Genomic DNA, 57671 nt, shown 5'->3' with positions numbered 1-57671 from the left:
CCGAAGGTTTTGCTGCACTCCGGAATTGGCGATTCGGCTGAACTGCGCCGCGTCGGCATCCCGCTTCGCGTGCACCTGCCAGGGGTAGGACGTAATCTTCAAGACCATCCCGGCTTCGACTGCGTATGGGAGTACCGCGACCCTCAGACCCCACGCAACAACGCGTCCGAGGCCACCTACTTCGCGCCCAGCGCAGCCGGCATGGAGGCTCCCGACCTGCAGACGTGCCAGGCCGAAGTGCCCAAATCGAGTGCAGAGAACATCGCGCGCTACGGACTGCCCGAATTCGGATGGACCCTGTTCGCCGGCGTGGTCCGTCCCAAGAGTCGCGGCCACCTCGCGTTGCGGTCGGCTAATCCACTCGACCCCATCGACATCCACGCCAACATGCTCGCCCATCCCGACGATGTCAGAGCCGCCGTCGCGGCAGTGCAACTTTGCCGGGAGATCGGCAACTCCGCTCCCCTGCGCCCCTTCACCAAACGCGAGGTCATGCCGGGCAACCTGTGCGGCGCAGAACTGGAGAGATTCGTGCGCGACGCCGCCTCGAGTTACTGGCACCAGACGTGCACCGCAAAGATGGGCCGCGACGCCATGTCAGTCGTCGACGCCCAACTCGCCGTCTACGGCGTCAAGGGCCTGCGGGTTGCCGACGGGTCCATCATGCCCAGGGTCACCACCGGCAACACCATGGCACCATGCGTCGTCATCGGCGAACGAGCCGCCGACATCATCGGGACGGAGCACGAGCTGTGAACGGTTTCAGTAGACGGGATTTCGCTCGGCTGACCGCGGTCACTGCCGGCGGGCTCACCCTCGCGGCCTGTTCGTCCCCTGGTGACGATCCCGCGCCCCCTGCCACACCGAAGCACACGCTGGGACCCGTCAAACAGATCGACGCCGGTGACCTCAATGTCGGATACGCCGAGGCGGGGCCGCCCGACGGTCAGCCCGTCGTGTTGCTGCACGGCTGGCCGTACGACATCCACAGCTATGCCGACGTCACCGCGATCCTCGCCGAGCAGGGCTTCCGAGTGGTCGTGCCCTACCTGCGTGGGTTCGGGACGACCCGGTTCCGGTCAAAAGACACAGTCCGAAACGGTCAGCAGGCCGCGCTGGCCCGGGACGCGATCACATTCATGGACGCGCTGGGAATCCCCGCTGCCATTCTCGGCGGCTACGACTGGGGCGGACGCACCGCCAACGCTGTTGCAGCGCTGTGGCCGCAACGCTGCACGGGACTCGTCGCAGTCAGCGGCTACATCCTCGTCAGCCTCGACGCCAACCTCGAACCGCTCCCGCCGCAGGCCGAACACGGCTGGTGGTACCAATACTATTTCGCCACCCCACGGGGCGAGCTCGGATACCGGCGCAACGCCAAGGACTTCAATCGGCTCATCTGGACCAACGCCTCCCCGCTCTGGAGCTTCGATGACGCGACCTACGACCTGAGCGCAGCGTCCTTCGACAACCCCGACCACACCGACATCGTCATTCACAACTATCGGTGGCGGCTCAGCCTCGCACCCGGCGAACCACGCTACGACGCCGACGAACGACGTCTCGCGGACAAGCCACCGATCACGGTCCCCACGATCACGATCGGCAGCGACTTCGACGGCAAAGCCAAGGACGGGAACGCGTTTCGCGCGCTGTACACCGGGCCATACCAACATCGCGTGCTCGACGGAATCGGGCACAACGTGCCGCAGGAGGCTCCGGAACGGTTCGCTGCCGCCGTCGTCGACGTCGGGCGGATGTAAAGCAACCAAACTTCACGAAGGAGAACCGACCATGTCGATCCTGTCCCTTCCCGTTGTCGCCGACAGCATCGCCCGAGTGTTCGCCGCGACGGTGAACCCCGCCCCGAAGGACGCTGTGCGCTTCGCCGACGTTCCCGGCCACACCGCCGCGGTCACCATCCCCACCCGACACGGCGCCGCCCCGGCGACCGTTTACTACCCACCGTCGCATGTGGATTCCCCGCCGGTGTACGTCAACGTTCATGGTGGCGGGTTTGTCGTGGGCCACCCCGAACAAGACGACCCGTGGTGCCGTTATCTGGCCGCCAACGCAGGCGTCGTGGTAGTGAACCCCGACTACGTGCTGGCACCGCGTCATCGCTTTCCCGCTGCCCCCCAACAGATCTACGACATACTCTGCTGGGCCGCCGAAGAGGAGCGGGACTGGGACGGCTCGCGCCTTTGCGTTGGCGGTCAGAGCGCGGGCGGCAACCTGAGCGCCGCGGCCGCGCGACTGGCCCTGGAGGGCCGTGCACCCGTCATCGCATTGCAGGTGTTGCACTACGCGCCGCTCGACCTGGTCACCGCGACACGCGACAAGACGTCGATCATCGGCGCGCAAGCGGTGATGAAACCGTGGATGGGCGAAGTGTTCGACGCCGCCTACATCCCCGACCGGACGCAACGCCAGCATCGGCTCGCGTCACCGGCCTGGGGCGCGAACGCCGACGGCATCGTTGGCATCGCGCCTGCCGTGGTGGTGACCGCAGAGCATGACCGATTGCGCGACGAAGCCCACAGCTATGCCCAAAAGCTCCATCGCGCAGGATCATTGGTCGAATACTACGAGGTGGCCGACGTGGATCACGGATACAACATCATGAGCGGGGACGTCGCGGTCACCGAGCGTGTGTACTCGCGGATCGCCGGCCACGTCGCGCGCGCCACCGGGTCGTTGTGACGACTCCTGCGGTGCCGTCAGCTCAACGGGGTGTCGATTATGGCGTCGAACACCGCCTCCAACAGCTCGGCGAGCTGGTCGGTGTTGCGCCCGTTGAGTGCGCGAGCGCCCACCACCCGTCGCATGACGAGGACTCCGCTGATCACCGACAGCACGACGTCGCTGCGGAGCCGTCTACCCGGCTCGGGGAGCTGTTTGGCCAGCCGCCTCCCCACATGACGCTCGATCGCCTCGCGGACGATCTCAACCGCGCGCGGATTGGCCGCTGACCGCAACATGATCAGAAACGGTGCCAGGTCGTCGGCGTCGGGAGCAGAGCGTGCGACCAGTGCGGCGGCAGCGTCACGTGCGACGGCCTGCGGGTTTTCGGCGATGAATACCGGCGGTGCGAATGCGGTCTCCACGGCCTCGGCGAACAACCGCTCCTTGGAGCCGAAGTACCGGTTCACCAGCATGGCGGTGACACCCGCGTCGCCGGCGATCTCACGTACGCCGACGCCGTCGTATCCGGCGCGCGCGAAGTTCCGGATGGCTGAATTCAGAATTGCCTCCCGGGTGACGGCGGCGTTGCGCGGCCGCGGCGGATTTGCGGGCATGCCTTCACATTAGGGAATAGTTCTCAGCAAGTCTACGTCTGTATATCTATGGAGTCTACGGGTGTAGATAATGAGTTAGGAGCTGCCATGACCGTTCAATCGCTTGTATTTCTCATCTCCGGCGCCTCCCGGGGCCTCGGACGCGCCGTCGCCGTGGCGGCCCTGGACGCCGGTCACCGAGTGGTGGCCGGCGCTCGATCGACCTCAGCGCTCGACGACCTCGCGGCGGAGCATCCCGGCCGCCTCGCCGTCGTTGAACTCGACGTCACCGATGACAATCACGTCCAGGCCGCGATCGCGACCGCCATCGACCGATTCGGCCGCCTCGACGTGCTCGTCAACAACGCCGGCTACGCCAACATGGCGCCGATCGAGGACGTCGACTTCGCAGACTTCCAAACCCAGATCGACACCAATTTCCTCGGAGTGGTGCGCCTGACCCGGGCGGCACTGCCCATCATGCGCACCCAGCGATCCGGCCACATCGTTCAAGTGTCCTCAGTCGGTGGACGGCTGACTCGGCCCGGCCTGGCCGCCTACCAGTCGGCCAAGTGGGCCGTCACCGGATTCTCCGGCGTGCTCGCTCAAGAAGTCGCACCGCTGGGCATCAAGACCACCGTGTTGGAACCTGGCGGCATGCGCACCGACTGGGCGGGTTCTTCCATGCGAATAGATTCCGTCCGCGACGAGTACACGCCCACCGTGGGAGCTGCCGCCGCGATGAGCAATTCGGAGCAGCTGGGCGCCAGTGACCCTGCGAAGGTTGCCGCGCTGCTGCTCAGGATCGTCGACATGGCTGAGCCGCCCGCTCGACTACTGGTCGGTCCGGACGCCTATCGCTACGCCACTGCCGCAGGGCGAGATCTGCTCGCCGAAGACGAGAAGTGGGAAGCGCTCAGCGTTTCCACCGCCGCCGATGACGCCACCAACGCGCAACTGGATCCACTCGGATCCGTCAACCGCTAGAGGGAGAAGACCAATGCTAACGAGAGTCACCCTGGGCCACTCCGATCTGTCGGTCCACCCAATCGGGTTGGGCTGCATGGGGATGTCGCAGTTCTATGGCGTCGCCGACGACGACGCGTCGACGGCGACTATTCGCACCGCGCTGGACCTCGGCGTCGATTTCCTTGATACCTCTGATGTCTACGGCGCTTCCGACATCACCTGGGGTGTGCCGATTCGCGGGTTCGGCCACAACGAGGAACTGATCGGCCGCGCGATTGCGGGACGGCGCGACGACGTCGTACTGGCCACGAAGTTCGCGGCGAAAATCAACAGTGAGCGCACCGGGATCGCGATCGACGGACATCCCGAATACGTCCGCGCGGCGTGCGAGGCAAGTCTGAGGCGCCTGCGAACGGACGTCATCGATGTGTACTACTACCATCGCCTCGACCCGACCGTGCCCATCGAAGATACCGTCGGCGCGATGAGCCAACTGGTCAACGAGGGTAAGGTCCGCGCTGTCGGACTCAGCGAAGTGGGCCCGGACCAGATTCGCCGCGCGCACGCCGTGCACCCGATCACGGCGCTGCAATCCGAATACTCACTGTGGGAACGGGGAGTCGAGGATGGTGTCGCAGCGACCTGTCGCGAACTCGGGATCACCTTGGTTCCCTACAGTCCGCTGGGAAGGTCCGCGCTGACGGGTCGCCTCAAAGCCGACGAAGAGTTCGGCCGGGGTGATTTTCGCGCCACCAACCCCAGGTTCTCTTCGGCCAACCTTGCCGCGAACCTCCGCCCGGTCGGCGAGCTCGCAGCGATGGCGGAGGCGAAGGGCTGCCGCCCAGGACAACTCGCGTTGGCGTGGCTTCTCGCCCAGCCGCTGGACATTGCGCCGATTCCCGGCACCAAGCGCGCTGAGTTCGTTCGGGAGAACATCGCCGCCACCGGCGTCGCGATCAGTGCCGACGAAGTCGCCTACCTTTCTGAGGTGTTCTCTCCAGACCGCATCACCGGCGAGCGGTATGCCCCGGTACATGCCCGCACAATCAGTTGAACGCGGCACCACAGCACAAGATGAGGAAAACCGCGGTCATGGAGCTGCACACCTATACATTGGCCAGCGACGACGCACTTCGCCGATACACGACGCACTTCTGGCCACGCCATATTCAGAGCCTGCGCAAGCACGGGATCACCGTCCACGGCGTCTGGATCGACGGCGGTGCGGATACCCGCCGGGTGATCGCCCTCGTAAGTTATCCACCGGGTAGTGACCCGGCACGGATCGTCGAGATCTATCGCAGCAGTTGTGATTTCGCCGAGGACCACGCAGACTTCGACGGCGACCTCATCACCTCGGCGCAGACCGCACGGATTGAGCCGATTCCGAGTTCGCCACTTGAGTAGGCGCTAGATCGCGCCGGGTGTGCCGGGCGGACTAATCGAGCCGTCGATGTTCGGCACCATCGACGGCTCCTGGGCTGCTTCCAGGCCCGCCTCGGTACTCGCCGATGGACCCCATTCGCTGCTCGCCGACTGATCCCATGCGCCTCCGGCGCATAGTGGATGGCGCCAGCCGAAGGCGTCGCATCCCGGATCGGCCTGGGCCCTAGGGGCTGGTGCCGCGATCGCGCCCAACGCGGCCGCCGCGACAGTTGCCGCGACCGCCATTGTCCTGATCATCCATGTCATCTGTCGCTCCTCCACGCGGGACCCAACGTGATTGTGGCGCTTTTGAGGCGATCGGATGGCGAAACGGCACTTAATGTCACGAGATATATTCGGGCGCACGAGTTTTCGTCGCTTGCGTCAATATAGGGCTAGGCGGGTCGACTCACTCCAGCGAGCTTCTGGATGACCCGTATCTCGTTGTCGTCGTGGGCCCGTCCATCGGGGTGGATGAGGTCGCTGAACCACGTCTCCGGGAGTTCGGTGTAGGGCTGGTTCCAGGAGTCCCACGGCAGATAGGTCTGCGTCCGGCCGGCGACGAACCCCCAGTTGTACGCGCCGACGTTGCGTCTCTTGGCGATCGGAAGGATGCCTTCCACGGTGCTGCCGAGGTTTCGGGCCAGATACTCGGTGCAGATGATCGGTCGCCCCAAAGGTGTGAGTTCGTCGATGCGGGCGTCGAACTCGGCGGGTTCGGCGTAGCTGTGGAAGCTGATGATGTCGGAGTGCTCGAGCTGCAGACTGGCGATCGTGCTGCGGCTTCCAGGGTCCTTCCAGTGACCCTGCCACACACCACTGGTCAATGGTTGAACCGGATTGACGGCGCGCACCCACTGAAAGACGTGGGGAAGGAAGGCCGCGACGAGCTCCTCCTTGCCCTCGAGTTCGACCTTGCGGTAGTCCTTCGCCGGGTTGTCCGGCTCGTTCCACACGTCCCACCCGAGCACGCGAGGATCGTTGGCGAACATACCCACCACTCCGGTGACATAGCTCTGCAGGACGCGGGTGTAGGCCGGGTCCTGCAGGCGGTGCGCGCCCGGGCTCTGTACCCAGCCCGAGTTGTGCACTCCTTTGATCGGCGGGCGTTGGCGACCCGCCTTCGGCAACGGATCCCAGCACGAGTCGAATAGGACGAAGAGCGGCTTGATGCCGTGGCTCGCTGCGATGGTGACGAACTGAGAAAGCCGGCTGCTGAATCCCGCCCGGTCGGCCGCCCACAACTGATCGTGCAGGAACACCCGCATGGTGTTCATTCCGATTCGCTTGGCCACGCTGAGCTCACCGGCGATGCGGTGCGCATCATAGGTGCCCGCCTGGAACATCTCGATCTGGTTCACGGCGTTCGACGTGACGTAGTTCGCGCCCAGCAGCCAGCCCTGCTTCGCGTACCAGGCATTGGCGCGGTCGGCCGACCATCGAGTCGCCGCGCCGGAGGCGAGCGGGATCTTGGTCAGTGCCGCGGCTGCTGCCAGGTACAACGGCAGCTTGAGAGCGGTTCGCCGGCGCACTCTGTGACCATAAATGGTGGGGCGCTAATTGACGGCACCGGCTGCTCATGCTGCAACACAACAGGTTTCGAATCGTTATCTACCGCGGAATTTGAGGAGCAGAATAGCGGATCGCCTCGTCGTGAGGTTCTTCCCCTGCGGGGCCGAACTTCGCGCCCGATCTCGCCAGGCGACGTTCGATCAGCCGCTGGAGCGGTGTGGCCACGAACGTCGTGATGATCGTCATGAGCGCCAGGATCGTGTAGAGCTTCCCCGAGATGAGTCCCGCTTCGAATCCGATGTTGAGCAGGATGAGTTCCATCAGTCCGCGCGCGTTGGCGAGTGCCCCCATCGAACCGGCCTCGTACCAACTCATACCCTGCCAGCGCGCAGCCAGTCCGATCGCACCGAACTTCGCGGCGAAGGACGCGACGAGCACGACACCCGCCATCAGCAGAGTGGATGGGTCCAGGATCAGTGTGAGCTGAGTGTTCAGCCCTGAGTAGATGAAGAACGCGGGCAACAGCAGGTACGCGACCAGCGGTTCGAACCGATCGCGAATCGCATCCAGCAGCGCGCCGCGCGGCATGACGGCGCCGGCCACGAAAGCACCGAAGACGGAATAGATTCCGACCACATCGGTGAACCAACTCGCGGTCAGCAGGACGAGGAGAACAACGGTGAGATGGGAGATCGGTAACCCGCCGGTGCGTTCAACGTCGGCACGGGGCGGCGTCCATGTCTCCAGTCTCGCGAGCAGCGGGCGGCCGACGTAGACCATGAACAGCAGATAGGCCAGCCCGCCTCCGACGGCCAGCAGCGCGCCGAACAGACTCCCCTTGGCCGTCGCCACCACCGTCGCAAGGAGGACCCAGGCGCATGCGTCGTCGACGGCGGCGCAAGACAACGCCATCGTCCCCAACCGCGTATTGAGCAGACCTGAGTCGCAGATGATCCACGCCAGCATCGGAAACGCCGTAATGGCCACGGCGGCTGCGACGAACAGACCGCCCTGCCAGGGCACGACCTCGTCCGTGAAGTATCCGCCGATACTCACCATCCACCATCCGATGACACCGCCGAAGACCAGCGGGACGCCGATGCCTGCGGCCGAGGTGATACCCGCCTGCCGGACGTGCGCACCGAGGATGTCCAGCTTGAACGACGCTCCCACCAGGAACATGTAGAGCACGAGCCCGAGTTGGCCGACGACGTAGATGACCGTGAGGTTCGGATGGGTGAACGTTTCGGCGCCGATGCTCAGCGTCGTGGGGAACAACCATTGCTGCGCAGCGGGCCAGATCGCCCCCAATACCGAAGGGCCGAGAAGGAATCCGGCCACCATGATGGCGACCACTTGCACCTGGGCGAGTCGGCGGAACAACGGCCAGAGCAGGCGGTAGGTCAGGAGGATGACGGCAATCTGCAGGAAGAAGTGTGAGGTGATCGTGAGCAGGGGTGGCATGGAGGGTTCCTGTCAGTTCCTATCGGACCAGCGGAACACGCGCAGGCACGCCAGCAGACCGACGATGCTCCACGCGGTCAGGACCAGGAAGATCCGCCAATGTTCCCAGCTGCCAGCCGGTTCGAAGGCAGCCATCTGCGGCGGCAACAGCACCGACCGGAACCCCTGGGCCATCCATTTGACCGGAAAGAACGATCCGACGATCAACATCCACGTCGGCAACAACATGAGCGGCACGTAAGTGCCTGATATGAACTGCAAACCGACAGCCGGGCCGTTGGTGATGACCGCTGCCGAAACGGCATTGCTCGCAAGGTTGCTGACGAAGATGCCCAGTAGTGAGCAGCTGATGATGCCCAGGATGAACACCCATCCGAACGTGAACCATCCGAACAGGTCCGCGGGTAGGTGGAGCCGGAAAACCAGTACGCCCAACAGCAGGATGATGACGGCCTCGGCAAGACTCGCGATAGCCACCAGCGCGATCTTCCCGATGAAATACGACGACGCGGTCGCAGGAGTTCCGCGCAGGCGCCTCAACGCACCGGTCTCTCGGTCGGCAGCGATGCCGATGCCGAGGTTGATGAACGAGGTCGAAAGAATTCCATAGGCGAGCATGCTCGCTGCGATCACCGAGCCGGTACTGATCTCGGTGCCGGGCACCTTCGCCGAGAAGATGGCCCCCAACAGCAGGCAGATCACCGCAGGCATCGTGAAAGTGAGAGCCAGCTGCTCAGGGCGGCGGTAGAACATCTTCAGCTCGGGGATGATCCGTGACAATCCGATCCGTATCGTCGACGGAAGGTTTGACTCCGCCTCATCCGCGCGGTGTCGGGGCCGGGTCTCCGCCGATTCGATCGCCATCACGTCACGCCGATCAGCGCCAGATACGCGTCTTCGAGGGTGGGCCGTGTGACGGTGAGCTGCGTCAGTTCCGCGCCCCTCGACGATCGCTGCCTGATCAGCTCGGTGGGGCGATCGGTGACCGCGACATGGACCTCGTGGCCTTCCACCCACCGCACGGTGGCCGCTGAATCCACGTGTGCGGTCAACCGTGCAGGCGAATCCAGTGCGGCCACTCGACCTTTGGCGATGACGGCGACGCGGTCCGCAAGAGCGGCGGCCTCCTCCAGGTAGTGAGTCGTCAGCAGAATGGCGGTGCCGTCGTCGGCCAGGAGCCTGATGAGATCCCAGAACTGCCGTCTCGCTTCAGGATCGAACCCGGTGGTCGGTTCGTCCAGGAACAGCAGCTCGGGTTTCGCGATGATGCCGAGGGCGACGTCGAGCCGGCGCCGCTGTCCGCCGGAGAGCGTCCTGACCCTCGAACCAGATGTCGAAGTGAGCCCCACGAGTTCGAGTAGCTCCTCTGGGCCCCTGGCCGCGCCGTAGCACTTCGCGAACATCCGGGCGGTCTCCAGGACGGTCAGCATCCCGAAATCGTTGGACTCCTGCAGCACGATGCCGATCCTGGCGCGCCAGCCCCGTCCCGCAGTGCCAGGGTCTTCGCCCAGGACGCGCACCTCACCGGCGTCGCGCTTGCGATGGCCCTCCAGAATTTCTATCGTCGTCGACTTGCCCGCGCCATTGGGACCGAGGATCGCGAAGATCTCGCCGTAGCCGACGTCGAGATCCAGATCCTGCACCGCGTGCAGCCGTCCGTAGGTCTTCGCCAAACCGCGCACGCTCACGGCGGAAGTCACGAGTGTGTCCCTCCCGCTTTCGGTTGGGACGGTATCTCCAGTTCAGCCAACAGCTCTCGCAGGTCGGCCTCCGATAGTTCGTCCATCAGCTGGTCCATGTCGTCGTTGACGACGGTGGGTGGTGCAAGTTCCGTGATCTGCACATCACCGTGAATCGAGCGGAGGTCGGCGAGCACTCGACGGGTCAAGGAGTTCACACTGACGCCTCGGAGAATCTCGAGCACCGGGACATCGATCGAGAACATCGTGTTGATCCTCAACCGGAACTCCATCGCCATCATGGAGTCCAGCCCAATGTCGTCCAGCATGTCATCGGGATCGAAGTCTGTTACGGCGCAATCGAAGACGGCGGCAACGATCTCCTGGATATGTTCGGCGACCACGGCAGGTCTGTCTGCTTCTGCAGTGACCGCGAGGATATCGAGCACCGATCCGGGCGCATCGGTAACAGCAGAGGCCGTGTCGGCCGCACCGAGATCTGCGAACACCGGCGGCAGCCGTCCGCCGAGCCCGGCGTGACGCGCTCGGTGCCAGTCGGCACTGATGGCCACGACGTTGGGCACCGTCTGGTTGATGAGCCGATCAAGGATCCGCGCACCCACCGCGGGGGTGATCAGCTCGATGCCCCGCTGCGCATAGACCCTCTCCAGCTTGAGATCCTCGACCATTCCCACCGACCACGGACCCCATCCGATCGTGAGTGCCGGGAGGCCCTGCGCCCGGCGGTAGTGGGCGAAAGCATCGAGGAACGCGTTGGCAGCGGCATAGTTCCCCTGTCCCGGCGAGGCGATGGTCGACCCCGCCGAGCCGAACATGACGAAGAACTCCAGGTCATGGTCGCCGAAGGCATCGTGCAGTACGCGAGTGCCGGTGACCTTGGGCGCCATCACCGCAGCGAAGTCGAATTCGCTCGTGTTGACGAGTAGTTGGTCGTTGACCGACCCAGCCGCATGAATGATTCCGCGGACCGGCCTACCGCCGTCTCGGATGTGCTCGCTCATCCACGTCGTCACCTGATCGGCATCGGCGACATCGACACTGGCGGTGGTGATTCGGACACCAAGACGCTCGATCGCCCGAATCGTGGCGACGGTCGCGAAGTGGGGATCTTCCTCGGTCAACTCCGGCCAGCGCGTTCTTGGGGGAAGCGCGCTTCGACCCAACAGCGTGATGTGCCGCGCTCCACGTTCGGCCAGATAGGTGGCCACGATGCGGCCGAGCGCTCCGGCTCCGCCTGTGACGACATAGGTCGCGTCCGGTGTGAGCTTGGTGGGGAACGGCTTCGTCAGGCCGGCGCATGGCCGCAGGCGCGCGACGAACGTCGTTCGGCCGCGGATCGCGATCTGATCTTCGATGCCGCCGCCGAGAACGTGCCCGCAGATGCGCTCGCCCGTGTGGGCTCGGTCGTCCTCGCCGTCGATGTCGATGAGGCCGCCCCAGAATTCGGAGAACTCCTGGTGACCGATGACTCTGCCCAGCCCCCAGATGGCGGCCTGGTCGACCGCCGGCGGTTGAGTTCCTGGTGTCTGTTGTGCATTGGCGGTGACGAGGTAGAGCCGCGGTCTGCCTGCGTCGTGCTCGGCAAGGGCCTTGACGAGACGCAGGATGGTGAACGCGCCCAGCCGATAGTTCTCGGCGTCGCTGGAAGTCATGTCGATGGGCCAGCAGTCGACGATCCCCGTGAGGCCGCCGTCGGCGCTGACGTGTTTGATCAGGTCTGTCATCTGGCCGGGGCGCCGCGTATTCAACACGTAATCCCCGTCGACCTCGGTGAGCTCATCGACCGATTGGTGTTCGACGGTGCGGACACGGTGGCCGCGGGCCCGGAGGTCTTCCGCGACGGCGGCGCCCACACCGGTCGCATCGACGAATACCAGCCAGGAACCCGCCGCCCTCACCTCGCGCGATTCGTGCGCAAGGGAATTCATCTCATCGGAGGTTGCACACCATTGAATCTCGTACAGCCCCTTGTCGATACGGTCGGTCGACATACCTGCCGAGGTGCTCAGCGACTGCACGGAGAAGCCGTCGAATACGGCGAGCAGCCTTCCGGCAGGGTCGGTGACCGTGATATCGCACTCGACCTCCTGTCTGGTCGCCGACACGACGTGCACGTGAGCTCGCATGCGGTCTTCGGGTGACCCGTAGATCGCGCAGTGCCGAATCCTCGACGGCAGGAAGGGATCCTCGCTTTCCTCCTGCCCGAGAAACGGTGCGGCGAAGAGTGTTTGAAAAGCACCGTCGACGAGCGCCGGATGGAATCGATACTGGGCTAGCTCATCGGCGATCGCATCTGGGATCGTGATGTCTGCGACCGCCCAGTCCTCTCCGGCGGTCACGCCCTGGACGGATCGGAACGCGTCGCCGTAGTCGAAACCGATGGCCTGGGTGCGGGCGTAGAAGTCCTCGCCTCCGATGGAGGTGGTCGTCTCGATGTCGTCCGGCCGGTCGTGACGCCGTGGGGCCGTGGGAAGCGTGTTGAGTTCCGCGGTCGCCGTGACCATCCATTTGGATTCCCCTTCGGCGGTTGCCGTGAAGGCGGCGAACTCCAGCGCGCCGGTGTCCTCGTTGAGGGTGGTCCTGAGGATCGGGTCGCAGATGTCGTCGAGTATGACGGCGCGGTGGAGCACGAGATTGTCCACGCTGTGATTCGATCCGTAGGTCTCTTTGCCTGCGGCGAGCGCCATTTCGATGTACACCGCCCCAGGCACGACCACGCTTCCCTGGATCTGGTGATCCGCGAGGAATGTGTTGAGAACTGTGCTCAGTTCGGCTTCCCAGGTGGGATGAACGGCGCTGACCGGTTGCCCGAGTAGCGGATGCACCGGGTTGTAGAACAGCGACTCCACCGCTTCGGTGGTCTCGTTCCAGAAGCGCCTCGTCTGCCACGGGTAGGACGGGAGTCTGACGGGCCGGGCGCCATCTCGCGGACTGAGCGCGCCCCAAGCAACGTCATAGCCCTGGCAGTGCAGTGCGCAGACACTACTCAGCAGTGTGCGGCGGTCATCGTGACCGCGGCGCTGGGTCGCCATTACGGAGACCCGCTGCTTGCCAGCGGTTTCCAAGATCGACGCCGCGAGCACGGGATGGGGCCCCAACTCGACGAAGTGGGTGTATCCGTCGTCGATCATCCGGCGTATCGCCGGTTCGAACAGGACGGTGGCGCGCGTGTTCTGCCACCAGTAGGCGGCACCCGCCTGGTAGCCCTCCAGCTGTTCGCCGGTAACCGTCGAATACAGCGGGAGCGCAGCCGCTTTCGACGACAGGCTCTCAAATGCGGTGAAGAGGTCATCCTTCACCGCGTCCATGTAGTGCGTGTGGTAGGGCACCTTCACGGACAGCCACCGGTTGAAGATCCCGGCCTCATCCAACTGCCGGGCGATGTCGTCGAGCAGGTCGCTGTCGCCTGCGATGGTCACCGCCGACGGGCTGTTGATCGCGGCCACCGACACCAGGCGTCCGAACTCATCGAGCGCCTTGCCGTCGATCGTCTGCGTAAGGGCGTCGGCGTCGAGGCCGACGGCGAGCATCCGGCCTTGCCCGCTGGTGCGCTGCTGGAGTCGGCTGCGGTGGTAGATCACCTCGACGGCCTGCTCGAAGGTGAGCAGTCCCGCCAGATGGTGAGCGGCCACTTCACCGGCGCTGTGCCCGATCACGGCATCAGGTCTGATCCCGAACTGCGCCAGCTGCTCGGCCAGCGCGACCTGGATGGCGAAGTTGGCAGGCTGTGCGATCTCCGTCTCCGCCATGCGGGAGCGCGTCTCGTCGCGCCGTAGTTCGTCGATGAGAGACCAGTCCGTGTGCCGGGACAGCTCCCGGTCACTGCGCTCGATGCTTTCGGCGAACGCGGGGAAAGCGGGAGAGGAATCGAGTAGCCCGCGGCACATCTGCCACCACTGCGGACCCATGCCGGAGCACACGAAGGCGAGCTTCGGCGCGGTGGATGCAGCGCGACCCGTCGAGCTAACCCCGCCCGAGGCGAGGACTTGAAGTTGTTCTCGCGCATCGACAATGCTGTCGGCGATCACGGTATGACGGTGGTTCAGGTGCGTGCGTCGTTGGCCGAGCGTGTATCCCAGGTCCGACAGCGTGATGTCGGGGTGTGCGGCGAGGTGCCGGGCCAGCCGGTCGGCCGTCGCGACCAGCGCCTCCTCGCTACGCGCCGAGATCGGCAGCACGGTGGGCGACGGTTGCGGTTGATGCTCCGGTTCAGCGGAGCGGACCGCAGCCGGCCCTTGGGCGAGCACCACATGCGCGTTGGTCCCCCCGAATCCAAACGAGTTCACCCCGATCACGCGTCGTTCGCAGGCGGGGAATGGGCGGCCCGTCCCGGGAATGTCGATCTTCAGATCCGCGAGCGAAACGTGGCGCGTCGGAGTCTGAAGATGCAGATTGGCCGGGATGAACCCGTGCTTGGCGATCAACGCCGCTTTGATGAGGCCGGCAACGCCTGCGCCGGCCTCCAAGTGGCCGATGTTGGTCTTGATCGATCCGATGAGGAGTGGCGAGTTCGCCGGACGATCCAGCGTCAGGGCGCTCGCCAGTGCCCGCATCTCGATGGGGTCACCGACGGGAGTCCCGGTGCCGTGCGCTTCGACGTAGCCGACCTCGGTCGGATCGACACCGGCGCGTCTGAGCGCGGTGGTGATCGCAGCTTCTTGAGCCTCCTCGCGAGGCACGGTGATGCCGTCGGTGTGCCCGTCCTGCGACACCGCGGTGCCGAGGATCTGCGCGTAGATCTCGTCGCCGTCGTCGACTGCCCGTTGGAGCGGCTTGATGACGACGATGGCACCGCCTTCTCCGCGCGCATAGCCGTCTGCGGAGTCGTCGAACGCCTTGGAACGTCCTTCGGGACTGAGGAACCCGCTCTTCGATTCCGCGATGGCCGTGTTGGGACCGATCATGATGTTCACACCGCCGGCGAGGGCCAGTTCACACTCGCCGTTCCAGATGCTGTTGGCCGCCAGGTGCACCGCGACGAGCGAGCCGGAACACGCCGTGTCGATCGTCATGCTGGGTCCGCGAAAGTCGAACGCGTGCGAAATCCGGTTCGCCAGCATCGTCATCATCATCCCGGTGGCCGAATGCGGCTTGAACCGGTAGCGACTCGTGCGGCCCTGATTCTGCAGCAGTTGGTAATCGAGCGTGAAGCCGCCGATGAACACGCCGACGTCGGTACCGGCCAATTCGTCGGCGGGTATCCCCCCATCCTCCAGCGCCTCCCACGCGGCATGCAGTAGCAGACGCTGCTGCGGATCGAGTGAGTGCGCTTCCCGGGGCGACATCCCGAAGAACTGCGGATCGAATTGGTCGATCTCAGTGAGGAATCCGCCTCGGCGGGTGACGATCTTGCCGACCTTCGACGGGTTCGGATCGTGATATCGTCCTGCGTGCCAGCGTGTTTCAGGAACGACGGACGTGGCGTCCGTTTCGTTGCACAGCAGGTGCCAGAGGGTCTCCGCCGAGTCGCCGCCGCCGGGGAGACGGCATCCGATTCCGACGATGGCCAACGGCTCGTGGTTGGGGCCTTCGGTGAGCATTGCTGTCTGGGTCAACTCGGCTGAAGCGTCGGTGAGGTGGTGACGATCCAGCCGCCGCTGATGGGGTCGGTCGCTTGATCCTGCCGGTAGGCCGAGCGCAATTGCCGGAGCAGCGAATCCTGTTGCCAGGCTTGCAGTTGCCGCATAGCGTCGTCGTCTCCGAACATTGAGTGCTTCTCCGCGAGGACGGTCTCGACAAGCTGCCCGGCCAGCCGGTGGAGCAGGCGGGAATTGGCGTCGAACTGCTCGGCGAAGTCCTGGTTCGTCTCCGTCATCGCCGCGTGCAGCGTCACCATGAAGTTCAGCGGCGCGTACAAGTCGACGAAGGATGCCGAGGGAGTGCCTGTCTCCACTGCGGCCCACTCTCGGAAGAATCGCTGGACGCGATTACTCAGCGCGATGAGCCCTTCCAGATGCGGAACGAACTCGGGATCGTCGGCGAGGCTGACGAACCTGCCGTTCATGTAGAGAAGACCGATGAATCCCCAGTAGAACGCGACATCCCAGACGACCTTCGCCGACATCACGGTCGGCGCACCCATCAAGATGTACTGGTCTTGATACACGGCGAGCCACATATCGCTCAGCGACCGGAATAGGGAGTCGCTGATCTGTGCCCGCGCGACGATGTCCTCACCGTCGAGCTGTCGGGTGACCATGTCGGTGATCAAGCCGTTGCCGATCGCGACCAGGTCCAGTCCTGACGAGTACAACGGATCCAGAAAGACGCCCGCATCGCCTGTGAGGCACCATCGGTCGCGGCCGTCGAAAGCCTTTGTCGCGCCGTGGCTGTACTTCTTCATGACGCGGAAGTCCACGATCAGATCAGCGTGCTCGGCCAGGACCGCCGCGCACTGCGGCTCGTGTTCACGAAGCCACGCCTGAGCCCTGGCCAGGGTGTTGAATTCATCGAACGCGTGGAACGCGGGGTCAGCGACGATACCGACGCTGGTGGCGCCGGAGGCCAGTCGAATGAGCCACACCCAGTAGCCCTCGCCCATGAGGTGATTGGTGGACATCGCCCGGTCGCCCTCGGTGAGACGGCCCTGCCACGTCGGGTCGTCGGTCCATCGGCCGATGTCGATCTCGGTGGCGACGCGGAACCATGCTGCGCTGCAATCGTGTTCGTTGGCCTGCTTGAGGTCCAATTGCCGGGGCAGCATTCGGTTTCGGCCCGATGCGTCGACCACCCACCGCGCCGTCGTCCGCGTGACGGTGTCCCCGGCTTGGCTAACGATGACGTGCGGACCGTCCCCAGTGGCCAGCTCGACGGACCGGACTCGACCACGAACGATCTCGACTCCGGCCGCGATGCAACGCCGGGTGAGCTCGTTTTCCAATCTGCCGCGGTCGATCTGGTACGTAACCTGCGGTACGAACGACGAACCGCCGAGTTCCATCCGCTGCGCGATGTCGGTGTTTCCGTCGTGCGAGAAGAACATGCGCAGCCCCATCTTGCGGAGCTGCGCGGAGCTCAGGTGGTCCCCCAACGCAAGTCGGTCGCGCAAGTAGTGCGCCGAGACCTCGACCGTCGACTCGCCGACCGTGTGGGTGATCTCGGGTACCGGGTGGACGTTCGGTTCGATGATCATGATTCGGGTGGTCGGACGCGACAAGTGGAGCTCCAGTGCCAGCGTGAGAGCGGCCACACCTCCGCCGACGATGCTCACGTCGTGATCAGCTGCCTGCCCGTCGCCGTGTGAGAGACGAGACCTGATGCGTCGTGCGAGAGCCTCCCGCGCGTCCTGATTCATGTGCGACACCTGCGCTCGCACGTCCATGCCGTTCCTTCCCTTCCCTTCCCTCGCGGGTGCTGCACGGATCCGCCGACCAATCGATGCACAACCGTTGCATATCGAGCGAATCACACTCCCTGCACGGGGGCAGCGTGAGAGTGCTTACGGAATTCTGACGTCAGTCGCGTCGGGGTAGTCGGGAAGCGGTGAACCGCTGGCGATGTTCACCAAGCCCTTGCCCGTCACCGCGGTGACGGTACGAACGACCCGGCTCGCGGCGAGACGGGCCCCGGCATGGAGTATCCGTATGCCGGTGCGCGTGCGCGGATTGGCCAGTCGCAACACGTCGGCACGCACCTGAGGCGCGGCGTCGACGAAAGGCTGCATGACGCGCTGGTACCGGGCCAAGGCGGAGTGGATGTCGGTGGTGCCTGCCAGCTCGCCGGCGAGGACGTAGCCGCCGATCAGAGCAAGGCTGGTACCCGCACCGCCGAAGGTGGCGTTGCAGGACGCGGCGTCACCCAGCAAGACGATGCGCCCGTTGATCCAGGAACGGTACTCAATTGGCCGACGGCGGAGAAGTACATCGGGGCGCCGCCATCGAGTTCGGCGAGGATCCGCGGAGCAGCGCCGCCCACTCCTTCGAAGGTGCGCTGCAGAATGGCTTTCTGGTCGGATTGCTCGAGGTCTTCGAGGCCTCGCACATCGGAGATGAATGTCAGGATCGCGCGGGTGGTGCCCAGATTGTCCGGCCGCAGATGTACTCCGCGAGAATTGGTTTCATGCTGCCAGTTCCACCACAGGTCGTCGGCGTCACTTCGGGGGACGGTGATATAGGCGAAGTACATGCCGAGATCGTTGACCTCTTCGGACGTGACGAACCGGCGTGATCGCGAGCGCAGACCCTCCGCGATGACCAGCACGTCGGCGTCGATATCGGTGCCGTCCTGCAGCGTGGCGGTGACGTGATCACCATGATCGGCGACGGTCGCGATCTCTGTGTCGAACCGGTAATCGGTGTGTTCGATGGTGTGCTCGACGAGGATGCGGGACAGTTCGCCGCGCAGGATCTCCAATTCGGCTGTCGGGCCGTCGGTTTCACCTGACGCTGTGACGGGAAAGGACGCTGCCGGCGAGCCGTCGGTCTTCAGGAACCGGGTGCCTACCTCACCGGTATTGGCCGCGCGTACGTCGCGCTCGATGCCCATCCGTCGTACCACCTCGCGGGCGGCACCACGGATGTCGACGTTCTGCCCCTCGTCGCGTCGTTGCGGGAATCGTTCGATGACGGTGGTCTCCCAGCCGCGCGCAGTGAGCTGATGGGCGAGCGCGGGTCCGGCGATGCCGGCACCGGAGATGAGGACGTGGGGAGCCATCTATCGGAATCCTGTCTGCGACGAAGCTGTGAGGCTACGCCTTCGAGCTGAGAGCAAACGTGTCGTGGCGCCGGCGTGTGCACCGTGCCCACCATGGCGGGATGGCCCTGCATCATTCACACCTCCACATCGCCCGTGGCGCAGCGGCATTGGCCGCGGCCATGGGCATCGGCCGGTTCGTCTACACACCTATCCTGCCGCTGATGACGTCGCAGGCCGGGTTGAGCCCGGCAGGCGCCGGTGGTCTCGCGACTGCCAACTACGTCGGCTATCTCGCCGGTGCGCTCGCGGGTGTGGCGGCACCCCGGCTGATCCGGTCGACCATCACGTGGCGATTCGCGCTGGTCGCCGTCGTCGCCAGTCTCGCTCTGATGCCCATGACGCATGACGTCGTCGCCTGGCTGGTGATCCGCACGGTCGCCGGATTCGCAAGCGCCGTGCTGTTCGTGATCGCCGTCGACTGGATGCTGGACCACGCCCGGGGCCGGTCCGCGCAACTGCCGGGGTGGGGCTTCGGCGGTGTGGGCCTGGGCATCGCCTTATCGGGTGGACTGTTGCTGGTTATGCCCGCCACCGGGTGGCGTGGCACATGGTGGGCGTCGGCGGTACTCGCCGCCGCGGTCGGCGTGATCGCATGGCATATGCGGGGCACGGGCGGCGCTCCGGTGATGACGACGACCGCGCCGGCAGGCCCGCGGCGCCTGTTCCTGGTTCTGCTTGCCTGCTACTCCCTCGAAGGCGTCGGATACATCATCGCGGGCACGTTCCTGGTCGCAGCCATCGGGCAGACATCACCGGGTTCGCTCGGTAATGGAGCGTGGTTGTTGGTCGGCCTGGCCGCGGCACCGTCGGCCGCGCTGTGGGCGATGGCGAGTGCGCGGTGGTCACGCCCGGCGCTGCTCGTGGTGGCGCTGCTCGTGCAGGCCGGGGGAATCGCGCTGCCCGCGCTCATCGGCGGCGTCGGACCCGCGGTGATCGGCGCGGTCTCATTCGGTGCCACGTTCATCGGGGTGAGCACCCTCGCGTTGGCCGCAGGCAGGGAGCTGGCCTTCCCCGGCGCCGTCGCGGTGCTCACCGCCGGGTACTCGGTGGGCCAGATCGTCGGTCCACTCATGGTGACGCCGCTGTTGCACCACGGCTATCACTATGCGCTGCTGACCTCCGCCGTGGTGGTGGCGTTGTCGGCGGTCACCGCCGCGTGGATGCGCGTCGGCCACCGGAAACTCAGCCCGCCCCCGCACGGTGCGGATCGTCCTGTGGCAGCCATACCCCTGGTTCCCTGAGGGCCGACGAGTCCATACCCGCCGTGAAGGCGTCGACGACGGCGTGCACCTGAGGGTTCGGCTCACCCTGTCGCCACACCAGCGACCACGTCCACATCGGAATCGGGTGCTGCACCGGCCGACGTCTCAGGTCCGGCGGAGTTGCGTCGTTCTGGCCCTTGGGGTTGTTCAACACCGGACGCCGCAGCCGCCGGATGTGGTCGAAGAAGGTCGAGCCCGTCACTCCCCCGTCGTCCACGCGCGCCACCTGCGCGCCCGACGCGGCGGCGAACTGCTCGGCGAACCGGTTCCACGACGACCAACTGGCCGCATCGGAATCCACCAGCACCGTGAGATCGCGTGCGTCGACGGGTGACGATTCCTGCCCGAAACTCAACGCGTAGAGCCGGTCGGACCCGACCAGCCGCGCCTCCAGGGACAACGATTCCAGGTCGGCGCGCTCCACCCAACAGATCGCAAGATCCAGGCTGCCGTCGGCGACCCGCGCCGCCTGCGCATGTGAGGGCATGACCCAGGTGTCCATCCGCACCTGCGCGACCCCGGCGGTGCGTTCGGCCCAATCCGTCGGACACCACTGCACATAACCGATCCGGACCGGCTCCGAGGACGACAGACCGAGGGCCTGGCGGCGCAGCTCGTCGGCCTGGCCGATCAGGGCCCGCGCCCGCGGAAGCAGCGCCGACCCGGCGGCGGTCAGCGCCACCGAGCGTCGGTCACGGTCGAACAGCTGCACCTTGAGGTCGCGTTCGAGCGCCTTGATCTGTTGCGAGAGCGAGGGTCCCGCGATCCGTAGCCGTTCGGCGGCCCGCCCGAAGTTCAGCTCGTCGGCCACTGTGACGAAGTAGCGCAGCTGTCGCAACTCCACAGGGGTCAGCGTAGATCAGTGGGAGCCTGCGCCTATCAGGAGCGAGTTAACCGGTCCCGTCGACCTGGACTGCCGAGCGCAAGCCCCGCGTTGGGATGAGCATCACCAAAGGAAAGGAACACGGACATGACAACTGATCCCCGCGTCGCAGTCATCACCGGCGCATCACAAGGAATCGGCGAGGCCCTTGTCGCCGGATTCCGCAAGCTCGGATACGCGGTCGTGGCCAATTCCCGCACTATCGACGCCAGTGCCGATCCGATGGTGTTGACCGTGCCGGGAGACATCGCACAACCAGGTGTCGGACAGCACATCGTCGACGCAGCGGTCGAACGCTTCGGGCGGATCGACACCGTGGTCAACAACGCAGGCATCTTCATCGCCAAGCCGTTCGTCGACTACACAGACAAGGACTATGACGCCATCACGGGCGTGAATCTCCGTGGCTTCTTCGAGGTATCCCGGGCGGCGGTGGCCCGGATGCTCGAACAGGGCCCCGATCCCCTAGGCGGTCATCTGGTCACCATCTCGACAACCTTGGTCGACCACGCCAATTCGAACGTGCCGTCGGCGCTGGCCTCGCTGACCAAGGGCGGCTTGAATGCGGTGACCCGCGAGCTGGCCATCGAATACGCAACGCGTGGAATTCGTTCCAACGCAGTTTCTCTCGGCATCATCAAGACACCGATGCACCAGCCCTCGGAGTACGAGGCGCTGGCGCAGCTGCACCCGGTGGGACGCGTCGGCGAAGTTGCCGACGTCGTTGACGCGGTGCTCTACCTGGAGAACGCGCCGTTCGTGACCGGCGAAATCCTGCACGTCGACGGCGGACAGAGCGCGGGTCACTGAGATGCGCGCCGCGCAGATCATCACCGATGTCATGGACGAATGGAAGGCCGGGATCGATGCACACGACCCCGCCCGGGTGGCGGCCGTGTTCGCGCAGGACGCCGTCTTCCAGGGGCTGCGGCCCTACGGAGTCGGCCGCGATGCGGTCGCCGAGTACTACGACTCTCAACCCACCGGCATGACCGTCACCTACCGCATCCTCGAAAGCCGCAGTCCGGCAGACGGTGTCGTGTTGGGCTACCTATCCGCGACGTTCGCGTACCTCGACCGGGACTCTGTTGAGCTCGCCATTGGCGTGGTGTTCACCCGGCCTGACGATCGGTGGCAGGTGGCGCAGTACCAGGCGTCGATCACGTCGTGATGCGCAGTTCGGCACCCGGGTGCGAACTGAGTGTGACGACCACCGTGCCACTGCCTGTCTTGAACGTGGTGTTGGCGTAGCCGATGAATCCGTAGTGCCCGTCAATCGTCGATACCGCGGTGATGTCGCTGCTCCCCGAAGCGCCGGTGTCGAGATTCGTCCACGCGGCAGTCACGGTGAGCGCACACGAACCGTCGTAGATGCCGGCGTCGTAGTTGATCGCAACGCGTACGCCGTCCTCGACACGATCGTCGACCTGCACCGGTGTCACCTGGGCCTCGGCGCTGACACTTCCGGCACATGTCGGGGACGCCACCACGGGAACTGGGCCGAGTTGCGCGAAGGCTTCAGCGTGGGCTGTTGCCAACCACCACCAGGGTGCAGTCAGCGCGAACGCGACCGCGCCGGCCACACGAAGCGAAGTCATGCCCGTGATATCGGCGTCCACGCCGGGATCGTTAGCGCACGGTCAATCCGGCGGCGCATCCGTCTCCGGAAGGTCCAGCTCGACCAGGCACACCTGGCCGACCGGTCTGGCACCGAGCGCCGCACCGAACTCGGCGGGCGTACGTGCGGTCGCGGCCCAGGCGCCGTGGGCACGTGCCAGCGCGGCGAAATCCGGGTTCTGCAAGTCTGTTCCGCTCGGTCGTCCGGGGAAGCGACGCTCCTGATGGCGCCGAATCGTGCCGTACACACCGTTGGACACCACGACGACGGTGATTCCCAAGCCGTAGCGCACCGCGGTCGAAAGTTCCTGCCCGTTCATCAAGAAGCAACCGTCACCCGCGAAGGCGACGACCTCCCGCGAAGGCAGGGCGAATGCCGCGGCGATCGCTGCGGGCAGGCCGTAGCCCATGCTCCCCGAGTGGCTGGCGACCTGCGAGGGGTACGCGATGTAGTCGCGGTGCTGTTGATGCCAGCCGGTGTAAACGCCCGCCCCGGCCGTGAGCACCGCATCGGGTGCGACCCGCTCGGCCAGCGCGGCCATGAACGCCCCCGGGTGCAGGGGGCCCACCTGCGCGGCGCGTAGGGCGACCCGGTGCTGGCGCAGTCGTCGGCCCCATTCGGTCCGCTCCTCGCTCCTCGGGAGAGGCGAAGCCACCAACGCGGCCGCCAGTGCCTCCGCGACGTCGTCGGGCCGTGCGGCCATTGCCACGTCGGCGGGATAGACGCTGCCGAGGACGTCGGGATCGGGGTAGACGTGCAGCAATCGACGACCCGCGGGACCCGCGGTGAGCCAGTCGCCGTCCTCCGCGGTCAACCCGTCCGGACGACCGCCGAGCAAAAGGACGACGTCGGCCTGCGCGGCGAAACCCGACAGGCCCGGAGTGGTCTGCAACCCGACGGTGCCGACGAAGATCTCGCTGCGGTTGTCGACGATGTCCTGACGACGCGTGGCGGTGGCGACAGGCAGATCTGATTTCTCCGCGAGCCCGCGCAGCGCGGCCCGGCCGCCGGACGACCACGCGTTGCCGGAGACCACGACCAGTGGGCGCCGAGCCTGCGCGAGGATGTCGCGGATCTGCTCGACACCATCGGCGCCGACGGTGGATACGGGCGCGACCGGCGCGGGCAGCGGAACACAATCGGTTTCAGCGGAGAGCACGTCCTCGGGCATCACCACCACGACCGGGCCGGGCTCGCCGGCGTTCGCGAGGGTCCAGGCGCGGGCGACCTGCTCGCAGACCCGGTCGGCCTCGTTGAGCTCGACGACCCCCTTCGCCAAGCCGCCGAACATCTGGCGGTAGTCGACCTCTTGGAACGCGCGGGTGCCGAGCTGCGTCGTGGGCACCTGGCCGACCAGCAGCAACATCGGGCTGCTGTCCTGGGAGGCCACGTGTACGCCGATGCTGGCGTTGGTTGCGCCAGGACCGCGGGTCACCATCGCGATGCCTGGCCGGCCGGTGAGCTGGCCGTGGGCGGCGGCCATCATTGCCGCGCCGCCCTCCTGCCGGGCGACGACGAATGGGAGTTCGTCTGTGTGGTCGTGCAATCCATCGAGCACCGCGAGGTAGCTCTCGCCGGGCACCCCGAACGCTCTGTCTGCGCCGAGCGCCACGAGCTGTTCCACCACCGCGTGGCCCGCCAGTCTGCTGGCGCTCATCGCTGACGCTCCCACGCCGAGAGAATCTCCGCGACCTCCTCGCGAACGGCCGGGCCGACCTCGCTGATCGGCGGCCGCACTGATCGGGGAGCCAGGCCGCGTTGGGCCAGCGCCTCTTTCACGACGGAGACGTTGTCCTGTGATCCCGCAGCGGCGCGCAGCTCCTCGAAACGCCTGATCGCCTGCCACTGCTCGAGCATGGCCGCTTGGTCGGCTCGGTGAAGCGCGTCGAGCATGGCCAGGCTGCGCTCAGGGTCGACGGTCGCCAGCCCGGAGGTGAACCCCGCGGCCCCGCCGACGGCGAAGAACGGCGCCCAGTGCTCGGCGAGGCCACAGAGCCACACCAGGTCGAGCGAGGCCGTGTCGCTCACCAGCGCTGCAAATGAGATTGGTTCTGGGACAGCATATTTCACTGCGACCAGCTGGGTGCACGCGCGGGCGAGCGCAAACACCGCGTCGGCGTCCACCCGAGGGTCCTTGACGTAGGGCAGCAGACCGGTGTCGGGCACTGCCCGTGCGATCTCACCGTGATACGCGACCCAGCCGTCCAGCGAGCGGAACGGATGTACCGGCTGGTGCACCATCACGGCGTGAGCGCCTGCGTTCACTGCGGCCCGCGCGTCGGCGGTGGCGGTCGCGAGATCGAGTCCAACTCCGGCGACCACGACGGCATCCGGCGCTGCAGCGACGGTCAGCTCCACCACCCGACGGCGTTCGGCCGGCGAGAGCGCGTAGTACTCACCGGTGTTGCCGCACGGGGTCAGCACGGTGATGCCGCCGTCGACCATCAGGCGCACCAGAGACTGGTAGCACTGCTCGTCCACCTCGCCGTCGGCGGCGAACGGAGTCACCGGAATAGCCACGACAGAGCACAGTCGATCGCGCAATTGGGAAGTCGAATACACCTGTCTCTACTCCGGTGTCGGATCTGGTGTTGTGGTATACCAACGACCATGTCGCTGACTGACGCTCCCTGGGGCGGTTCGCTGCCCGCACTGGGGCGAGCCACCAGCCAGGCCGATCTGGTCGCGGCATCCTTGCGTGAAGCCATCCTGGCCGGCCGCATCCGGCCTGACGACGTGCTTGTCGAGCGACGCATCGCCGAGCAGTTGGGTGTGTCGAAGACTCCGGTGCGCGAGGCGTTCATCCAGCTCGACAACTCGGGTCTGGTCACCACGACCCGCAATCGCGGGGTGCGGGTGCGCGATATGACCCGCACCGACGCGCAGCACGTCTACGAACAGCGGGTGCTGCTGGAGCCATGGGCAGTGGCGACGGTGGCGCATCAGGACGTGCCGGTGCCGGACGCCGAGAACGCACACCGGCGCGCCGCCGAGCTTCTGCAAGCCGGGGAATGGTCGGCGATGGCGATGGAGAACCGCAAATTCCACTGGGCGCTCTACCGGCAATGCCCTAACCCCTTGGTGGTCTCCACCCTCGACGCTCTGCAGGACCTCACCGCGCTGGCCGTGTTGCAGATCTTCTGGGAGATGAGCCCGACCGCGGCGGCCGAGCACGACGAGCACGGCGCCATCCTGCGAGCGGTGAAGGCCGGTGACGCCGACGGTGCCGAGCGGTTGATGCGCGAGCACATCACTGCCTCCATCGAACGGGTGCGGGAGTCCGGCGACGACGCGACGATCGCGTGAATTACCCACGACTGCGGTCATATTCGGCGCGGGTCGCGGCGTCCGGCGGATAGGTGCCGCGCAGCGGCATCCCCGACTCGATGCGGGCAAGTACGAACTCCTCGAGTCGCTCCTGCTCGACGGCGGCGCGAGCCACCTCATCGGCGAGGTGCGCCGGCAGGCAGACGACACCATCACCGTCGCCGATGATCACGTCACCTGGGTACACCGCGACCTCCCCGCAGCCGATCGGCACGTCGAGATCGACCGCATGGTGTTGGGCGAGGTTGGTGGTGGGCGCGACCCCGGACGCGAAGGTGGGCATCGCGAGACTCTGAAATCCTCCGAGATCGCGCACCGCGCCATCGGTGACGATGCCCGCGCCACCGCGGATCATGAACCGGGTGGCCAGGATGTTGCCCAGTGATGCGGCTTTTCCCCGCCCTCGGCAGTCCATCACGAGCACCGAGCCCGCGGGTGCGGTCTCAACAGCGCGACGCTGTGGATGGTCGTAATCGGAGAAGACGCTCAACACGTCGATGTCCTCACGGGCCGGGATGTAGCGCAACGTGAATGCCGGGCCGACCATCCGCGGCGCGGACGGGTTCAGCGGACGGGGGCCCATCAGGAACGCCGAACGCAGCCCGCGATCCATCAGCTGCGTGGTGATGGTGGCGGTGCTGACGCTGCTCAACATCGCGCGGGTGGCGGCGGAGATTTCCAGTGCGGGGGCGGTCTCATTGGTCATCCAGTGCTCCTTCACGAGTTCGTCCGTCGTGTGGTGGCGCCGCGGTGCTACGGCCGCAGCTCTTCTACGTCCCTTTTCGACACCGTTGACATTCTGGTATACCAATATACCGTAGTATGTGACCACGATCACTCCGCCCTAGACGGTCGGCTCCGACCGCTCATCAGAGGAGGACCGAATGCCGCAGGCCGATCACAACGCCGGTTCAACTCCCAACGAGGCCGACAGCAGCACGCCGGGCCGCATCGACGACCTCGGGATTCCGATACCGGACGCAATCGCCCAGGACACGGTGGCGCCCGCACCGGTCGCAGGCAACTTCTTCGGTTACCTGAAGTCGTTCGGGCCCGGCATCGTGGTGGCGCTGAGTTGGGTAGGCACCGGCGATCTGGTCGACAACTCGGTGGCCGGAGCCAACTACGGTTACGCGCTGCTCTGGGTGCTCCCGCTCACTTTGGTGCTGCGCTTCGTGTTCGTCAGTGCGCTGGGCAAGTACCCCATCTTCAACGTGCAGCGCGACCCGAGCCTGGTGCGTGGATTCGCAAGGACCAACCGGGTTTTCGCATACCTGATGCTGGTCTCGTTCGTCCTCTACACCCACATCCTGCTCGCGTTCACCCTCAGCGGTGTCGGCATCGCGCTAGAGGGTCTGTTCGGGGGCCTTTCAGCATTCGTGTGGACGTTGATCGGCGCGGCGTCGGTCTTCGTCGTCACCTTCAAGGGCGTCTACGCGGTGATCGAAAAGATGTTCAAGGTGATCCTTGCGGTGATGGCGGCCACGTTCGTCCTCACCATCGCACTGGTCGGCATCGACTGGGGCGCGATGCTTCGCGGGTTCGCGTTCGACCTTCCGCCCCAGGAGGGCCTTTTCGACTCCTCCCTTGTCGCCTCCAGCCTGGTGCTGGCAACGCTGGGTTCGATGGCCAACCTCTTCTACCCCCAGTTCCTGCGCGAGAAAGGGTGGACCACCCCTGCGCACCGCCGAGTTCAGCAGTACGACTTGCTCTTCGGCATCATCGTGGTGCTCTTCCTTGGCGTCAGCATCTGGGCCGTCGGCGCCGAGGTGATCTTCGGTGACGGCTCCGGCATCGAGAAGCCCGCCGACATCGCGAATGCGCTGGGCAGCGTGATCGGACCGGTCGGCCCCTACCTGTTCTATCTCGGCCTACTGGGCGCCGCGTGGACGACGGTCAGCAGTTCGCTCTTCGCGCTCGGCAAGATGGCGGTCGAGGCACTGCAGGTGACCCGCCCCGCCCGGATCGAACGCTACGGCGACGACCCGGGCAAGGATCCGTTCTACAAGGTGATGATCTTCTGGGGCCTGCTGGCCGTGGTGTGGTCGTTGCCCGGTGCGCCGGGATTCATTGTGCTGACTGTGGTTTCGCATGTGCTGACGGCGCCGTTCCTGCTGGTGATCACCATCGGGCTACTCTTCATGCTCAACCGCCGCAACATCATGGGTGACCACGTCAACAAGTGGCCGCTCAATATCGCCTTGGGCGTCATCACGATCTTCGTGGCGGTCGCCGCTTACCAAGGCCTGTCGGCTGCCGTTGGCGACTTCAGTTCACTCATCAAGGGCTGACAGGCGGGACGAAGTCGAAAGTCAACCCGAGCAACCACACCAGCACCAGGACCGCGGGTAGGTGAAAAACGAACTGCAAGAACGTGAATCCGACAAGGTCGCGCGCCCTGAGCCCGAGCACCGCGAGCAAGGGCAGCATGAAGAACGGATTGATCAGGTTCGGCAGCGCTTCGGCCACGTTGTAGATCTGAACCGTCCAGCCCAGGTTCAGCTGGACATCCGTGGCTGATTGCATGACGTACGGGGCCTCGACCAACCATTTTCCGCCGCCGGACGGGACGAAGAGTCCCAGCACGACGGTGTAGAGAGCGATGACCACCGGGAAAAGCCCGCCGCCGGCGCTGGTGAACACTTCGGCCAGCACATCGGATACGGTCCGGCCGCCTCTGCCTTCGGCCTTGGTCAGGATCGCCGCCATGGCGGCGTACAGCGGGAACTGCACGAGGATGCCGCCGGTGGCCGGGACGGCTTTAGCGACGGCCTGCAGGAATCTGCGTGGCGTCCCGTGCAAGACGAGCCCCAAGATGAGGAAGACCAACAGGTATCCGTTCAGGCTGCTGACGACCGTCAGGACGGGCTTGCTGAGCAGCTGAGACACCAGCCATCCCAACGTCATCAGGCCCGCCAGCACGGGCAGAATGCGGCTGTATTCGAGCCACTCGCCGGGCCGTGAGCGTGGCGGTGCCTCTTCGCTCTGGTCGTCCAAGTCGACCTTCAGATCCTCGGCGGTGGTAATGGCCGCACCGCTGGGAGCGGAGAAATGAGCGATCACCACTGTGAGCGCGATGATGATGGCGCACATCAGCAGGGACTGCCAGGTGAAGATCGTGGTCCCGAAATCCAGCACTCCGGTGATTTTCAGGAGCTCCGGAGGAAGCGAGCCCGCAGTCGCCTGCAGCTGTGCCGCCGACGAGGACATGCCCAGCGCCCACACAGCGCCCAGTCCCATAAACGCAGCGGCGCCGAGCGCGCGATAGTCCACCCGTAGATCGGTCCGGCGGGCGATCGCCCGGGCCAGCAGACCACCGAAGACCAGGCTTAGTCCCCAGTTCAGGAAGGAGACCGACATCGAAAGGAACGCAACGAAACTCACCGCACTCTTCGCCGTATGGGGCATGGTGGCGAGGCGATCGATCAACCGGGCCACCGGCGGGCTGGTGGCGACGACGTATCCGGTCAGCACCACCATGGCCATCTGCAGGGTGAATGTGGCCAGATCCCAAAAGCCGTCGCCGAACGCATCGACGACCGTCTGCGGAGAGGAGCCGTTGGCCAGCGCGGCCACAGCGACGAGGACGACACCTGCCAGCGCGAAGACATACGCGTCCGGAAACCACCTCTCCGTCCAACCGGCCAGCGACTGGGCGACGCGTGCCAACCCCTTCTCAGAGCGATACTCCTCAGTGGCAGATGTCATTTGGAAGGCCCCCGTCTCTCCGTTTGCTACCCAGCAGGCGTGTGCAATGTGACGTACCCACATACCGGTTCAGCCACCCAGGATCGACCGGTGAGCGCGGGTGCGGAATAGCGCCCGTCGGCGCGACGTTGGCCCCGGGAGGACGAGATCACCACCGTACGGAGGCACTGCATGAAAATCGGAATCATCGGGGCAGGTCAGATCGGTGGCACGTTGGTGCGTCGGATTCGCGAACTCGGACACGACGTGACGGTGTCGAACTCTCGATCTCCCGAGACGCTTGCGGACCTCGCGAACGAAACCGGTGCGACGGCGGTATGGGCCAAGGATGCCGCCGCCGATGTCGACCTCGTCATCGTGAGCATTCCGCAGAAGAACGTGCCAGACCTTGCCGACGGAATCGTCGATGCGCGTAGGCCGGGTGCCCCCGTGATCGAGACCAATAACTATTACCCACAGCAGCGCGACGGTGAGATCGCGGAGATCGAGGATGGTCAGGTCGAGAGTGCATGGGTCGCGGAGCAGATCGGTGCACCGGTGTACAAGGTGTTCAACGGGATCTGGTGGAAGCATCTGCTGGAGGCGGGGACGCCGAACGGGACACCGAACCGCATCGCACTGCCGATCGCCGGGGAGGACGGACCGGGTCGTGAACTGGTCCACGCCATCGTCGACCAACTCGGATTCGAGCCTGTCGATGCCGGTCCGATTTCTGAATCATGGCGCCAGCAGCCCGGAACTCCGGTGTATGGCAAGGACTTCGACGCAGAGAGCACGCTCAAGGCGCTCGCCGAGGCAACGCCCGAGCGAACGTCCGAGTTCAGCGCACGCTCGGCGTGAGTCGGTTCCTCTGGACCCGCCTACGCGTAGTGCCTCACTTGATGGTGTATCCACCGTCAATCACCAGATCGGCCCCGTTGACCATCGCTGAAGCATCAGCCGCCAAATAGATTGCAGCGGCCGCAATCTCGTCCGGATAGGCGAATCGTCCGATGGGGATCAGCTTCTTGAGCGCTTCACCATGTGGGCCGTCCCACGCCTTACGACCCAGTTCGGTGAGTACCACTGTGGGGGAGATGGTGTTGACGCGCACACCGCGTGGACCCCATTCGGCAGCCAGCACCTTCGACATTCCCACGACGCCGAACTTCGACGCACAGTAGGCGACGTGCTGGTCGAGCGCGACGGTGGCGGCCTGCGAGGCCATGTTGACGATGGCCCCGCCGCCGGTTCGAAGCATCGACGTGCCGACGGCCTGACACATCTGGAACGTGCCCTTGAGATTCACGTTCATAGTGATGTCCCAGGCACTTTCCGAGAGCTCCTCGGCGGCGGCGAGGTGGACGACGCCTGCACTGTTCACCAGGATGTCGATTCGCCCGAATGCGTCCAGCACGGCGTCGACGGCGCCGTGCACCGAATCGGCATTGGCGACATCGCAGTGAAAGCCGCGGCCCTCGGTGGCGAGCCCGGCAGTTGTTCGAGCCGCACCGGCCTCGTCGCGGTCAACGGCCGCGACCCGAGCCCCTTTCGCAGCGAAGGCCGAAGCGATGGCTGCCCCGATGCCGGCAGCTGCACCGGTCACCAGGGCAACCTTGCCGTCCAGGCGGAAGTCGAAATCGACGTTGCCTAACGGCATTTCGACGCTCCGATCATGGCTGCTTCTGCCCCGGGATGCCTTCGTAGGCAATGTCGCCGGTTTTCAGGTTTCCTGCGATCAGCTCACTGAGACCGTCGAGGAACTCCTGTCGCTCGGTGACGACGTGCTGGATGGCCACGTCGACGTTCTCCGTGGTGATGGCCGGCATGATGTACACCGGGTTGGTGTTGACCGGCTCCTTCTTGGCCAGTGCGTTTGCCACGGCTAAGCCTGCGGACAGTTCGACGGTGCCGTTCTGCAACGAGGTGCCGATGAACTCACCGCTCTTGACCGCGTTGAGGCCGTCCTCGATGCCGTCGATCCCGACGATCGGTACGTCGGTGCGGCCTGATTCCTTGAGGGCTTGCAGGGCACCGAGGCCCATGTCGTCGTTCTCGGCGACGACGGCGTTGATCTGCGGTCCGAAGCCCGAGATCCAGTTCTTCATCTTGTTGACCGCCTCGTCGCGCTTCCAGTTGGCGGTGTCCTTGGCGAGCACCTTGATGTCGGGATACCTGGCGAGCACCTGCTCGATGCCCTTGGTGCGGTCGATCTCACCGGACTGGCCGAGCGGGCCTTGCAGGATCACGATGTTGCCCCTACCGCCCAGGCGGTCGGCCATCATCTGCATCTCCTGCTGACCCGCGGCGACGTCATCGGGTTGGACGTTGCCCGCAATGTCCGTGCTGTCCAGCGCCGCATTCACCGCAACCAGCGGGATGCCCTTGGCCTTGGCCGACGCCACCTGCGGTCCGAGCGAATCCGCCTGCACGGGAACGACGATGATCGCGTCGACGCCCTGGTTGATCATCGAGTCAAGCTGGCTGGCCTGGGTGGACACGTCGAGGTTGGCCGAGTTCCATACCAGCTCGATGTTGTTGTCCTTGGCGTACTGGTCCATCCCTTCCTTGCCCGCGGTGATGAACGAACTCATGTCATACACCGTGACGCCGATGCGTGTGGTGTTCTCGTCGGCCGTGGTGTCGCCTGCACCGCAGGCGCTCAGGCCCAGGCCCAGCGCAGCCGCCGAGGCGACGGCCATGATTTTCGTACCGAGTCTCATCTGTTCTCTCTTTCTAGTGTGAATCTGAAAACATCTGCGGGCAGGGCTGTTCCTCCGCGGTCACGTGCGCCTCCTGCTTGACCACACGTCGACCGCGACCGCCGCGACGATGAGCACGCCCTTGATTACGTCCTGCCAATAGGCGGGCACCACGAGAATGTCGAGGCCGTTGTTCAATGTCATGATCATGAAGAGGCCCAACGCAGTTCCCCAGATGCTGCCGCGTCCACCCATCAAACTGGCGCCACCGATGACGACGGCGGCGATGGCGTCGAGTTCGTATCCCTGTCCCAGGTTCGGGGGGCCCGAGATCACGCGTGATGCGAGCATCACCCCGGAGATGCCGGCGAGCAGACCAGAAATCGCGTACACGCTGAACAGCACGTTCTTTGCGTTGATGCCGGCGATTTCGGCGGCGTTTCGGTTGCCGCCGACGGCGTAGACCCGCATACCGTAGGTGGTGCGCTTCATTATTACGGCAACGGCGATGATGCCGACGATCATCAGCAGCACCGGGATCTGCAGTCCAAGGATCTTGGTGTTGGCTATGGCGCCGAACTCCGCGGGCAGGCCGTTGATGGGTGCGCCGCCGCCGATCACATACGCAAGGCCGGAGCCTGCGGTCAGGGTGCCCAGCGTAGCGATGAAGGGCGGAACGTTGATGCGCGACACCAGGATTCCGTTGACCGCCCCGACGGACAGACCGACCATCATGGCCACCAGGACGGTCATCCACACCTGGCCGGGATTCGCCTTGGCGGTGGCAGCGCCCGCCATGGCCGACACCGCGATCACGCTACCGACCGAGAGGTCGATGCCACCGGTAAGGATGACGAGCGTCTGACCGAGCGCGATCAGTGCGAATGGCGCTGCAGCCACCAGGATGGTGACGAGGTTGTCGGGCGTGGCGAACCGTGCACTCCGGTAACTGAAGTACGCGATGACCAGTAACACGACGATCACCATGGAATAGCGCAGCAGGATTGCCGAGAACCACTGCCGGGAGAACAGCTTCACGGGTTCGCCGGTGACAGGCGATGCGACGACGTGACTCAAGGCCGAGGCTCCTGGTGACGGGTCGTTCTCGTCGAGCTCTGCGGTCACGAGGCCTTCTCTTCTGTGCGCTCGGCCGTCTTGGCATCGAGCGCGGTGGCGAGGCGGAAGACGGACTCCTGAACCTCTGGATGGTCGAGTGCGTCACGATCGAGTTCGCCGACGAATGCGCCGTCGCGCATTACGAAGGCCCGGTGGGACAGTCCGACGATTTCGGGCATATCCGAGGACGCCATCACCACCGCCATCCCCTGTGCCGCGAAATCGGTGACGATGCGGTAGATCTCGCTCCGAGCGCCGACATCGACGCCGCGGGTGGGTTCGTCCAGGAGCAGCACGTTGACATTGCCGGTCAGCCAGCGCGCCAGCACCACCTTCTGTTGGTTGCCGCCCGACAGCGTGCCGACTTCCTGACCGAGCCCCCGGGCGCGCAGTCGCACCGAGGACATCACATCGGAGACCGCCTTCGTGCGCGCCTTCCCCCGCAACCAACCGGCAAGGGAGAAGGCGGACAGCCGTGGCAGTGAGCCGTTGTCCAACACACTCATCGACAACACGACACCGGAGAGCTTGCGATCCTCCGGTACCATCGCCATCCCCGCGGTGATCGCCGCAGCGGGCTGATTCCGCTTCACCAGCCGTCCACGTACCCGGACCTCGCCGGCAGTAGTCGTACGGGCGCCGAAGATGGCCTCCAGCAGTTCGGTTCGGCCCGCGCCGACCAGTCCGGCCAGACCGACGATCTCGCCGGCGCGCACCGAGAGTGAAACCGGGCCCTCGGCGCCCTGGACGTGGAGATCACGCACGTCGAGGACGGTGTCGGTACCTGGTTGCGGGCGCTGCGGGAACAGGCTGCCCAGTTCGCGGCCGATCATCGCGGTGACGATCTCGTCGTCCGACACCTCGGCGATCGGCGTATCCAGGATCAGTCCGCCGTCGCGCAGCACGACCACGCGGTCGGCGATTGCCCGTATCTCGGCCATCTTGTGCGTGGTGTAGACCATCGCCACCCCTTGGTCACGCAGGCGACGCACGATGCCGTAAAGCCCCTCGACCTCGCGTTCGGAGATTGCCGAGGTGGGCTCGTCGAGCATCACGACGCGTGCGCCGGTGCGGGCGGCTTTCACGATCTCGACGATCTGTCGCAGCCCGACGGGGAGGCTGCCCATCCGTGCCGTCGGCGAGATGGCGACGTCGAATAGCCCCAGCGTTTGGCCGGCCTCGGCGATCATCGCTCGTCGGTGCAGGAATGGTCCGTGGCGTAGTTCCCTTCCGACGAAGAGGTTCTCGTAGACCGTCATGTCCTCGATGGAAGCCAGTTCCTGGGGAACGATGGCCACCCCGTGGCGGACGGCGTCGCGGGGGTTTCCAGGTGTCAGAGGGCTGCCGCTCACCGCGACGGTGCCGCGGTCGGCACTGTACTGCCCGCTGATGATCTTCATCAACGTTGACTTGCCCGCCCCGTTCTCGCCGGCCAGCGCAGTCACCGTACCTGGTTCAAGGCGTAGGGTGACCCCGTCGAGGACCGGTACACCACCGAAACCTTTTGTGATATCGGTACATTCGAGGATTGTGTTGGTCGCGGTCATTCCACGACCCTGAGCTTGGCCATCTAACCGTCTCCTTTGGCATTCTCGACGAGGCTTTCGGCGACAGCATGGGCGCACATCGCCAACGACGTGGCACCCGCGTCTGGGGTTCCGATGCTGCGCTCCGCCAGCGGGCGCGCACGGCCCACCTTCGGCCTCAGCTCCGCTGTCGCAAGCGCCGAGTCGGTGGCGACGCTTGCGGCAGACCGCCACGCGTCCTGCCACTGTTCACCGTCGCGGACTCGCCGCTCCAATTCCTCCACGAACGGCAGCATCGAGTCGAGCATCGTTTTGTCACCCGGAGAGGCACCACCGAGTTGAATCAGCGCCTCGTAGCCATCACGCATTGCCGCGGCGACCGCCTCGGCATCGGGGCGGCCGGTATCCCCGAGCCGCGCCCCGATCGCCGACAGCATCGCACCCCACAACACTCCCGAGGTTCCGCCTGCCTTGGCGGCCCACGCTCTGCCCGCCGCGGCGAGCACCGATCCTTGGCCGGCATCCTCGGCAACGGCGCGCTCGGCCGCCTCGCTCGCTGCGCCCGAACCCTTGACCATGCCTCGGCCGTGATCACCGTCGCCGGCAACCGCGTCGATCCGGCCGAGTTCGTCCTCGGCATCGGCCAGCATGTCCGCCAGCGCCGCGACCGCACGCGCCACCGCCCCACCGCATCTGCGGCCATCTTCGTCGGACAGCTCCCCTGCCGGCCGGGCATTCGAGGCCGCGTCGGCTTCCGCGTCTGTGCGGACTTCACCTTCGTCGGCTGCGGGCGTGACGCCTTTGCGGTAGGCGGGTGTGTCGGCCGGCGCAGTCCAGTATTCTTCGAGTTCGTCGTCCAGCCACATGATGGTCAGCGAGCATCCAGCCATGTCGAGGCTGGTGACCAGTTCGCCGACCTCAGGCTCCACAATCGTGTACCCGGCCTCTTTCAGGAGCTCCGCGACGGTGCCCCACACGACGAAGAGCTCTTCGTACTTGGTGCAGCCGAGACCGTTCAAAATCACTGCGATTCGGCGTGATTCGGCGTCTGGGTTGTCCGCAAGCACGCCGTCGACGAGCGTGACGGCCAAATCGTGGGCCGACGGCATCGGGTGATCGGCGACGCCTGGTTCACCGTGGATACCCAACCCCAGTCCCATGTGACCTTCCGGCACGGCGAACAGAGGGTGGTCGGCGCCCGGCATGGTGCAGCCATCGAACGCGACGCCAAGGGTGCGCGTCGCATCGTTGGCCGCATTGGCCACTCGCACGACGCCCGGCAGGTCCAGCCCATCCTCGGCCGCCGCACTGGCGCACTTGAAAACTGTGAAGTCACCGGCGATTCCACGTCGCTTGGATTCTTCGCCACGCTGGGCGCTGGCCACGTCGTCGGTGACCGCGAAGTACTCCGCGTCGATGCCCTCGCCGCGCAACTGATCGACCGCGAGGGTGAAGTTCATGACGTCACCGGCGTAGTTGCCGGTGGTCAGCAGGACACCCGCATCGCCGTGTGCGGCGCGCGCCACCGATGCCGCGTCCTCGGCAGAAGGTGAGGTGAAGATGTTGCCGACCACCGCGCCGTCGGCGAACCCGGCACCGACGGTGCCGCAGAAGGCGGGGTAGTGGCCCGACCCGCCGCCGATCACGACCGCCACCTTGCCCGGTCGGGTTTTGCGGGCACGCACCACACCGCCGGGGACGCCTGCGACGTAGCGCGCGTTGGCATCCAGGAAGCCCACCAGCATGTCTTCGGTGAAGCGGGCCGGGTCGTTGAACAGTTTGGTCATCGGAGGCGGTCTCCACTTTCGGCGTCGAACAGATAGACCCGTTCGGGCGCGGCGGTGACAACGACCTTCTGCTCGGTTTCGTAGCTCTCCTGTGCGGGGGTCTGGACGACGATTCCGTCCTCCAAACCGGCTACCGTGCTGGTCGCCAGACCGAACTCCAGGAGATGCTCGAAATGGGCCACGGTGGTACGGATTCCACCCTGCTCATCGCGGGTGGACAGAGAGCAGTCCTGCGGCCGGATGCCGACGGTGACCGTAGATCCATCAGCGATGCTGGTGACGTTAGTCTCGAGATAGCCCTGGCCCGAACTGATCTCGACCCGGACCCGACCGTCGACCAATCTCGCGATGCCTGGCAGCACGTTGATCTGCGGCTCGCCGACAAACCCCGCAACGAAGAGATTCGCCGGATCGTCGAACACCTCATCGGGGGTGCCGAACTGTTGGACGATACCGGCATCCATCACCGCGAGGCGGTCTGCCAGCGACAGAGCCTCCACCTGGTCGTGGGTGACGACGATGGTGGTGTAGCCGAATTCGCGCTGGAGGACCTTCAACTCGCGGCGCACCCGTTGCCGGGCCGACGCGTCGAGGTGGCTCAGCGGCTCGTCGAGCAGCAGCACCGGTGGGTTGCGGACCAACGCCCGGGCCAGCGCGACCCGTTGCTTCTGTCCGCTGGAGAGGCCGGCGGGCCGTAGGTCGAGCAACTCGTTCATCTCGAGGCGGTCGCTGATGGATGCGACCATCTGGTCGGCGCCCTTCACCTTGCGTGCCCTGAGCCCGTAGAGAAGATTGTCGCGAACCGATAGCGGCGGATAGAGCGCGTAGCTCTCGAAGCCCACGCCGATGCCACGTTTCGCTGCAGGAAGCTGCGAGACCTCGCGATCGCCGATCTTGATCGAGCCGCTCGTCACCGTCTCGAGACCAGCGATCATCCGCAGTGTCGTCGTCTTTCCGCAACCCGAAGGGCCAAGCAGCGCAACGAGTTCGCCTGGCTCGATGGCCAGATTGATGCCCTTGACCGCGGTGACTGAGTCGCGGCCGCGCGACGCATACGTCTTGACGAGGTCGGCCAGCGTCAGGCGCTGTGCAGCCGCCTCGGACGGCCCCGTCGTGGGCGGCTTCTCGGTTGTCACCGTCACTGTGCTGCCTCCAGAGAATCGCGATCAGCGGAAGAACCCGCCAGTCGACTGGTGTCTCCCTCTCCCGCCGCAAAGACGTGGACGTCGGAGTCGGCGATCTTCATGGTCACGTTGTCGCCTTCGCCGACACCGTGCCGGCCCGAGGTCAGCGCGATCAGCTGCGCGCCGCCGACATCGACGGTCAGCTCGATGTTGCGGCCGAGCCGCTCGGCGAGCAACACCTTCCCGTGAAGCGAGCCATCGCCGCCGGTGACGTGCAGATCGCAGGGCCGCAACCCCACCCGTACCCGGTCGCCGCGGTCGACCGCGGCGCCCGCGGGGATCGCGACGTCAAGCGAACCGTCCGCGAGGCGGATCCGGCCGTCATCGACGACACCGTCGAGGACGTTGATCTCCGGCTGTCCGAGCGACCGCGCGACGAAAGTATCTGCCGGCCTGCGCCAAATGTCGTGCGGTGTCCCGATCTGCACCAGCTTGCCGCGGTTCATCACTGCGATGCGATCGCCGAGCGCGAGTGCCTCCTGGTAGTCGTGCGTGACGTAGATGGTGGTGGTGTTCGACATCGCGCCCAATTGCTTCAGCTCGGCGCGCATGGCGGCGCGCAATTTGGCGTCGAGGTGGCTCAGCGGCTCGTCGAGCAGATAGACGTCCGCGGGGCGGACCAGCACCCGGCCGAGAGCGACACGTTGCCGCTGACCGTTCGACAGCTCGCGCGGGAACCGTTGGAGCAGGTGGTTGATTCCCAGCGTGGTCGTCACCTGTTCGATGCGCTCGGTACGCTGCTGTTCGGAGTACTTGCCGGTGCGGCCGGACTTGAGCGGTGACGCGAGATTCTCGCTGACTGTCTTCTGGGGATACAGTGCGTAGCTCTCGAACGCCATCGCCACGTTGCGGTGGTAGGGCTCGACCAGCGTCACGTCGGTTCCGCCGATGCTTACCGACCCGGCATCGACGTCGACCAGTCCCGCAATGGATTTGAGCGTCGTGGTCTTGCCGGCGCCACTCGGGCCGAGGATCACGAAGAACTCGTTGTCGGTAATGTCTACGGTGATTCCGTCAAGCGCGACCGTCTTGCCGAAGGTCTTCTTCAGATCTGTGATCGAAACTGTGGCCATCAGGCCTTCACCGCCCCGAATGACAGGCCCCGCACCAGGTAACGCTGGATCGTCAGCGCGAGGATGAGTGGTGGCAGCGCGGCGATGAGCGCCGCCGCGGCCGTGAGGTTGTAATAGGCCTGACCGCCGCCGCCGAGAAATTTGGTGATGGCCACGGTGACGGTACCCGCGTTGCTGTCCGCCAGGATCAGCGGAAAGACGTAGTTGTTCCAGGCGAAGATGAACGCCAAAAGCGCCGCCGCCGCGATGCCCGGCCGCACGATGGGCAGAGCCACCATGACAAACGCCCTGGTGCGGGTGTAGCCATCGAGCAGCGCGGCCTGCTCGAGGTCCTCCGGAAGGTCTTCGAAGTAGGACCGCAGGATCCAGACTACGAGCGGCATCGTCACCAGCTGGAGAACCCAGATCATTCCAACCTTCGTGTCGAAGAGGCCGATCTGGTTGTAGATGACGAAGAGCGGGACGATCACCATCAGCTCTGGGGCGAACCGGAACGACAGCATCTGGAACATCAGGTCGCTGCTGCCTTTGTACTTCCAGCGCCCGGCCGCGTACGCGGCCGGGATACCGATCACCAGGGACACGATGACAGCACCGCCGCAGTTGAGCAGGCTGGTCAGCATGGCCGCCTTGAAATCGACACTGGTCATCTGAGTGCCCTTGTCGGACAGCACTGTTGCGAAGTTCGACCAGGTGGGGCTGAATGAAAAGTAGGTGGTGGTCTGCTCCTGGGCGTTCTTCAGTGCCAGCATCAGCATCCAGAAGATCGGGAAGATCGAGAACAGGAACCAGATGATCACGCCGACGTCGGCGGTGAGCGCTGCGGCCGATACGCGCTTTTGGCCGGGGAGGAGCTCCTGCCTGCTGAACGAGAAAAATGAAGCCATCGCTCTAGGACTCCGCTCCCGCAGCGCGACGCTGCGCTTTGCCGAGCACGCTCACCAGGTAGCGCGCGGTGATGAAGACGATGATCCAGAGCAGCAGCATGTAGGTGCTGCCACGGGAGTAGTCGAGGTTGATGATCGAGTCTTCGAACGCACCGATCTGCAGCGTGCGCGTGGCCACGCCGGGGCCACCGGCTGTCAGCACGTAGATGTGGTCGAACACCTTGAGGTTGTCCATGAATCGGAAGATGACCGCGACCAGAATGTAGGGCCACAGCATCGGCAGCATCAGCTTGCGGAACATGTAGAACCAGCTGGCGCCGTCCACCTCGGAGGCCTCGAACGGTTCCTTGGGCAATGACCTGATGCCGGCCAGCACCAGGATCGCCACGAACGGCGTGAAGATCCACAGGTCCACCAGGATCACCGAGAACAGCGCGTTGGTGCTCGACAGCCAGTCGAAGGTACTACCAAGGCCCAGCATGTGATTGAGGATGCCGAACTGTGGGTTGAACATCAGCTTCCAGATGACACCTGCGATGACGGGCGCGATCATCAGCGGGAGGATCAGCACCTTCTCGAAGATCTTGCCGATGATCGACGAACGGTTGAGCAGCAGCGCCAGGCCCACGCCGAGGGCCGTTTCAATGGTGGTGGCAGCGATGGCGAAGATGCCTGTGACCTTCACGCTCTGCCAGAAGACCTGGTCGCCCAGCACGGATTTGAAGTTGTCGAACCAGACGAAATGTGGATCGGGGTTGACCGCCGCGTAGTTCAGGAACGCGTAGTAGGCGCCGACGAAGAACGGGTACAGGATGCCGATGACGATCACCAGCGCGGGGATCGACAACAGGTAGGGCCGCAGCTTGCGACGCCAGGTGGGTACCTCGGGCAGGACACGCTTCTGAAGGGAAGTGGGCTGCTCCGGACTGGCCGCCGGCGGGGCCTTGGGGGTCCGAGTGGTCATGGTCCAGGGCTCCTAGAGGTTGACCTTGGAGGTATTGGTCTTGGCGAGGCTGCGCAGGCGCGAGGCCGCATCGTCTCCGCCGTAGATGTCCTGCAGCGCCACGGCCCAGTTCTGAGTCGTGTCGAAGAACTTCTTCTGCGGCGTGAACTGGATCTTCGACGACCCGATGACGGTCTCGAAAGTCTCCAGGTAACCGAACTGATCAGCAGCCACGCGCTTGAAGGTGGTGTCGAAGACCGACTTTCGCACTGGGTCGGCATACGTGCCGCCCTCGACGGCCTTGTTCATCGACTCCTTTCCGGTGGCCCACTGGATGAACAACCAGGCGGGCAGTTTGTTGCGACTGTTCGCCGACATGGCCCAGCTCCACGTCCAGAGGTTGGTCTTGTAGTTGCCGTCGGGTCCGGCCGGACCGGGATACCACGCGAGATTGCCCGCCTCCTTACTCGCACCCGGCTTGTTCTTGGGGTAGGTGGCGCTGTCGGCGTCGAATACCATCATTGCCTTGCCGTCGCCGAGATCGCCTGTGGCGTTTGGATAGTCATAGGTGGTCCACGAAGTAGGGCCGGCCTGGTGTTGCATGTCGATCCACTTCTTGGTGAACTCGATCGCCTTGTCGCTGTCCATCTCGGCGATCAAGTCCGAGCCGTTGAAGGTGTAGTCGACTGCCCCTTCGCGGGTGTACTGCGTCATGAAGCCCGGATGGATGGTCGCCCACGACTTGGAGCCGCGCGTCGAAATGCCGTACCGATTCTGCGAGCGGTCGGTCAGATCGATTGCTAGCGCGATGAAGTCGTCGAGTTTGTCCGGTAGCTTCTTGATGCCCTTCTCGTCAAAGATCCGCTTGTTGTACGCGACGACGTTGTTCTCGAAGCCCCATGGGATCGCCCACTGTCCACCAGTGCCTAACGGATTGCCGAGCGTGAAGTCCCAACGGGTGGAGGTGCGCAACCCGTCGAAAATGTCTTCGAAGTCGTACTCGGCGTTGGTGGCAGCGGTGTTCTGCAGCCACGGGTTGAGGTCTTCAATCCATCCCGGCGGTCCGTACTGCCAGATGAAGTAGGCACCGAGCATGAACGCGTCGTGCTTGCCGGAACCGCCCGCGAGCTCGGTGTTGAGCTTGGTGAAGTAGTCGGCCTCGGGCACCAGGTCGACGTTGACGTTGATTCCGGTGAGCTCGGTGAATTCCCTCAGCAGTGGCTGATACGACAACTGATACGGGTGGGGGGTCTGGAGGATGTTGATGGTCGACCCCGCCGCCTTACGCCAGTCGAAACCACCGCTCACCTCCGACGCGCCGTTGGGCAGGCTGGCCTTTCCGCCAACGCCGCAGGCACTCAGGACGGGCAGGCTCGCCGCGGCAGCACCGGCCAGGCCCATGGCCGCCAGCATGTTGCGCCGGGACAGTTCTCGACTCATGTAGTGCCCTTCGCTTCGAGGCCAGCGGTTGATCAGGCCGGAATCAGCGAGACCTTGACCGACTCTTGACCGCTTGCGACCAGGTCGAGACCCTGCTGAAACTCGCTGAGCGGCAACTGATGCGTGCAGATCTTGTCCATCGGTAGCACGCCAGACTCGATCATCTTGATCGCGGCGGGCCAACAGTAGGGGCCGAGGTGAGCGCCAAGGACGTCGAGCTCCTTGTCATCGCTGATGATGCTCCAGTCGACGGACGTGTCGCTGCCGAAGACGCCATACTCGACGTACCGGCCGAGTTTACGTAAGAGGTTGAGGCCCTGGGGAACCGCGGAAGAATGGCCGGTGCCCTCCAGATAGACGTCGGCGCCGTAACCGTCGGTGAGGTCTTTGATCAGGCTCACGACATCCTGCTCGGCGATGTTGATCGTGATGTCGGCACCACACGCCTTCGCCAGCTCGAGCTTCTCCTGGGCCATATCCAGGGCGATGACGTGCATCGGGTTCTTCGCTCGAGCGCCAGCGACCATTCCAAGTCCGATGGGTCCGCAGCCCGCAACCACGACGACGTCTTCGAAGACGATCTGACCGCGCTCTACGGCGTGCAGCGAACAGGACAGCGGCTCGGCAAATGCCGCATGCTGCGGGGCGATATCACCAGAAACCTTGTGCACCAACGCCTCCGCTGGATAGACCATGTAGCTCGCCATCGCACCCGGGGTCCGCCGCTTGAAGCCGTAGAGGTCGTGCGGCTGGCACATGTGGTACTGGCCCCGCCTGCAGAACCGGCATTCCCAGCACGGGACGATCTGCTCGGAAACCACCCGGTCGCCGACCGCGATCCCCCACCGTTTGGCGGCCGCCTCATCGAGCTGGACTACTCGGCCGGCGAACTCATGGCCGGGGATCACCATGGTTTCCGCCCAGGCCGGTCGATTCTCGTCGCCCCAGAACTTCGCTGCGCCGTGGTAGCACTTCAGATCGCTGGCGCAGATGCCGACGGCCTCCACCTTGATCAGCGCCTCACCCGGCCTCAGCTCGGGCACCGCGACCTCCTCGAGGCGGTAGTCATGCGGTCCGTGGCAGACCACAGCCTGCATCTTTTCCGGCACTTTCTCGGCCATTCGAACTCCTTCGGTGCGGTCAACCCGGCCGTCACTGCGCGATATTTGTGTGGTTGCCATCACACTAATTCGTAGGCTGTACAAATGTCCAGAACAAATGTTCATAGAAAATGCGTCCTGCGCAGATGTGCAGTGCCATACTCGTCAGGTGCCACCGTCAGCACAGCCCACCCAGCCGAGCACCGGTGATGGCACCGTTTCGGACGTCGACGCGGGCCATTTTCCCGCGCCGTTGCTGTACACGGCGGCGAAGCTCTACTACACCGAAGACGCCACCCAGGCCGATGTCGCGGCACAGCTGGGCACCAGCAGGGCGACGGTGAGCCGCCTACTCGCCGAGGCGAAACGGCGCGGCATCGTGCGCATCGAGGTGGTGCCGCCTGAAGAGGTGGCTGCCAGCCACCTGACCGATCGGCTTGCGCGTGCGCTGTCGTTGTCGACGGTTTTCCTCAGCCATTCGCTTCCCAACCCTGGCGCGGGACGGACGATTGTCGACGTGATGGGAGGGCCACTGGCACCCGCCGTTGGTCGCGCACTGGCAGCCGCGGCGCTGCTGCCCGGTGACGTACTGCTGGTGTCGTCGGGTCGCACTGTCTACGAAGTAGCGCAGTATGAGCTCGTCTCGCTCCCGGGCGTCCTCGTCGCGCCGACCGTCGGCGGCAACGACCAGCCCGAGGAGTGGTATCAGACCAACGAGATCACCCGGTTGGTCGCGAACCGGGTTGGCGGACGGCCGAACTACCTTTTCGCACCGGCGCTGCCTGGACCGGACCTTTATCCGTCGCTGATAAAGGATCCGAGCATTCAACGGGTTCTGCACCTTTGGCCCCGCGCGCGCTGCGCGTTGATGGGCGTCGGTGCGCCACCTCTGATGCGTTCGGACATACCGGGTTTCGTGCCGACGGATTCAACCTCACTGCGATCCGCGGTAGGTGACGTGTGCTCCCGATTCTACGACCGGGCCGGTGACGAAGTCGACTTCGACGGACGAGAGCGGCTGATCGCCCTCGAACTCGAGGTGTTGCGCCACGTCCCGGTGACGATCGCGGTTGCGGTCGGGCAGGAGAAGGTCGAATCGATCATCGCCGGCGCGCGTGGTGGCTATTTCAACCAGCTGGTGACGGATCCGGCTACCGCGACGGCCATCCTCGCCAGCCTGGGTGACGGCGACATGCCGGCGAAAGGCGCGCAATGACAACGAAGTCGGCACCCCGCTACGCGGGGGTACTGCGGCTGGACGGCAAGCGCGCATTGATCACCGGTGCCACCAAGGGCATTGGAGCGGACATCGCAAGGGCGTTTGCATCAGCCGGCGCCCGACTTGTGCTCAGCGGGCGTGACGAAAGTGAGCTCGCGGCGGCCAAGGCCGCGTTGGCATCGGAGTTCAATGTCGAAGTGTGCACCGCCGCAGTCGATCTGGCTCTGACGGATGGACCCAGGCGGCTCGCCCAGCTCGCTGCCGAGGCGTTCGGAGGCCTCGACCTGCTGGTGAACAACGCTGGCATTTCGCATCCACAGCCGGCGCTGGAGACCGACCCGGCGTTATTCGACCAGACGATAGCCCTGAACTTGCGGGCGCCTGCGCTGCTGGCATCGGCGGTCGGCGCCGTGATGGTCAAGCAGGGCACCGGCGGCTCCATCATCACGGTGGCGTCGGCGGCCGCACTTTCACCCCTTCCCGACCACTACGCGTACTGCGCTTCCAAGGCGGGGCTGGTGATGGCGACCAAGGTGCTGGCACGCGAGCTTGGCGCCCACGGCATTCGGGCGAACTCGGTGTGCCCCACGGTGGTCCTCACGGAAATGGGCCAACGAGTATGGGGCGAGCCGGAGAAGGCGGCTCCGATGCTTGCTCGAATTCCGCTGGGTCGCTTCGCTGTTCCGCAGGAGGTGTCTGATGCGGTGGTGTGGCTGGCTTCGGATGCGGCCGCAATGGTCAACGGCGTCGATATTGCCGTCGACGGCGGGTACACGATGGGCTAACGCTGCGGGGTTTCGGGGTCGGGTCCGGGTTCACCGAGCCGGTGCATCTGATCGCGCGTGGCGGGGTAAAGCTCGCGCCAGGTCAGGTACAGGTCCTCGTAAAGCGCGCGGTGGCGCGGGTCTGGTTCGATCTCGCGAGCGATTTTCGTCCAATCGGTGTCGGGCGGCACCAGCCCAACCCCGATGGCGGCCAGCAGCGCGTCGCCGTAGCTCGCGCCGATGGCCTGTTCGGGAACCAGTTGCGGCCGTCCGGTGATGTCGCTGACCGCCTGCGCCCAGACGGGACTGTGCAGGCCACCACCGACGGCCACCGTTCTGATGGCACTGTGGGCGTCATCGAAGCGCTCGAGAATTTGCCGAATGCCGAACGAAATCCCCTCGTAGGCAGCCCGAATGAGATGCCCACGTCCGTGGCGTAACGTCAGCCCGGCCACGATGCCGCGTGCCAGCGGGTCGAACACCGGGGTCCGCTCGCCGGCCAGATACGGCAGTACCAGTAGTCCTTCGCTACCGCGCGGCACGCTCTGCGCTTCGGCCGTCAGTTCGTCCAACGACGCTCCGCCGGTAACACTTTGTAACCATGCGATCAGGCTGCCCGCCGTGGATGTGCCAGCCGCCAACGCCAGGCTGCCCCGTTCGACACCGGCCGTGGTCCACAACGCAGGGTCGCTGTGATACTCGTCGATGAGCTGCACCAAGAACATCGTCGAGCCGTACATCAGCATCTGATCGCCCGGTCGGCGCACGCCGACGGAGAACGCCTCGGAGAAGGCGTCGACGGCGCCTGCCGCAACGGGGGTGCCCACGGGTAGCCCCGTCGCGTCGGCGGCCGCCGCGGTAACGGAGCCAATCAGGTCATTGGGCCACACCAAGCGTGGCAACGGCAGGTGCCGGCAAATTCGTTGTGCCCATGGCTGATTCCAATCGAATTGGCGTATCGCGTACAGCGGATCGCATTGACTGGCGGTGTGATGGTCCATCACATATTCACCTGTCAGCTTGGCGCCGATGTAGGAGTTCGAGCCGTACCAGCCGGTGGCCCTGTCGAAAACCTCGGGCTCATGGCGGCACACCCACTCGAGCTTCGGCCCCACGGCCTGACTCGACAGCAGAGTGCCGGCGCGGTCCAGGATGTTCTGCTCGCCCAGTTCGGCGGTCATCGATTCGATCTCGGCGGCTGCCCTGGTGTCGACGCCGTAAAGGATCGCGGGCCGCAACGGTCGCAGGTTGTCATCGCACAGGACGAGGCAGGGTCCGACGCCGCTGACACACATCCCCGCCAGGGATGCACCCGCGGGCATCTTCGCCATCAACGCGGCGCTGATGGAGCACACCTCTCGCCACCACAGGTCCTCGGCGTCCACCTCGGCCCAGCCGGGCCGTGGCAGATCCATCGAGTGGGCGATCGATTCTGAGGCCACAACCGAACCGGCCTTGTCGACGAGGACGCCCTTCGTACTTCCGGTTCCGAGGTCGATTCCGAGCAACAAGTCCACGCGCCAACCCTACGGCATCGCCCCGTTCAGCCGAATTAGCTGCGGACGGAGAAGGAGTCTCTAAACCCGTTGCTGGCGGCGTACTTTCATAGCTTTACGCAAACCTCAGCCGGCTGCCTTGGGGTGGGCCGCGGCCATCTCGAGAAGTCGCAGGTAGCCAGGCAGCTGCCACGCGGCGCGGCCGATGAACAGTCCGGTGACGTGGTCGATCCCAAGCAGATCCTCGGCGTTGTCGAGATTCACCGAGCCGCCGTAGAGCAATCCCCTTATGTGACCGCCGTACTCGCGCCCCAGATCTGCGAACGGCTCCCGCAGTTCCTCGACGGTGGCCGCACGACCGCTCTCACCGATTGCCCAGATCGGCTCGTAGGCGATCAGGACGCGGGCTAGCTCATCTGCCGTGAGACCGTCGATCGCCCCGCTCGCCTGTTCCAGGATGAATCGCGAGGAACCACCCCCGCGTTTGACCTCGGCGCTCTCACCGATGCACAGCAGTGGCACGAGCCCGTGCGCCAGGACAGCGGCCACTTTGAGCCGGGTCGTGTCCACGGTCTCGCCGAAGTGCTCGCGACGCTCGGAGTGGCCGATCTCGACGAGTTGGGCGCCGGCATCCTTCACCTGGGCGACGGACACCTCGCCGGTCCACGCTCCCTCGTCCTCCCAGTGCGCGTTCTGGGCCCCGAGCAGCACCGGCGAATCGGCTCCAAGTTCGGCGCGAGTGGCGGCGAGCGCGGTGAAGGAAGGGATGATGAAGGGCTGCACTCCCGAAGGGCCGGTCTGACCGACATAGTCCGCAAGCGCACGGGCGTAGGAACGGGCCTCGTCGAGACACTTGTTCATCTTCCAGCTGGTGCCGACCCACAACGGGCCCGCGGCGATCACCGCCGTGTCAGTCACTCTCGTAGGCGCAGATGTCATCGACCTTGGCCGCCGAGGAGGACTGCGGGTCGAATTGCACCTCGAGCCATTCCTTGACCAGGACTCGCGCCAGTTCCAGTCCCACCACTCGCTCACCCATGCACAGCACCTGCGCGTTGTTCGAAAGGACGGAGCGTTGTACGGAGTAGATGTCGTGGGCGGTGACGGCACGGATCCCCTTCACCTTGTTCGCGGCGATGGCGACGCCCAGGCCGGTACCGCAGATCAGTAGCGCCCGGTCCGCTTCGCCTCTGGCGACCCTCTCGGCGGCGGCGACTGCGACGTTCGGGTAGGACGTGTCGTCCTGGGGATCGTCGACACCGACGTCCTCCACGGTTTCCACCCGCTCGTCGGACTCGAGATCCTTGCGCAACACCGCCTTGTAGTTGAATCCTGCTTTGTCGCCGCCTATTACGATCCTCAGTGCCATGCTGTGCTCCTCGTAGGTGTCTTGTTCATCGCGTCAGATGTTCGCCAAGGGCTGCCATCAGCAGCGAGAACGACAGGGCGCCAGGGTCCGGAGTGCCCAGGCTCTTCTCACCGAGTACCCGCGCACGGCCCAATCGCGCCGAAATCTCCGCGGTCTTGTCGGCTGCTTCGCGCGCCACGCGGGCTGCAGCGGTGATGGCGGGGCCAGCCTCCACGTCGAACGCCTCTGTCAACGTGTCACGGAACGGCACGGCAGCGTCGACCATCGTCTTGTCACCCGGCTTGGCGCCACCGAGACGGATGACGGCGTCGATCCCGGCGCTGACCGCATCGACCGCGATCTGGTCACTGCCGCCCTCGGTGTCGGAGAAGACGCCCCCGGCGCTGGTCAGCGCCGCGCCCCAGAGCGCGCCCGAGGTCCCCCCGGCCGCGTCGGCCCACGCCTGACCGGCCAGCAGCAGCGTGGTCCGAGCGCCGGCACCCTGGTCCGCGGCGGCACGGGCCGCTTGAGCCGCGCCACGGGAGCCGAACATCATCCCCTGGCCGTGATCGCCGTCGCCGGCAACCGCGTCGAGGCGGCCGAGCTCGGCCTCGTTCTCGGCGCATACGTTCTGAAATGTCTCCAGGACAGCAACGATGGTCTGGGCGCAGGCTCGCGACTCCTCGCTCGACTGGGGGATCTCTGCCGCTGCCGCGTCCCAGATGCCGGTGCGCGCAGGACGGTCGACATCGGGCATCGCCCCGCGTCGATAGGCGGGGGTCTCCACCGGTGCCAACCACAGCTTTTCGAGTTCGTCGTCGAGGAACACCAGCGTCAGCGACAGACCGGCCATGTCCAGGCTGGTGACGAACTCGCCGACCTCCGGGCGCACGGCGGTGAGCCCCTTCTCTTGAAGACGTTCGGCGACGCGCCCGTAGACGACGAAGAGCTCCTCGTACTTCACCGTGCCGAGCCCGTTCAGAATGACGGCAACTCGGCCGTCGTATCCGTGCTCGCCGCGCTTCGGCTCTTCGGTCATGAGTTGGTCGAATAGCAGGTCGGCGACCTCGGCCGCGCTGCCGAGGTGGTCGTCCCGCACGCCCGGCTCGCCGTGGATGCCGAGTCCGACCCCCATCTGGCCCTTCTCGACGTGGAACAACGGTTCGTCGGCCCCGGGCAAGGTGCACCCGTCGAAGGCCAGGCCGAACGACCGGGTCGCGTCATTCGCCTTCCAGGCCAGTCGCTCGGCCTCGTCGAGATCCGCACCGGCCTCGATGGCCGCCCCCGCGATCTTGAAGACGGGCAGGTCACCGGCGACACCCCGGCGGTCGCGATGATTCTCCGGACCATTGGAAGCGATGTCGTCGCTGACCTTCACGATGCGGACGTCGACTCCCTCGTGACGCAGCTTCTCCGCGGCGAGACCGAAATGCAGGACGTCCCCGGCATAGTTGCCGAATCCCAGGATGACGCCGCCACCGTTCTCGGCGTTTCGCACTACGCAATACACCTCCGAGGCGGAGGGCGAAGAGAAGATGTTTCCGCACGGCGCACCATGGCCCATACCGGGCCCGACCCACCCGGCGAAGGCCGGGTAGTGCCCGGACCCGCCGCCGATGACGAGCGCCGGCTGGCCCTGCGGAGTCTGCGTCGCGCGAGCCACGCCACCGGGAACCTCCACGAGGAGGTCGGGGTGGACGGCAACAAGCCCGCGCACCGCCTCGTCGGCAAAGTCGTCCGGGGAATTGAGGAGGTACGTCATTGTTCCGTCCTTCGGGATGCGCCTGGGTCAGCCCGTGAGAACCAACAGCTCGGCGCCGTGTGCGATCACCTGATCGTATAGGATTTCGGGCGCTTAGTCAGCTGCGCCAGTCAAGGATGCCCTGACGCGACTCGGTGCGCGTCGCCGCTGCTCGATACGCTCGGCCTGCGCGTGTTCTGCCAACGCCCGCTCCTTCACGCCACTGATGTGCGCGTGCATGATGCGGTAGACCTCGGGGCCGTATCCTCGGCGCAGCGCGGCCAGAAGCTCGCGATGCTCGGCGATCGCGCAGGCGGAATCCTGGACCCCCACTCCGATGAAGAGCCGAAAGCGTTGGCCGTGGCCGCCCAGCGCATCGTAGGCCCGCAACAGCGCGCTGTTGTCGGCATGTTCTGCGATGAGACGGTGAAACCGCTCGTCCGCGCGGTGGTACATCCTGATAGCCGCGGCATCGGAAGTATGCGGTGCGCGCTCCTGCTCGTCGATAGCGTCTTGGAGGCTGTTCAAGAGGTCGGCATCGATTCGGGCGCAGGACAATTCGGCCATCCGCGGCTCGATGAGCAGTCGAGCGTCCATGATGTCGGCCATCTCCTTGGCGCCCGGCATCTCCGGCACACGGTACCCGCGCATGGCCACCCTGATGACATTGCCCGTGGACTCCAGGCGCGCCAATGCCTCACGCACCGGCGTTGGCGAGACACCCAGGTGCCGAGCGGTTCCATCGATGCTGATCGCGTCCCCGGACTGCAGCGTGCCATCGAGCAGTAACTCGATCAGCCGCTCGTAAACTTGGTCTACGAGTGTGCTGCGCACCGCCACCGGGTACTCATCGGGTCCCACGTCCAGCCTTTCCGCAGCCCTTTCGGCGCAGGCACCCGGCGCACACGTCGGGCTCGAAGCCACGCCGCCAACGCCGCATTGATTCAGGGGCTCAATTTTAGCCTGCGTTGACAGCGGGACCCGATAATCCTATATCCTATGCGATTAGAGCCTTGTGACTTAGACCACTACGGAAGTCGGAGATGTATTCAGCTCACACCTGGCCGATCTCGGCCAACATGCTCGGGTTCGGTAACCGCGCGCCAGACGGCGGCCACATCAAGGACGCCCCGGCCGCTGTATGGGCCTCACAACTGCGCCAGGTGCGCGAACTGGGGTTCGACTACATCGATCCGACCGACGCCTGGGTCCCGCTGGCTGCTTTGTCGGACAGCCGTGTCGAGGAATTCCGCACCGTCCTGAGCGACGAGGGGTTGGCAATTTCCTCCATCTCGATGACCCGCAACTCTGTCGTCGACATTGAAAACGGTGTGCAGAACCTCGCCGACGCTCATCGACTCATCGATCTGGCACCGTCGTTCGGTGCGACCATCGTGAACACCGGTTTCATGCAAGCGATCACGCCCGAGCAGAGCGAGCACATCTGGTTCTGGTTGGTCGTGGGCCACGTCGACGACCCCGCTCTGCGCGACCTGGCAGTGGAACGCATCCGCCAGCTCGGTGACCATGCCCGGACCAACGGGATCGAACTCAGTCTCGAGATGTACGAGGACACCTATATCGGGACACCCGACGAGGCAGTCCGCTTCATCCGCGATGTGGACCACGATGCCGTCGGTCTCAACCCGGATCTGGGCAACCTGATCCGATTGCACCGGCCGATGCCACATTTCAGTGAGATGTTCGCGAAAGTCCTTCCATACTCGAACTTCTGGCACATCAAGAATTACTCGCGCGACTACGACCCGGCGACCGGCGCGTATAGCTCCGCTCCGCTGCCGTTGAAGTACGGATACATCAACTATCGCCAGATGATCCGTCTGGCAATCGAACTCGGCTATTCAGGGCCGTTCTGCTGCGAGCACTACGGCTCTGACTCCCTGGGCGTCTGCGCCGAGAATCGGGAGTACATCGAGCAAGTTCTCTCGTCCGCACTCGCCTGACCTCCAAACCCGAAGGGCATCGCATGAGCAAGATCAACACCGTCACAGTCGTCGGCGCCGGTTACATGGGCGGCGGAATCGCTCAAGTCCTCGCCCTGAACGGCTTCGAGGTCCAAATCGCCGACGTCAGCGTCGAAGCCACCCACGAGGCCCTCAAGCGGTTGGAGAGGGAGGCCGGGGAATTCGAGGAACAGGGACTGTTCGACCCTGGCAGCGCGCAGACCATCATGAGCAACCTGACCGCCGGCGATAGCCTGGACGACGCCGTCTCCGATGTCGACTTCGTGATGGAGGCCGTCTTTGAAGATCCCGAGGTCAAAAAGGAAGTCCTGGCGCGGATCTGCAAGAGTGCACGTCCCGACACGATCATCGGTACCAACACCTCCACCATCCCGGTCAAGGTTCTGGTGGAAGCCGTCAGCAACCCCGAGCGGTTCCTCACCGTGCACTTCTCCAACCCCGCGCCGTTCATCCCCGGAGTCGAGCTGGTCGCCGGCGAGGCCACCACCCAAGAGGTCATCGACTCGGTCAAAGACCTCCTGGTACGGGCCGGGCGTGAAGGTGCCCAAGTCGCCGACACACCCGGCATGGCACTGAACCGTTTGCAGTACGCACTGCTGAAGGAGGCGACTCTCATCGTCGAGCAGGGCGTGGCCTCGGTGGAGGATGTCGACACCATCGTCCGCACCACCTTCGGCTTCCGGCTCGGGTTCTTCGGCCCGTTCGCCATCGCCGACCAAGCCGGACTCCCGGTATACGCCAAGGGATACACCACCCTGGAGAACGAATTCGGTGATCGCATGGCCACCCCCAAATTGCTCACCGACGCCGTCGCCGCCGGACGCGAGGGCACCAAGAACGGCAAGGGACTGACCGGAGACTTCGACAACGAGACGAAGGCCGCAGTCATCGCCTACCGAAACAAGGCCTACTCCCGCATGGGCGATCTGCTGCGCGAACTCGGGCCGGCGCCGAAGGGATCCTGACAAACCCCAGATCGGGGTCGGCGTCGCTGACGACCGTTCCCGCGTCTGCTAATCCGGAAGAAATCTCATGGATGAAGTAGTTCTTGCCGAGCGGCCCGCCGCCCTGCTTGTCGCCATCGCCCTCGTCGCCATTGCGGTGCTGCTCTTCCTGATCATCAAGGTCAGGCTGCACGCCTTCTTCTCGCTGATCGTGGTCAGCGTGCTGACCGGTCTCGCCGCCGGCATCAGCATGGGCGACGTAGTCAGCGTGGTCATCGACGGCTTCAGTACCACCGTCGGCACTGTGGCGTTGCTCGTCGGATTCGGGGCCGTACTCGGGCGTCTCGTCGAAATGACCGGTGGCGCACAGACATTAGCCGACAAGATGCTGCAGAGGTTCGGTGAGGACAGGGCGCCACTGGCTCTCGCCGTGGCCTCGCTGTTCTACGCCTTCCCGATCTTCCTGGACGCCGGTTTCATCGTGATGCTGCCCATCATCTACACCGTGGCTCGGCGCCTGGGCGGCTCGTTCATGCTCTACGTGCTGCCCTCCATCGGTGCCTTCCTGATGATGCACGCGCTGACACCGCCCCACCCCGGCCCCACAGCCGCAGCAACCGTGATGGGTGCCGACGTCGGAATGGTGGTCATCATCGCGCTGCTCGTCGGCCTGCCGACGTGGTACCTCGCCGGCTACCGACTGGCTCTGCTCATCGCCAAGCGCTATCCGAACATGCCGGTGCCGAACCTGCTCGGCGAACCGAAGGACTACCCAGAGGACGAGCGACCGGGCTTCTGGACTGTCATCTTCGTCCTGTTGCTGCCATTGGTGTTGATCTTCTTCAACACGGTGTTCTCCACGCTCGAGGCAGATGGCGCCGTCGCCGACGACAGCATCGCGTTCCAGCTGTCCCGCCTGATCGGGACGACTTCGATGGCACTTTTGATCACCGTCCTGCTGGCCATGGTGTTGCTGTATGTCGTACCGCGACGACGACGCGGCGAACCGATCGGTGGACTGCTGGAGGATCTCGTCGACGACGCGCTGGCGCCGGTCTGCTCGATCATTCTGATCACCGGTGCGGGTGGCGCCTTCGGCAAAGTCCTCACCGAGACCGGGATCGGCCAGACCCTGGCCGACGGCCTGGACGCGGTGGGTCTGCCGGTCATGCTTGCCGGATTCCTGGTCGCGATCATCTTCCGGGTCGCGCAGGGTTCGGCCACCGTCGCGGCGACCACCGCGGGTTCGATCATGGCCCCCGCCGTGGCCGAGATGAACCTCGGTGCGATCCCGCTGGCGGCGGTCGTCGTCGGCATCTGCGCCGGCTCGATCACGTTCTCGCACGTGAACGACTCCGGCTTCTGGTTGATCGGGCGCTTCTGCGGTTTCGACACGGTGACGACGTTGAAGACGTGGACGGTCGTCGCCACGGCCATCGGCTTCATGTCTTTCGCACTGGCTTCGGTGGTCTACGTAGTCGCCAGCTGACCGGCTACACCTAGCGCTGGCGGGCGGGCCGGATGATGAGCTCGTTGACGTCGACGTCGGCGGGTTCGCCGATCGCGTAGGAGATGGCTCGGGCGATCGCGTCCGCGGGAATCGATGCCGCACGATACTGCCGCATTGCTTCGGCCGCCCCGGCGTCGGTGATCGACTCGGCCAGTTCGGATTCCACGACGCCAGGTGACACCGTAGTGACCCTGATGGATGGGTCGACTTCTTGGCGCAGCCCTTCGGTGATTGCCCACGCGGCGAACTTGGTGGCGCAGTACACCGCCCCTGTCGGCACCACCTCATGCGCACCGACGGAGGCCACCGTGACGAAGTGTCCGCTGCCCTGGCGCTGGAAGTGCGGGAGTGTGGCGGCGATTCCGTTCAGCAGCCCGCGTACGTTCACGTCGATCATCTGATCCCACTGATCGACCTGGAGTGCGTCCAGCCGCGACAGCGGCATCACTCCGGCGTTGTTGACAACGACGTCGACGCGTCCGTGGTCGGCCACGGCGCCATCCACGAAGGCCGCCACGTCGGCGCGGTCGGTCACGTCGAGGCGGCGTACGTCCAGCCCGGCCCGGCGGGCAAGTGCAGCGAGCCGGTCCTCGCGTCGGGCTCCTGCTACGACGTGATGTCCTTCGGAGGCGAGGCGAACGGCGATGGCTTCACCGATGCCGCTACTGGCACCGGTGACGAGAACGACCTTGTCTGCTGGCATGCCCTTCACGCTGCCGCCGCACCACTGCCACCACCAGGACCCATCGCTCTCTGGGTGCAGCGCACCCAGGAAGCCTGGGACGCCCACGCTTAAGGTGGGCACCGTGGCTGAACTCGGCGATTACCTACGCGCCAGGCGAGGGTCGGTGAGCCCGAATGACGCGGGCCTGGTCTCGACCGGATTTCGTCGCGTGCCAGGGCTTCGCCGCGAAGAGGTCGCGCTGTTGGCGGGCGTCAGCGTCGACTACTACGCCCGCCTGGAGCAGGGCCGAGAAACCGCGCCGTCGGTGCAGGTGCTCGATGCGCTCGGCGCTGCGCTGCGGCTCGACGACGAAGGACGTCAGCATCTGTTTCGGCTGGCAGGCCTCGCGCCTCGCTTACGGAGCCCCCGGGTGGCGGACCGGGTGGATCCCGCGTTATTGCGGCTGATGGCCTCTTGGCCAGACAATCCCGCGCTGGTCTACAACAGGGCCTACGACGTGTTGGCCGCCAACCCGCTCGCCGAGGCGCTGTTCGAGGAATTCGGTGCGGGCGGGAACCTGATGCTGCTGGTGTTCGCCGAACCCCGTGCCCGCGACTTCTACGCGGACTGGGAGGCGATCGCAGCGAATTCGGTCGCGGGATTCCGGCTCGGGTACACCGCTGCGCCGGGTGATCCCCGGGTCCAAGCCGTGCTCGCCGAACTATTGAACCGTAGCGACGAGTTCCGACGGCTGTGGGCGAGGCACGATGCCCGCGGAAAGACATTGGCCTCGAAGACGTTTCATCATCCCTCTGTCGGAACGCTCACGCTGAACATGCAGACGTTCGCCGTAAAATCGTCACCGGGTCAGGAGCTCGTCGTCTACCAAGCCGAACCGGCGACATCGAGCGCCGATGCGCTGGTGCTCTTGGGCAGCATCGCCGCGACCGCCACGCAAAACCTGCGGCGCGACGTCTCCCGGTAGACATCGGCCACCTGGCTGAGCCTTGAACCTAGGAGCGCTGGGTCCTGCCAGGCGCGGGCGCGTGTCTCTACGTTCGGTGTCATGACACTTGACTTCATGCGATGCGTTCCGCGTGCCGTTACGGTCGTAGCGGCGACCGTGGTGGCGGCGGTCACCATGGTCGGTTTCAGTGCGACCAGTAGCGCAGAGGAACTGGTGCGCACCGGGCAGCAGCAGCGCAACGCCGAGGTGGTGCGCGACGCGTTTGCGCTCGGCGTCGGCGGCGAGGACAGCTTCTACTCGATCCTGGCCGAGGACGTGCAGTGGACGGTCGCGCGTGCCGTCGGGCAGACGACCTACACCAGTCGAGCGCAATTCCTACGGGACGGTGCCGGTCCAGTCCTGACTCGCCTCACCGGGCCGATCCAAGCGAACATACGGGAGCTGATCACCGAGAACGATGTCGTCGTGGCGGCCTGGGATGGCACCGCAACAGCGCGGGACGGCCGCCCCTACGTCAACAGCTACGTCTGGGTGATGACGATGCGCGATGACCAGGTAGTGCGCGTGACGGCATATCTCGACCTCGTGGCGCTGAACGAGCTTCTGGAAAGAGTGCGCCCATCATGAGTCGACCACGAGGTGTCCGTCGACTTGAGGCGTCTGTGGTGATCGCCTGCGCATTGCTCGTCACCGTCGCATGCGAATCGGCGGCAACGCCCCGCGCCGACTCGGTTGTGCCCACGTCCCAACAGGAACACACGGCCGATCATCGCTATCTGGGTATGTGGGTCACCGCAGACGGACGAATCCGGCAGCAACTCCTGCCAAGTGGACGCTACGACGAAGCCAGGGGCGCACGCGAGAGCGCCTATACCGGCCGTTACGAAGTGCGTGGCAGCAACATCCAGTACTGGGATGACTCGGGGTTCACCGCCGACGGAGTCTTCGTCACCGAGAACGAACTCCATCACGGCGGCATGATCTTCTACCGACAACCGCAGTGAATCTGACGCCCCGCAATGAACCTTGCGGGGGCTTACGATTCGTCGGTCAGCGTCGTGGTGTCGTGGTGATGTGCACGTGGTCGTAGTGCCCGTAGCCCGATCCGGCCGGACCACTCGGCGTGTAGTACGTGCCGCGCCAGATCACATCCTGTAGCCCGAACCGGCCCGCATTGGCCAGCGCGAACGCCATGATCTCGTCCCCGAGCGCGATGCCCTCAGGGCTCTCGGCGTTCGGAATCATGATGTCGATCGCCAGGCCGCTCGGATGCCACGGCTTGGAGTCCGGCCGGACCCCGCCGATCTCGCCGATCTGGGGGAACCTTTGGCTGACAGCACGGGCAGCCAGGACGGTGTTCGGCTGAAGCCCGCCCTCGAACGCGACACCGACGGGCAGCGCCTCCGGGATATCCATGAGCGCGGCCACGGCTGCCCCTTATACACATCTGACCCTG

Annotated in this window: 52 protein-coding genes and 2 pseudogenes (1 of these 54 running past the window's edge); 20 read left to right on the top strand and 34 right to left on the bottom strand. The window is 65.2% G+C overall.

Annotation, left to right across the window (positions count from 1 at the left end):
- From CSQ99_RS17985 to CSQ99_RS17975, 3 genes are all read left to right on the top strand, one after another.
- Positions 1-756, top strand: partial view of a GMC family oxidoreductase gene (locus CSQ99_RS17985; RefSeq protein ID WP_099040366.1) — the 3' end only. It extends 813 nt beyond the left edge of the window; only the last 756 of its 1569 coding nucleotides appear in the window; the start codon falls outside the window, past its left edge; its stop codon occupies positions 754-756.
- Positions 753-1763 (top strand): alpha/beta fold hydrolase, encoded by a 1011-nt coding sequence (locus CSQ99_RS17980; RefSeq protein ID WP_245908976.1) that lies wholly within the window; start codon positions 753-755, stop codon positions 1761-1763. The genes CSQ99_RS17985 and CSQ99_RS17980 overlap by 4 nt, the downstream gene beginning before the upstream one ends.
- Before the next feature lie 115 nt (positions 1764-1878).
- Positions 1879-2703, top strand: a complete 825-nt coding sequence (locus CSQ99_RS17975; protein ID WP_245908979.1) for an alpha/beta hydrolase — start codon at positions 1879-1881, stop codon at positions 2701-2703.
- 17 nt (positions 2704-2720) lie between these two features.
- Here the strand turns inward: CSQ99_RS17975 and CSQ99_RS17970 are convergent, their stop codons facing one another.
- Positions 2721-3299, bottom strand: a complete 579-nt coding sequence (locus CSQ99_RS17970) for a TetR/AcrR family transcriptional regulator (RefSeq protein ID WP_099040363.1) — start codon at positions 3297-3299, stop codon at positions 2721-2723.
- An 87-nt stretch (positions 3300-3386) separates the two neighbouring features.
- Here CSQ99_RS17970 and CSQ99_RS17965 point away from each other — a divergent pair, with 87 nt between their 5' ends.
- From CSQ99_RS17965 to CSQ99_RS17955, 3 genes are read left to right on the top strand one after another with little or no spacing between them, the layout of a single operon-like run.
- Complete coding sequence (locus CSQ99_RS17965) at positions 3387-4265, top strand: SDR family NAD(P)-dependent oxidoreductase (RefSeq protein ID WP_099040362.1); 879 nt, start codon at positions 3387-3389, stop codon at positions 4263-4265.
- A 13-nt stretch (positions 4266-4278) separates the two neighbouring features.
- Complete coding sequence (locus CSQ99_RS17960; protein ID WP_099040361.1) at positions 4279-5301, top strand: aldo/keto reductase; 1023 nt, start codon at positions 4279-4281, stop codon at positions 5299-5301.
- Between the two features lie 20 nt (positions 5302-5321).
- Positions 5322-5654, top strand: coding sequence for an NIPSNAP domain-containing protein (locus CSQ99_RS17955; protein ID WP_099040360.1), 333 nt, complete (start codon positions 5322-5324; stop codon positions 5652-5654).
- Between the two features lie 3 nt (positions 5655-5657).
- Here the strand turns inward: CSQ99_RS17955 and CSQ99_RS17950 are convergent, their stop codons facing one another.
- The 9 genes from CSQ99_RS17950 to CSQ99_RS17915 form a co-directional block, all read right to left on the bottom strand.
- Positions 5658-5939, bottom strand: coding sequence for a hypothetical protein (locus tag CSQ99_RS17950; protein ID WP_141562693.1), 282 nt, complete (start codon positions 5937-5939; stop codon positions 5658-5660).
- 128 nt (positions 5940-6067) lie between these two features.
- Entirely contained in the window at positions 6068-7204 is a 1137-nt protein-coding gene (locus CSQ99_RS17945) for a cellulase family glycosylhydrolase (RefSeq protein ID WP_176561078.1), read from the bottom strand.
- A 79-nt stretch (positions 7205-7283) separates the two neighbouring features.
- The gene (locus CSQ99_RS17940) at positions 7284-8648 is read right to left on the bottom strand and encodes a cation:proton antiporter (RefSeq protein WP_099040357.1); all 1365 of its coding nucleotides are present in this window, start codon (positions 8646-8648) and stop codon (positions 7284-7286) included.
- A gap of 12 nt (positions 8649-8660) precedes the next feature.
- Positions 8661-9512 carry an ABC transporter permease gene (locus CSQ99_RS17935; RefSeq protein WP_099040356.1) on the bottom strand — a complete coding sequence of 284 codons (852 nt, stop codon included), beginning with the start codon at positions 9510-9512 and terminating at the stop codon, positions 8661-8663.
- Positions 9512-10348 carry an ABC transporter ATP-binding protein gene (locus tag CSQ99_RS17930; protein WP_099040355.1) on the bottom strand — a complete coding sequence of 279 codons (837 nt, stop codon included), beginning with the start codon at positions 10346-10348 and terminating at the stop codon, positions 9512-9514. Before CSQ99_RS17930 ends, CSQ99_RS17935 begins: the two co-directional genes overlap by 1 nt.
- Positions 10345-15903: a type I polyketide synthase gene (locus CSQ99_RS17925; RefSeq protein ID WP_342746710.1), complete on the bottom strand. Its 5559-nt coding sequence runs from the start codon at positions 15901-15903 to the stop codon at positions 10345-10347. Before CSQ99_RS17925 ends, CSQ99_RS17930 begins: the two co-directional genes overlap by 4 nt.
- On the bottom strand, positions 15900-17669 hold the full coding sequence (locus tag CSQ99_RS17920) for an NAD(P)/FAD-dependent oxidoreductase (RefSeq protein WP_099040353.1): 1770 nt from the start codon (positions 17667-17669) through the stop codon (positions 15900-15902). The genes CSQ99_RS17925 and CSQ99_RS17920 overlap by 4 nt, the downstream gene beginning before the upstream one ends.
- 117 nt (positions 17670-17786) lie before the next feature.
- On the bottom strand, positions 17787-18152 hold the full coding sequence (locus CSQ99_RS31435; protein ID WP_245908975.1) for a hypothetical protein: 366 nt from the start codon (positions 18150-18152) through the stop codon (positions 17787-17789).
- Positions 18089-19000, bottom strand: coding sequence for an FAD-dependent monooxygenase (locus CSQ99_RS17915; protein ID WP_245908974.1), 912 nt, complete (start codon positions 18998-19000; stop codon positions 18089-18091). Before CSQ99_RS17915 ends, CSQ99_RS31435 begins: the two co-directional genes overlap by 64 nt.
- Positions 19001-19101: 101 nt before the next feature.
- On the opposite strand from CSQ99_RS17915, the gene CSQ99_RS17910 reads away from it, so the two are divergent.
- Entirely contained in the window at positions 19102-20283 is a 1182-nt protein-coding gene (locus CSQ99_RS17910; protein WP_245908973.1) for a YbfB/YjiJ family MFS transporter, read from the top strand.
- On the opposite strand, the gene CSQ99_RS17905 is transcribed toward CSQ99_RS17910, so the two are convergent.
- Positions 20225-21148 (bottom strand): LysR family transcriptional regulator, encoded by a 924-nt coding sequence (locus CSQ99_RS17905; protein WP_099040352.1) that lies wholly within the window; start codon positions 21146-21148, stop codon positions 20225-20227. The genes CSQ99_RS17910 and CSQ99_RS17905 overlap by 59 nt on opposite strands.
- 126 nt (positions 21149-21274) lie before the next feature.
- Between CSQ99_RS17905 and CSQ99_RS17900 the strand changes: the two genes are divergently transcribed.
- A complete protein-coding gene (locus CSQ99_RS17900; protein WP_099040351.1) occupies positions 21275-21997 on the top strand; it encodes an SDR family NAD(P)-dependent oxidoreductase in 723 nt (240 codons plus the stop codon).
- 1 nt (position 21998) lies between these two features.
- Positions 21999-22358, top strand: coding sequence for a YybH family protein (locus tag CSQ99_RS17895; protein WP_099040350.1), 360 nt, complete (start codon positions 21999-22001; stop codon positions 22356-22358).
- On the opposite strand, the gene CSQ99_RS17890 is transcribed toward CSQ99_RS17895, so the two are convergent.
- From CSQ99_RS17890 to CSQ99_RS17880, 3 genes are read right to left on the bottom strand one after another with little or no spacing between them, the layout of a single operon-like run.
- Positions 22348-22785 (bottom strand): hypothetical protein, encoded by a 438-nt coding sequence (locus CSQ99_RS17890; protein ID WP_099040400.1) that lies wholly within the window; start codon positions 22783-22785, stop codon positions 22348-22350. The two genes, CSQ99_RS17895 and CSQ99_RS17890, sit on opposite strands and share 11 nt — an antisense overlap.
- 42 nt (positions 22786-22827) lie before the next feature.
- Positions 22828-24462: a thiamine pyrophosphate-dependent enzyme gene (locus CSQ99_RS17885; RefSeq protein WP_099040349.1), complete on the bottom strand. Its 1635-nt coding sequence runs from the start codon at positions 24460-24462 to the stop codon at positions 22828-22830.
- Positions 24459-25325 (bottom strand): dihydrodipicolinate synthase family protein, encoded by an 867-nt coding sequence (locus tag CSQ99_RS17880; RefSeq protein ID WP_218014596.1) that lies wholly within the window; start codon positions 25323-25325, stop codon positions 24459-24461. Before CSQ99_RS17880 ends, CSQ99_RS17885 begins: the two co-directional genes overlap by 4 nt.
- 90 nt (positions 25326-25415) lie before the next feature.
- Between CSQ99_RS17880 and CSQ99_RS17875 the strand changes: the two genes are divergently transcribed.
- The gene (locus CSQ99_RS17875) at positions 25416-26111 is read left to right on the top strand and encodes a GntR family transcriptional regulator (RefSeq protein ID WP_099040347.1); all 696 of its coding nucleotides are present in this window, start codon (positions 25416-25418) and stop codon (positions 26109-26111) included.
- Between the two features lies 1 nt (position 26112).
- Here the strand turns inward: CSQ99_RS17875 and CSQ99_RS17870 are convergent, their stop codons facing one another.
- Entirely contained in the window at positions 26113-26838 is a 726-nt protein-coding gene (locus CSQ99_RS17870) for a ribonuclease activity regulator RraA (protein WP_099040399.1), read from the bottom strand.
- 178 nt (positions 26839-27016) lie between these two features.
- Here CSQ99_RS17870 and CSQ99_RS17865 point away from each other — a divergent pair, with 178 nt between their 5' ends.
- The gene (locus CSQ99_RS17865; RefSeq protein WP_099040346.1) at positions 27017-28423 is read left to right on the top strand and encodes an Nramp family divalent metal transporter; all 1407 of its coding nucleotides are present in this window, start codon (positions 27017-27019) and stop codon (positions 28421-28423) included.
- Here the strand turns inward: CSQ99_RS17865 and CSQ99_RS17860 are convergent.
- The gene (locus tag CSQ99_RS17860; protein WP_099040345.1) at positions 28413-29840 is read right to left on the bottom strand and encodes a short-chain fatty acid transporter; all 1428 of its coding nucleotides are present in this window, start codon (positions 29838-29840) and stop codon (positions 28413-28415) included. The two genes, CSQ99_RS17865 and CSQ99_RS17860, sit on opposite strands and share 11 nt — an antisense overlap.
- A gap of 135 nt (positions 29841-29975) precedes the next feature.
- Between CSQ99_RS17860 and CSQ99_RS17855 the strand changes: the two are divergent.
- Positions 29976-30680 (top strand): annotated as a pseudogene (locus tag CSQ99_RS17855) (NADPH-dependent F420 reductase); the annotation flags it as partial.
- 34 nt (positions 30681-30714) lie between these two features.
- Here the strand turns inward: CSQ99_RS17855 and CSQ99_RS17850 are convergent.
- From CSQ99_RS17850 to eltD, 11 genes are read right to left on the bottom strand one after another with little or no spacing between them, the layout of a single operon-like run.
- Positions 30715-31479, bottom strand: coding sequence for a GolD/DthD family dehydrogenase (locus tag CSQ99_RS17850; RefSeq protein ID WP_099040343.1), 765 nt, complete (start codon positions 31477-31479; stop codon positions 30715-30717).
- A gap of 13 nt (positions 31480-31492) precedes the next feature.
- Positions 31493-32542, bottom strand: coding sequence for a substrate-binding domain-containing protein (locus CSQ99_RS17845; RefSeq protein ID WP_099040342.1), 1050 nt, complete (start codon positions 32540-32542; stop codon positions 31493-31495).
- 60 nt (positions 32543-32602) lie between these two features.
- Positions 32603-33646, bottom strand: a complete 1044-nt coding sequence (locus CSQ99_RS17840; RefSeq protein WP_099040341.1) for an ABC transporter permease — start codon at positions 33644-33646, stop codon at positions 32603-32605.
- Positions 33643-35184, bottom strand: a complete 1542-nt coding sequence (locus CSQ99_RS17835; RefSeq protein ID WP_099040340.1) for a sugar ABC transporter ATP-binding protein — start codon at positions 35182-35184, stop codon at positions 33643-33645. The genes CSQ99_RS17840 and CSQ99_RS17835 overlap by 4 nt, the downstream gene beginning before the upstream one ends.
- Before the next feature lie 23 nt (positions 35185-35207).
- Positions 35208-36950, bottom strand: coding sequence for a dihydroxyacetone kinase family protein (locus CSQ99_RS17830; protein WP_099040339.1), 1743 nt, complete (start codon positions 36948-36950; stop codon positions 35208-35210).
- Positions 36947-38092, bottom strand: coding sequence for an ABC transporter ATP-binding protein (locus tag CSQ99_RS17825; protein WP_099040338.1), 1146 nt, complete (start codon positions 38090-38092; stop codon positions 36947-36949). Before CSQ99_RS17825 ends, CSQ99_RS17830 begins: the two co-directional genes overlap by 4 nt.
- Entirely contained in the window at positions 38089-39207 is a 1119-nt protein-coding gene (locus tag CSQ99_RS17820; protein ID WP_099040337.1) for an ABC transporter ATP-binding protein, read from the bottom strand. The genes CSQ99_RS17825 and CSQ99_RS17820 overlap by 4 nt, the downstream gene beginning before the upstream one ends.
- Positions 39207-40094 carry a carbohydrate ABC transporter permease gene (locus CSQ99_RS17815; RefSeq protein WP_099040336.1) on the bottom strand — a complete coding sequence of 296 codons (888 nt, stop codon included), beginning with the start codon at positions 40092-40094 and terminating at the stop codon, positions 39207-39209. The genes CSQ99_RS17820 and CSQ99_RS17815 overlap by 1 nt, the downstream gene beginning before the upstream one ends.
- A 4-nt stretch (positions 40095-40098) precedes the next feature.
- Positions 40099-41058 (bottom strand): carbohydrate ABC transporter permease, encoded by a 960-nt coding sequence (locus CSQ99_RS17810; RefSeq protein ID WP_099040335.1) that lies wholly within the window; start codon positions 41056-41058, stop codon positions 40099-40101.
- A gap of 12 nt (positions 41059-41070) precedes the next feature.
- Positions 41071-42477 (bottom strand): extracellular solute-binding protein, encoded by a 1407-nt coding sequence (locus CSQ99_RS17805; protein WP_099040334.1) that lies wholly within the window; start codon positions 42475-42477, stop codon positions 41071-41073.
- A 32-nt stretch (positions 42478-42509) separates the two neighbouring features.
- Positions 42510-43598, bottom strand: a complete 1089-nt coding sequence (gene eltD, locus CSQ99_RS17800) for an erythritol/L-threitol dehyrogenase (protein ID WP_099040333.1) — start codon at positions 43596-43598, stop codon at positions 42510-42512.
- Between the two features lie 148 nt (positions 43599-43746).
- Here eltD and CSQ99_RS17795 point away from each other — a divergent pair, with 148 nt between their 5' ends.
- Both CSQ99_RS17795 and CSQ99_RS17790 read left to right on the top strand, forming a co-directional pair.
- Positions 43747-44793 carry a sugar-binding transcriptional regulator gene (locus CSQ99_RS17795; RefSeq protein WP_099040332.1) on the top strand — a complete coding sequence of 349 codons (1047 nt, stop codon included), beginning with the start codon at positions 43747-43749 and terminating at the stop codon, positions 44791-44793.
- Positions 44790-45581 carry an SDR family NAD(P)-dependent oxidoreductase gene (locus tag CSQ99_RS17790; protein ID WP_099040331.1) on the top strand — a complete coding sequence of 264 codons (792 nt, stop codon included), beginning with the start codon at positions 44790-44792 and terminating at the stop codon, positions 45579-45581. The genes CSQ99_RS17795 and CSQ99_RS17790 overlap by 4 nt, the downstream gene beginning before the upstream one ends.
- On the opposite strand, the gene CSQ99_RS17785 is transcribed toward CSQ99_RS17790, so the two are convergent.
- The 5 genes from CSQ99_RS17785 to CSQ99_RS17765 all read right to left on the bottom strand — a co-directional run bounded on the left by CSQ99_RS17785 (position 45578) and on the right by CSQ99_RS17765 (position 51069).
- Positions 45578-47077: an FGGY-family carbohydrate kinase gene (locus CSQ99_RS17785; protein ID WP_099040330.1), complete on the bottom strand. Its 1500-nt coding sequence runs from the start codon at positions 47075-47077 to the stop codon at positions 45578-45580. The genes CSQ99_RS17790 and CSQ99_RS17785 overlap by 4 nt on opposite strands.
- 105 nt (positions 47078-47182) lie before the next feature.
- Positions 47183-47974 carry a triose-phosphate isomerase gene (locus CSQ99_RS17780; protein WP_281258490.1) on the bottom strand — a complete coding sequence of 264 codons (792 nt, stop codon included), beginning with the start codon at positions 47972-47974 and terminating at the stop codon, positions 47183-47185.
- A complete protein-coding gene (locus tag CSQ99_RS17775; RefSeq protein WP_099040328.1) occupies positions 47967-48425 on the bottom strand; it encodes a ribose-5-phosphate isomerase in 459 nt (152 codons plus the stop codon). The genes CSQ99_RS17780 and CSQ99_RS17775 overlap by 8 nt, the downstream gene beginning before the upstream one ends.
- A 25-nt stretch (positions 48426-48450) precedes the next feature.
- Positions 48451-50166: an L-erythrulose 1-kinase gene (gene lerK / locus CSQ99_RS17770; protein ID WP_099040327.1), complete on the bottom strand. Its 1716-nt coding sequence runs from the start codon at positions 50164-50166 to the stop codon at positions 48451-48453.
- 93 nt (positions 50167-50259) lie between these two features.
- The gene (locus CSQ99_RS17765; protein ID WP_099040326.1) at positions 50260-51069 is read right to left on the bottom strand and encodes a GntR family transcriptional regulator; all 810 of its coding nucleotides are present in this window, start codon (positions 51067-51069) and stop codon (positions 50260-50262) included.
- A 119-nt stretch (positions 51070-51188) separates the two neighbouring features.
- Between CSQ99_RS17765 and CSQ99_RS17760 the strand changes: the two genes are divergently transcribed.
- The 3 genes from CSQ99_RS17760 (at position 51189) to CSQ99_RS17750 (ending at position 54563) form a co-directional block, all read left to right on the top strand.
- Positions 51189-52109, top strand: coding sequence for a sugar phosphate isomerase/epimerase family protein (locus CSQ99_RS17760; RefSeq protein WP_099040325.1), 921 nt, complete (start codon positions 51189-51191; stop codon positions 52107-52109).
- A 23-nt stretch (positions 52110-52132) separates the two neighbouring features.
- Positions 52133-53095: a 3-hydroxyacyl-CoA dehydrogenase family protein gene (locus tag CSQ99_RS17755; RefSeq protein WP_099040324.1), complete on the top strand. Its 963-nt coding sequence runs from the start codon at positions 52133-52135 to the stop codon at positions 53093-53095.
- Positions 53096-53162: 67 nt separating this feature from the next.
- Entirely contained in the window at positions 53163-54563 is a 1401-nt protein-coding gene (locus CSQ99_RS17750) for a GntP family permease (RefSeq protein WP_099040323.1), read from the top strand.
- A 10-nt stretch (positions 54564-54573) separates the two neighbouring features.
- Here the strand turns inward: CSQ99_RS17750 and CSQ99_RS17745 are convergent, their stop codons facing one another.
- Entirely contained in the window at positions 54574-55287 is a 714-nt protein-coding gene (locus CSQ99_RS17745; protein ID WP_099040398.1) for an SDR family oxidoreductase, read from the bottom strand.
- Between the two features lie 103 nt (positions 55288-55390).
- Between CSQ99_RS17745 and CSQ99_RS17740 the strand changes: the two genes are divergently transcribed.
- From CSQ99_RS17740 to CSQ99_RS31430, 3 genes are all read left to right on the top strand, one after another.
- Positions 55391-56233, top strand: coding sequence for a helix-turn-helix transcriptional regulator (locus CSQ99_RS17740; RefSeq protein ID WP_245908971.1), 843 nt, complete (start codon positions 55391-55393; stop codon positions 56231-56233).
- Positions 56234-56314: 81 nt separating this feature from the next.
- A complete protein-coding gene (locus CSQ99_RS17735; RefSeq protein ID WP_245908970.1) occupies positions 56315-56842 on the top strand; it encodes a nuclear transport factor 2 family protein in 528 nt (175 codons plus the stop codon).
- The gene (locus CSQ99_RS31430; protein WP_099040321.1) at positions 56839-57219 is read left to right on the top strand and encodes an Atu4866 domain-containing protein; all 381 of its coding nucleotides are present in this window, start codon (positions 56839-56841) and stop codon (positions 57217-57219) included. Before CSQ99_RS17735 ends, CSQ99_RS31430 begins: the two co-directional genes overlap by 4 nt.
- Positions 57220-57265: 46 nt before the next feature.
- Here the strand turns inward: CSQ99_RS31430 and CSQ99_RS17725 are convergent.
- Positions 57266-57640: pseudogene (locus CSQ99_RS17725) on the bottom strand (VldE C-terminal domain-containing protein); the annotation flags it as partial.
- Positions 57641-57671: the final 31 nt, after the last annotated feature.

It is taken from the genome of Mycobacterium neglectum (genome assembly GCF_002591975.1).
Classification (GTDB): domain Bacteria; phylum Actinomycetota; class Actinomycetes; order Mycobacteriales; family Mycobacteriaceae; genus Mycobacterium; species Mycobacterium neglectum.
Note: the sequence above shows the minus strand (reverse complement) of the source record. Positions and strands in the feature narration are given on the sequence as shown.

Excerpts from the sequence above, each read along its gene's own strand:
- CSQ99_RS17970 (WP_099040363.1), bottom strand. The coding sequence starts at position 3,299 with ATGCCCGCAAATCCGCCGCGGCCGCGCAACGCCGCCGTCACCCGGGAG.
- CSQ99_RS17965 (WP_099040362.1), top strand. The coding sequence starts at position 3,387 with ATGACCGTTCAATCGCTTGTATTTCTCATCTCCGGCGCCTCCCGGGGC.
- CSQ99_RS17960 (WP_099040361.1), top strand. The coding sequence starts at position 4,279 with ATGCTAACGAGAGTCACCCTGGGCCACTCCGATCTGTCGGTCCACCCA.
- CSQ99_RS17955 (WP_099040360.1), top strand. The coding sequence starts at position 5,322 with ATGAGGAAAACCGCGGTCATGGAGCTGCACACCTATACATTGGCCAGC.
- CSQ99_RS17950 (WP_141562693.1), bottom strand. The coding sequence starts at position 5,939 with ATGACATGGATGATCAGGACAATGGCGGTCGCGGCAACTGTCGCGGCG.
- CSQ99_RS17940 (WP_099040357.1), bottom strand. The coding sequence starts at position 8,648 with ATGCCACCCCTGCTCACGATCACCTCACACTTCTTCCTGCAGATTGCC.
- CSQ99_RS17935 (WP_099040356.1), bottom strand. The coding sequence starts at position 9,512 with ATGGCGATCGAATCGGCGGAGACCCGGCCCCGACACCGCGCGGATGAG.
- CSQ99_RS17920 (WP_099040353.1), bottom strand. The coding sequence starts at position 17,669 with ATGGACGTGCGAGCGCAGGTGTCGCACATGAATCAGGACGCGCGGGAG.
- CSQ99_RS17915 (WP_245908974.1), bottom strand. The coding sequence starts at position 19,000 with ATGGCTCCCCACGTCCTCATCTCCGGTGCCGGCATCGCCGGACCCGCG.
- CSQ99_RS17910 (WP_245908973.1), top strand. The coding sequence starts at position 19,102 with ATGGCCCTGCATCATTCACACCTCCACATCGCCCGTGGCGCAGCGGCA.
- CSQ99_RS17900 (WP_099040351.1), top strand. The coding sequence starts at position 21,275 with ATGACAACTGATCCCCGCGTCGCAGTCATCACCGGCGCATCACAAGGA.
- CSQ99_RS17895 (WP_099040350.1), top strand. The coding sequence starts at position 21,999 with ATGCGCGCCGCGCAGATCATCACCGATGTCATGGACGAATGGAAGGCC.
- CSQ99_RS17890 (WP_099040400.1), bottom strand. The coding sequence starts at position 22,785 with ATGACTTCGCTTCGTGTGGCCGGCGCGGTCGCGTTCGCGCTGACTGCA.
- CSQ99_RS17885 (WP_099040349.1), bottom strand. The coding sequence starts at position 24,462 with ATGAGCGCCAGCAGACTGGCGGGCCACGCGGTGGTGGAACAGCTCGTG.
- CSQ99_RS17875 (WP_099040347.1), top strand. The coding sequence starts at position 25,416 with ATGTCGCTGACTGACGCTCCCTGGGGCGGTTCGCTGCCCGCACTGGGG.
- CSQ99_RS17870 (WP_099040399.1), bottom strand. The coding sequence starts at position 26,838 with ATGACCAATGAGACCGCCCCCGCACTGGAAATCTCCGCCGCCACCCGC.
- CSQ99_RS17865 (WP_099040346.1), top strand. The coding sequence starts at position 27,017 with ATGCCGCAGGCCGATCACAACGCCGGTTCAACTCCCAACGAGGCCGAC.
- CSQ99_RS17860 (WP_099040345.1), bottom strand. The coding sequence starts at position 29,840 with ATGACATCTGCCACTGAGGAGTATCGCTCTGAGAAGGGGTTGGCACGC.
- CSQ99_RS17850 (WP_099040343.1), bottom strand. The coding sequence starts at position 31,479 with ATGCCGTTAGGCAACGTCGATTTCGACTTCCGCCTGGACGGCAAGGTT.
- CSQ99_RS17845 (WP_099040342.1), bottom strand. The coding sequence starts at position 32,542 with ATGAGACTCGGTACGAAAATCATGGCCGTCGCCTCGGCGGCTGCGCTG.
- CSQ99_RS17835 (WP_099040340.1), bottom strand. The coding sequence starts at position 35,184 with ATGACCGCGACCAACACAATCCTCGAATGTACCGATATCACAAAAGGT.
- CSQ99_RS17830 (WP_099040339.1), bottom strand. The coding sequence starts at position 36,950 with ATGACCAAACTGTTCAACGACCCGGCCCGCTTCACCGAAGACATGCTG.
- CSQ99_RS17820 (WP_099040337.1), bottom strand. The coding sequence starts at position 39,207 with ATGGCCACAGTTTCGATCACAGATCTGAAGAAGACCTTCGGCAAGACG.
- CSQ99_RS17815 (WP_099040336.1), bottom strand. The coding sequence starts at position 40,094 with ATGGCTTCATTTTTCTCGTTCAGCAGGCAGGAGCTCCTCCCCGGCCAA.
- CSQ99_RS17810 (WP_099040335.1), bottom strand. The coding sequence starts at position 41,058 with ATGACCACTCGGACCCCCAAGGCCCCGCCGGCGGCCAGTCCGGAGCAG.
- CSQ99_RS17805 (WP_099040334.1), bottom strand. The coding sequence starts at position 42,477 with ATGAGTCGAGAACTGTCCCGGCGCAACATGCTGGCGGCCATGGGCCTG.
- eltD (WP_099040333.1), bottom strand. The coding sequence starts at position 43,598 with ATGGCCGAGAAAGTGCCGGAAAAGATGCAGGCTGTGGTCTGCCACGGA.
- CSQ99_RS17790 (WP_099040331.1), top strand. The coding sequence starts at position 44,790 with ATGACAACGAAGTCGGCACCCCGCTACGCGGGGGTACTGCGGCTGGAC.
- CSQ99_RS17775 (WP_099040328.1), bottom strand. The coding sequence starts at position 48,425 with ATGGCACTGAGGATCGTAATAGGCGGCGACAAAGCAGGATTCAACTAC.
- lerK (WP_099040327.1), bottom strand. The coding sequence starts at position 50,166 with ATGACGTACCTCCTCAATTCCCCGGACGACTTTGCCGACGAGGCGGTG.
- CSQ99_RS17760 (WP_099040325.1), top strand. The coding sequence starts at position 51,189 with ATGTATTCAGCTCACACCTGGCCGATCTCGGCCAACATGCTCGGGTTC.
- CSQ99_RS17755 (WP_099040324.1), top strand. The coding sequence starts at position 52,133 with ATGAGCAAGATCAACACCGTCACAGTCGTCGGCGCCGGTTACATGGGC.
- CSQ99_RS17750 (WP_099040323.1), top strand. The coding sequence starts at position 53,163 with ATGGATGAAGTAGTTCTTGCCGAGCGGCCCGCCGCCCTGCTTGTCGCC.
- CSQ99_RS17745 (WP_099040398.1), bottom strand. The coding sequence starts at position 55,287 with ATGCCAGCAGACAAGGTCGTTCTCGTCACCGGTGCCAGTAGCGGCATC.
- CSQ99_RS17735 (WP_245908970.1), top strand. The coding sequence starts at position 56,315 with ATGACACTTGACTTCATGCGATGCGTTCCGCGTGCCGTTACGGTCGTA.
- CSQ99_RS31430 (WP_099040321.1), top strand. The coding sequence starts at position 56,839 with ATGAGTCGACCACGAGGTGTCCGTCGACTTGAGGCGTCTGTGGTGATC.